Raw genomic sequence first — 57,671 nt, forward strand, 5'->3', positions numbered from 1 at the left:
ACGCCACGAATCGCAGATTTGAAAGTGAACAGGAAAGTCAATGAAATCAACGATCTACCAACACCACCTCCGCGCCAGTGCTAGCTTTTCGTACCGTCACTTATTGCACTGAAAACGAGGAGACCCCCAAAGCGACACCATCACGCCCGCCCACCCTGCCCGGCCTGACGGTTTGTATGGGGTGAGCAAGGCCTTTGGCGAGGATTTGTCGCGCTTCTATTTTGAGCGCTATGGCATCGAAACCGCGTGTCTGCGCATCGGCTCGTCGTTTCCCGAGCCGCGCGACCGACGCATGTTGGCCACCTGGCTCAGCCACGGCGATCTGCATCGGCTGGTCAGTGCCTGTCTGGACACGCCGGTGCTGGGACACTCCATCATTTATGGCGTTTCCGACAACGCTGTGACGTGGTGGGACAACAGCAGCGCCAAACACATTGGCTACCGCCCGCAAGACAGCTCCGACCCATTCCGCGAAGCCGTGTATGCACGCACCACGCCGCCCGATCTGAGCGACCCCGCAGCGGTCTGCCAAGGCGGTGCCTTCGTCACAGCGGGCCCTTTTGAGTCGAAGTGAGCGTCGCACCTTATGCAAGCGGAACTGATTGCTGACACACGTTGCGCCACCGGCGAAAGCCCGGTGTGGGTGGCGAACGAACAGGCCCTGTACTGGACCGACATTCCCGCAGGCCGCCAATGGCGCTGGCAAGCGGCGAATGGCGCCCTGTCCCACCGCGACGCCCCCGAGGCGCTGGCGTGTATGGCGCCCACAGAAGATGGCACCGCCTGGGTGGCAGGCATGGCATCCGGCGTCTTTTTGTTGCAGCCACAGGACGACGGACGCCTGTCGGACAAACGCCTCGCAACGGCGCCACACGCACGGAATGGCATGCGCTTCAACGATGGCCGCTGCGACCGACAAGGCCGTTTCTGGGCGGGCACCATGCTGATGGACATGGCCGCGGCAGCGTCGGTGGGCGTGTTGTACCGCTACACCACGGATGCGGGTTTGCTGGCGCAACTCGACGGATTCATCACCCCCAACGGCCTGGCCTTCAGCCCCGACGGACAGACCATGTACCTGTCGGACTCGCACCCCAGCGTGCAAGCCATCTGGGCCTTCGACTACGACACGGAGACGGGCACTCCACACAACCGGCGCCTGTTTGTTGACATGAAGCCGCTCGCAGGCCGGCCTGACGGCGCCGCTGTGGATGCCGATGGCTGCTACTGGATCTGTGGCAACGACGCCGGTCTGGTGCACCGCTTCACGCCCGAAGGGCGGTTGGATCGCTCGCTTGCCGTGCCCGTGAAAAAGCCTGCCATGTGCGCCTTCGGCGGCACCAACCTGGACACCTTGTTTGTGACATCGATCCGCCCCGATGGGGTCGATCTGTCCGATCAGCCGCTGGCCGGCGGGGTGTTTGCGCTGCGGCCTGGCACACAAGGTTTGCCCGAGCCCACGTTCCGCGTCTGACGACACATCGATCCTTTTTCTCTCACAACCACCACACCAGAGGTAGACAAATGACGTTTCAACACAGCCTTCTCGCCGTTGCTGTCGGCACCCTGTGTATTTCGGCCCAAGCAGTCGAGTTCCGTTCGGCCGATGTGCACAACAGCGATGACTACCCCACGGTGGCAGCCGTCAAATACATGAGCGACGTGTTGTCCAAACAAAGCAACGGCAAGTACAAGATCAAAGTCTTCAACAAAGGTGCATTGGGTTCCGAAAAAGAGACGCTGGACCAGGTGAAGATTGGCGCGCTGGAGCTCAACCGGGTCAACATTGGCACGCTGAACGCCATTTGCCCGAAGACCCTGGTGCCCACCATGCCCTTCCTGTTCGATTCCATCGCTCACATGCGCAAGACCTTGGACGGTGCGATCGGCGAAGAGATCCTCAAAGGCTGCGAAAGCCAGGGCCTGGTGGGCCTGGCTTTCTATGACAGTGGGGCGCGCTCCATCTACGCCAAGAAGGCGGTGCGGACATTGGCCGATGCCAAGGGGCTGAAGATCCGTGTGCAACAAGCCGAACTGCCGGTGGCTCTGGTCGGTGCCATGGGCGCCAACGCCACACCCATGCCCACAGGCGAGGTCTACACCGGTCTCAAAACCGGCGTGATCGACGCGGCAGAGAACAACATCCCCTCCTACGAAGGTTTCAAGCACTACGAGGCGGTGAAGTTTTTCTCCCATACCGAACATTCCATGGCCCCCGAAGTGCTGGTCATGTCCAAGGCCGTTTTCGACAAATTGCCTGCGGCCGACCAGACCCTGGTTCGCGCCGCCGCCAAGGAATCTGTCGGCTTCCAGCGCAAGAAGTGGGACGAACAGGAGGCCAAGGCGTTGGAAATCGTGGTCAAGGGTGGTGCCACCATCGTCAAGGATGTGGACAAGGCCGCCTTCAAGGCCGCCATGGCCCCGGTCTACGCCAAGTTCATCAACACGCCCGACCTGCAACGCCTGGTCAAGGCCGTGCAAGACAACAAGTAAGCACGCCTCCTGGCGTTGGCCTGCCCCGCCCTCCCCGCCCACGCGCGGGGAGGCGCATCGTCTGTACCGGAACCCCTCATGAGCCCACCTCTTCCGTCGGCGGGCGCCGCTGCCACCAGCGCCGCCGTCAGCCCCGTTGCGCCCGCGCTCGACGCCACCCACGCCCGTGCGCCCGCCACCCACGCGTATTCGCGGCTTTGTGGGTGGTTGAGCAAGGCCAGCCTGATGCTCGCTATCGTCGGGCTGATCGGCATCATCGTGGCGGTGCAATACCAGGTGGTCGGCCGCTATGTGTTCAACGACACCCCCACCTGGGCCGAAGCCCTGGCCTTGCAACTGGTGTTGTACGTCACCGCGCTGGGCGTGGCCGTGGGCGTTCGCGATGCGGGCCACATTGGGTTGGAGTCGCTGGTTTCGCTGCTGCCCGAGGGGTTGCGCCTGAAAATCGAGGTCCTGATCCATGCCTTGGTGGCCTTGTTCGGCGCCATCATGGTGCACAGCGGCTGGCTCTGGACCCAACTCAAGTGGGCCGAACTTGACCCCATGCTGGGCATGCCCGTGGGTATCGACTACCTCTCGCTGGTCATCGCCGGCGCCCTCATCGTGTTGTTCTCCATCGAACACATCGTTGCCTTGCTGCGCAACGAAGACGTCGTGCCGTCCTGGTACTGATCGAAAGAAAAACAATGGAACTGACCGTTCTCTCCATCTGCTTCGCGGTGCTGCTCCTGTTGGGTGTGCCCGTGGCCTTTTCCATCGGCCTGGCGTCGGTGGCCACGGTGTTGTACGCCGGCATCCCCATTCCCATCGTTTTTCAGAAGATGGTCGGGGGCATGCAGATTTTTTCGTTCCTGGCGATCCCGTTTTTCGTTTTCGCGGGCGAACTGATGCTCTACGGCGGCATTGCCGACCGCATCGTGCGTTTTGCCAACAGCCTGGTGGGTCATGTGCGTGGTGGCTTGGGCATGAGCAACGTGATTGGATGCACCCTGTTCGGTGGTGTCGCCGGTTCGCCGCTGGCCGATGTGTCGGCCATGGGGTCGGTGATGATCCCGCTCATGAAGAAGGAAGGTTACGACGCCGATTACGCGGTGAACGTGACCACCCACGCGGCCCTGGTCGGCGCGTTGATGCCCACCTCGCACAACCTGATCATCTTCACCCTGGCCACCACCGGCATCGCCTCTGTCAGTGTGTTCAGCTTGATCCTGGCCGGCCTCATTCCGGCGCTGTTGCTGACCATCTGCAACCTGGTTGCCGCCTACTACGTGGCCGTCAAACGCGGCTACCCCACACGCGGCAAGTTCCCCGGGTGGAAAGAAGTCATCCTGTCCTTCCTGGGCGCCATGCCGGGACTCTTGATCGTGGTGATCATTCTGGCCGGCATCCTGTCGGGTATCTTCACCGCCACCGAATCGGCGGCCACAGCGGTGCTGTGGGCCTTGCTGGTCACGGTGCTGGTCTACCGCTCGCTGTCGTGGAAGGACTTTTTGAAAGCCTGCGCCAAAGCCTGCAAAACCACTGGCGTGGTGCTGCTTTTGATCGGCATCAGCTCGGCCTTTGGCTACTTTATGGCGCTGTACGAGGTGCCACAGAAAACCGGCGAGCTCATGCAGTCCGTCACCACCAACCCGTGGCTGATTTTCCTGATGATCAACGTGCTGCTGTTTGTGCTGGGCACCTTCCTGGACATGGCGGCCACCATCCTGATCTGCACGCCCATCTTTTTGCCCATTGCCATGCATTTCGGCATGGACCCGGCGCAGTTCGGCATCGTCATGTTGATCAATTGCGCGCTGGGTTTGAACACGCCTCCGGTGGGTGTCACGCAGTTCGTGGGGTGTGCCATCGGCGGGGTTTCGGTGGGGCAAGTGATGAAGTCCATCCTGCCCTTCTACGGTGCGCTGATCGCCTGTCTGATGCTGGTGACCTATGTCCCGGCGTTTTCGCTCTGGCTGCCCAATCTGCTGAACGCGCCCAAGTGAAGCCCACGACGAGGCCGGTGCGTCGGTTGCCAACTGGCCCCAGGAAAACACCGAGCGGCTGGCACCGCTCTCGCCTCAGCGGCCCCCTAAAATACAAGGCCTGTGCAGATCTCGGCAGTGTGCCGGGTGTCTGCCAACCTTTGTTTAGGGACTTTCATGAAAAAGCTGCTCCTCACGCTGGGCCTGATCGCCACCGCTGCCACCGCATCGGCCCAAGACCTCAAGGTCGCCATCGACCCCACCTACGAACCCTTCACTTTCAAGACCGCCGACGGCAAGCCCACGGGCTTTGACGTCGATATCGCGCAGGCCATCTGCGACCAGCTCAAGCGCAAGTGTGTGTTCGTCGAGCAGGTCTGGGACAGCATGATTCCCGGCCTGCAGGCGCGCAAGTACGACGTCATCATCAGCTCCATGTCCATCACCGACGACCGCAAAAAGGTGGTGGATTTCAGCGACAAGTACTACAAAACACCCAGCGGCATTGTGGTGAAGGAAGGCACGCCGTTCACCGGCGCGGCCTCGCTCAAGGGCAAGAAGATTGGTGTGCTCAAGGGCAGCACACAAGAGAAATTTGCCATGGGCGAACTCAAGCCTGCCGGCGTGACCGTGGTGCCCTACGAAGCACAGGACCAGGTGTACCTGGACATCAAGTCCGGCCGCCTCGACGGCACGGTGGCCGACAAGGTCGAGGTCAACGGTGGCTTTCTGAGCAAGCCCGAAGGCAAGGGTTACGGTTTTGTGGGCGCCGATCTGTACGACGTGAAGTACTTCGGCTACGGCGTGGGCGTGGCTATGCGCAAGGGCCAGGACAAACTCAAGGCCGACGTGAACGCCGCCATCAAGGCCATCCGGGGTGATGCGCGTTACGCCACCATCAGCAAGAAGTACTTCAGTTTCGACCCCTACGGCAACTGATGGCACGCCCTGGCTGATGCCAACCCACCACCGGGGCGCATTCGCGCCCCGTGCTGTTTGATTCCACCGTGACCACCGAACGGACAACCCTTTGAGCGACTACTACCTTTCCATCCTGCAAGGCGCTGCGCTCACGGTGGGCGTGTCTTTGGCGGCCCTGGTGGTGGCCATCGTGCTGGGCCTGCTGGGTGCGGTCGCCAAGCTCTCGGGTCGCCCGCCGCTGGTGGCCCTGGCCACCGTCTACACCACGCTGGTGCGGGGTGTGCCCGAACTGGTGTTGATGCTGTTGGTGTTCTACGGCGGCACCATTGGCCTGAACACCTTGCTGGAGGCCATGGGCAGCAGCGAGTCCATCGACATCAACCCTTTTGTGGCCGGCGTGCTCACCATTGGCTTCATCTACGGCGCTTACATGACCGAAACCTTCCGGGGCGCCATCCTGTCCATCCCCAAGGGGCAGATGGAAGCGGCCTGGGCGTTTGGCATGGGCCCCACACAAACCTTTGTTCGCATCACCCTGCCGCAGATGGTGCGTTACGCCCTGCCCGGCTTCACCAACAACTGGCTGGTGCTGATCAAGGCCACCGCGCTGGTGAGCCTGATCGGGCTGCAGGAGATGACCTATTTGTCCAAACAGGCCAGCGCCGCGACCCGCGAGCCGTTCGCGTTTTTCCTGTTTGCCGCAGCCTTGTTCCTCATTTACACGTCGGCATCCTTGTGGGTGCTCAAGCGCATCAACGCGCGCTACAGCCTGGGCGTCAAGCGGAGCACCACGTCATGAACTGGGCCGTGATTTTTGAGCCGGCCAACCTGGCGCTGTACGGCGAAGGCGTGGTCACCACGCTGTGGCTGTTGGGCTCGTCGCTGGCGGTGGGGGCGGTGCTGGCGCTGGTGTTTGCGCTGGCCCTGACCAATGGTCCGGCTCCCGTGCGCTGGCTGGTGGGGGCCTACACCTACTGCATACGCGGCACGCCGCTGCTGATTCAGGTCTACCTCATCTATTACGGCCTGGCCCAGCTCGAATGGGTGCAGGCGCGCTGGGACGATGTCTGGCCCTGGACCCACTTCAAAGAGCCTTTTTTCTGCGCCCTGCTGGCTTTCAGCCTCAACACCGCCGGCTACACCGCCGAGATGCTCGCCGGCGCCATGCGCGAAACCGCCCACGGTGAAATCGAAGCCGCACAGGCCATGGGCATGGGGCGCTGGCAGGTGTTGCGCCGCGTGGTGCTGCCCAGCGCCATCCGCCGCACCCTGCCGGCCTACAGCAACGAAGTGGTCATGATGCTGCACAGCACCAGCCTGGCCAGCACCGTGCCCGCCATGATGGACGTGACCGCTGCCGCCAGCCGCATCTACTCCGACTTCTACCTGCCTTTCGAGGCTTACCTGTTTGCCGCCGCCATCTACCTGAGCATCACTTTTGTGCTGGTGGGTGGCTTCAAACTGGCCGAAAAGCGCTACCTGGCCCACCTGGCGCCCCGCCAGCACTGACACCATGGACATCCGACACCACCCCCTGCCGGTCGCCAGCCTGGGCAACCAAAAGACCGTCACCAGCCTGCACTTCGGCACGCCAGGCGCGCGGCCCAAGGTCTACCTGCAGGCCAGCCTGCACGCCGAGGAATTGCCCGGCATGCTGGCCGCCCACCACCTGCGTCAGAAGCTGCTGGCGGCCGAAGACGCAGGCCAGATCCGGGGCGAAGTGGTGCTGGTGCCTGTGGCCAACCCTATTGGCTTGGCCCAGCGCCTGGACCACAAACCCATGGGCCGCTTCGAGTTCAGCAGCTCGGAAAACTTCAACCGCCATTACCCCGACCTGGCCCAGGTGGCGTTTGAGCGCACGCGAGGCAAGTTGACGCAGGACGGTGCGCGCAACGTGACCCTGGTGCGCGAGGCAGTTGCCGGCTGGCTGGCCGAACAGCAGCCCCAAACCGAGTTGCAAGGCCTGCGCCACACCCTCACGTCACTGGCCTTTGACGCCGATGTGGTCATCGACCTGCACTGCGATTGCGAAGCCGTGATGCACTTCTACGCCGAGCGCCATTGCTGGCCGGTGTTGGAGCCACTGTCGCGTTACCTGGGGTCACAAGCCGTGCTGCTGGCCGATGCCGCCACCAACGGTGGCCCCTTTGACGAACAACTCTCCGGTCTGTGGTCACAGTTGCCGGTGCTGCTGCGCCAGGCCGGAGTCGATGTGCCCCTGCCCGTGGGCTGCGCCAGCACCACGGTGGAGCTGCGCGGCGAAGCCGACGTGTACCACCCGCTGGCCGACCAGGACAGCGCCGCCCTGTGGGCCTACCTGCAGCACCTGGGCGTGGTGGCCGGCACGGCACCTGCTATGCCGGGGCCGCGATGTGAGCCGACGCCACTGGCGGGTTCGGAAACCCTCAAGGCCCCCTGCCCCGGCGTGCTGGTGTTCGTGGCCGACGTGGGCCAGCACCTGGCCGTGGGCGATGCGGTGGCCGACATCATCGACCCCACCCTGGGCACGGTGCACACCGTGCGCGCGGGCACGGCCGGCGTGTTTTACGCCCGCATCCTCCACCGCTACATTCAGACTGGCCTGGAAATCGGCAAGATCGCCGGCAGCGTCCCTTTCAGAACCGGCAACCTGCTGGGCAACTGAGCCGCCTTCATGAACGACAAGACCCTCAAACTCCAGGTTGATGACATCCACAAAAGCTACGGTGGTCACGAGGTGCTCAAAGGCGTCTCGCTCAAAGCCCACGCGGGCGACGTGATCAGCATCATCGGCAGCTCCGGCTCCGGCAAAAGCACCTTTCTGCGCTGCATCAACCTGCTGGAAAAACCGCAACAGGGCCGCATCGTGGTGGCGGGCGAAGAACTGCAGCTGAAGCCAGTGAAGAATGGTGAATTGCACGCCGCCGACCCGGCCCAATTGCAGCGGCTGCGCACCAAGCTGTCCATGGTGTTTCAGCACTTCAACCTCTGGGCCCACATGACGGTGCTGCAAAACATCATCGAAGTACCGGTGCACGTGCTGGGTGTGCCCCGCGAGCAGGCGGTGGCCACGGCGCGCAGATACCTCGACCTGGTGGGCCTGAAAAACGTGGACGACCGCTACCCCGCCCACATGAGCGGCGGCCAGCAGCAGCGCGTGGCCATTGCGCGCGCCCTGGCGGTGGAGCCGGAGGTGATGTTGTTCGATGAACCCACCAGCGCCCTTGACCCCGAACTGGTGACCGAGGTGCTGCGCGTGATGCAGGTGCTGGCCGAACAAGGCCGCACCATGGTGGTGGTCACCCACGAAATGGGCTTTGCCCGCGAGGTGTCCAACCACCTCATCTTTTTGCACCAGGGCCGCATCGAAGAACAGGGCCACCCGCGCCAGGTGTTGAGTGCGCCAAAAAGCGAGCGCCTGGGGCAGTTTCTGTCGGGCAACCTCAAGTAGTCAGCAACGCGTTACAAAAACCGGTCCAGCAACTTCCGGCTGTGCCGGTCCAGCGCCGACACGTCGCGGATCATGAACTGCACGCCATGGGCGTCGGCGATCAGCATCACGCCGCCGCCCATGCGGCGTATGTCTTCTTCGCCCTTGAGCTGCAGGCTGGCCCGGCCCCGGTCGGTTTCGATGTCCCAGGTGCTGGGCGTGGCAAAGCTGCTCACATCAAACAGGCGCTTGATCTCGGGCATGAACTCGCGGCGGCGCAGTTCTTCTTCGACCAGTTCTCGGGTGGGTGCATCCAGCTGGTCCAGCGCATCGAGCCAGGCCAGCTCGTGGCCATCGGCGCCCACCAGGCTGATCATGCGATCGGGCGCGCTGATGGGGTAGGCGCGCACGGGCACCACGGCCTCATGGGCGGTGCCGTCGGCGGTGGTCAGCACCAGCCGGCCCTGGGTGTTGCGTTGCAGGTTCATGGGGCGCTCCCGCCTTCTTCCAGCGTTTCGGCCTGCCGGGCCTGTGCCTGGTAGAGCCGGTAATAGGCGCCTTCGCGCGCCATCAGTTCGTCGTGGCTGCCCTCTTCCACCTTCTGGCCCCGGTCCATCACCACCAAGCGGTCGGCCTTGCGCAGCGTGGACAGGCGGTGGGCGATGGCGATGGTGGTGCGGCCCTTGACGAGGTTGTCCAGCGCCTTCTGGATTTCCTTCTCCGTCTCGGTGTCCACAGACGACGTGGCTTCGTCCAGGATAAGGATGCGCGGGTTGATCAGCAGCGCTCGCGCGATGCTGATACGTTGGCGTTCGCCGCCCGAGAGGCCTTGGCCACGCTCGCCCACCAGCGAGTCGTAGCCCTGCGGCAGGCGCAGGATGAATTCGTGGGCGTGGGCGGCGCGGGCGGCGGCGATGATCTCCTCGCGCGTGGCGTCGGGTTTGCCGTAGGCGATGTTGTCGGCAATGGTGCCAAAGAACAGGAAGGGTTCCTGCAGCACCAGGCCGATGTGGCTGCGGTACTCGGCCACGGGCAGCGAGCGGATGTCCACACCGTCGATCTTGATGGCGCCTTCGGAGATGTCGTAGAAGCGGCAGATCAGGTTGACCAGGGTGCTTTTGCCCGAGCCGCTGTGGCCCACCAGGCCCACCATTTCACCGGGTGCGATGTGCAGGTCCAGGCCGCGAATCACGGCGCGGTTGCCATAGCGGAAACCTGCGCCTTCGATCTGTATGCGGCCATCGACCTTGTCCAGGTGCACCGGGTTGACGGGCTCGGGCACGCTGGAGACGTGGTCCAGGATGTCGAAAATGCGTTTGGCGCCCGAGGCGGCTTTTTGTGTGACCGACACGATGCGGCTCATGGAATCAAGCCGGCTGTAAAAGCGCCCGATGTAGGCCAGGAAGGCGGTCAACACGCCCACGGTGATGGACTGGTGCGCCACCAGCCAGATGCCAAAACCCCAGACCACCAACAAGCCAATTTCGGTCAGCAGCGAGACGGTGGGCGCAAACAGTGACCACACGCGGTTGAGTTTGTCGTTGACGTCCAGGTTGTGTTTGTTGGCGTCGCGAAAGCGCTGGGCCTCGCGGTTCTCCTGGGCAAAGGCTTTCACCACGCGGATGCCGGGGATGGTGTCGGCCAGCACGCTGGTGACCTCGGACCACACCCGGTCGATCTTCTCGAAGCCGGTGCGCAGCTTGTCGCGCACCACGTGGATCATCCAGGCGATGAAGGGCAGCGGCAGCAAGGTGGCCAGCGCCAACCAGGGGTTGATGGAGAACAGGATGACCGTGGTCATGCCGATCATCAACACGTCGGTGGCGAAATCGAGTAAGTGCAAGGAAAGGAAAACGTTGATGCGGTCGGTTTCCGAGCCGATGCGCGCCATCAGGTCGCCGGTGCGCCGGCCGCCGAAGTATTCGAGTGAGAGCTTGAGCAGGTGTTCGTAGGTGGTGGTGCGAAGGTCGGCGCCGATGCGCTCGGACACCAAAGCGAGAATGTAGGTTTTGGCCCAGCCCAGGCCCCAGGCCAGCAGCGCGGCACCCAGCAGGCCACTCAGATACATCACCACCAAGGCCATCTCCACCGGCTGACCGTTCTGGTACGGGATCAACACCTCGTCGATCAGCGGCATGGTGAGGTAAGGCGGCACCAGCGTGGCGGCGGTGGAGGCCAGCATCAGCAGGAATCCGGCCAGCAACTGCCCCTGGTAGGGCTTGGCGAAGCGCCACAGGCGCAGCAGCATCCAGGTGGAGGGTGGCGTGGTGTTCTCTTGAGCGCAAGAGGGACAGTCGTCCTGATCGGCGTCCAGCGGTGCCTTGCACAGTGGGCAGGTTGCTTGCAGCACCAGTTGCGGCGCGCGGCCTTCTTCCAGCGCCTGTTGCGCCAGCACGAACTGATTGACCAGTCGGGTGGCCGCCATCTGCTGTGCCAGGGTGTAGCGCCACACGGCCAGCCGGCCCTGCGGGTTGAACAATTCGATCTGGCCCACGCCGGCGTGGTCGCTCTGGCGCAGGCTCAGTCCCCGACCCAACGGCCAGTCACTCTCCATCTGAGGCGTGCCGTCGGCGGCGCGCGTCCAGGCATTGAGGCGGGTGGCGTCCACTGTCAGCAGGCCGGGCACAAAACGCAAGTCTTCGCTGAGATCGGTTTCCAGCACGGCCAACGGTGCGCCATCGGGCCCCTCTGACAAGGTGGCTGGCCACAGGCCGGAGCGGGTTTCTGGAGCGGCGCTGGGCGCAGGCAAGGTGCTCATGCGGGAAAATAAATGTTTGTAACGGCTTTGGCCCCACCTCGGAGTGGGTACAAAATCGCATTTCTGATGCACGCCCCACGGCGTTGCCTGATTCACCTGGAAGGCCCTCTCAGGCCAGAAGATTGTAAGGCTGCCCCTCTGACCGCAGAACCGACATCCGCCTTGTTCAGCACGCCCTCGCGGCGCGGCTGCGGACGACCATTCCCATGACTGAAAAAGACATCAAGATCCTGCGTCTGACCTACCTGCGTGGCCCCAACATCTGGACCTACCGCCCTGTGGTGGAAGCCCTGGTGGACATCGGTGCCCTCGAAGACTGCCCCTCCAACACCCTGCCCGGCTTCACCGAGCGCCTGAGCACCTGGTTGCCCGGCCTGGCCGAACACCGCTGCGGCGTCGGCGAACCCGGTGGCTTTCTGCTGCGGCTGCGCGAAGGCACCTGGCCAGCGCACATCATGGAACACGTGGCCATCGAGCTGCAAAACCTGGCCGGCTCGCCGGTGGGTTTTGGCAAGGCGCGCGAAACCGAACAACGTGGTATCTACAAGCTGGCCGTGCGCGCCCGGCAGGAAGACGTGGGCCTGGCGGCCGTGCGCGCCGCCCGCGAGCTGGTGCTGGCCGCCATCGACGACCGACCCTACGACGTCAAGGCCACGGTGAAGGAGCTTACAGCCATGGTGGACCGACTCTGCCTGGGCCCAAGCACGGCCGCCATTGCCGATGCCGCCGCCGAACGTGGCATCCCGTCCATACGCCTCACCGACGGCAATCTGGTGCAGTTGGGCTATGGCTCGCGCCAGCGCCGCATCTGGACGGCCGAGACCGACCGCACCAGCGCCATCGCCGAAAGCGTGTCGCGCGACAAGGACCTGACCAAGTCCCTGCTCAAGGCCTGTGGCGTGCCCATTCCCGAAGGCGAGATCGTGCACAGCCCAGCCGAAGCCTGGAGCGCGGCGCAGGACATCGGCCTGCCGGTGGTGGTCAAGCCCACCGATGGCAACCACGGTCGTGGCGTGTCACTTGACCTCAAGACCCAGGCGGAAGTGGAAGCGGCCTACCCCATCGCCGAAGCCGAAGGATCCGACGTGATGGTGGAGCGCCACATCCACGGCGAAGAACACCGCCTGCTGGTCGTCGGTGGCAAGCTGGTGGCGGCCTCGCGTGGCGAGGTGGCCAGCATCACCGGCGACGGCGTGCACACCGTCGAACAGCTGATCGAACTGCAGATCAACAGCGATCCGCGCCGTGGTGAAGAAGAAGGTTTCCTGCTCGACACCATCCGTCTGAACGAGCACACCACCGCTGTGCTGGAACTGCAGCGCCAGGGTCTGACCGCCACCAGCGTGCCGGAGGCGGGCCGACACGTGCTGGTGATGCGCACCGGCAACATGGGCCACGACGTGACCGACGACGTGCACCCGGACGTGGCGGAAATGGCCGCACTGGCCGCGCGCGTGGTGGGCCTGGACATCGCCGGCATCGACCTGGTGGCGCGCGACATCTCGCAGCCGCTGGAAAGCCAGGGTGGCGCCATCGTTGAAGTCAACGCTGGCCCCAGCCTGCTGATGCACCTCAAACCCGCTGTGGGCAAACCGCGCCCTTGCGGCGAAGCAGTCGTCAACCACCTGTTCAGCGCCAGCGACAGCGGGCGCATTCCCGTGGTGGGCGTGACCGGCGGCCCCGAGCGCGCCGTGGTGGCCCGCCTGCTGGCCCGCGTCATCCAGCTCAGCGGACCGCTCACCGGCCTGGCCTGTTCGGCCGGCATGTACATCGGCACCCAAAAAGTGGTGTCGGGCAAACCCACCGAATGGGAAGCCGGCCAGCGTTGCCTGATCAACCGCAACATCGAAGCGGCGGTGATCGAGAACAGCCCGCGCAGCATCCTGAAGGAAGGCCTGGCCTACGACCGCTGCCAGGTGGGCATTGTCACCGGCGTGCCCACGCCCGAGGGCATGGACGACCCCTACATCCACGACATGGAGCGTATGCGCCTGGTGCTGCGCACCCAGGTGGATGTGGTGCTGAAACAGGGTTGTGCGGTGCTCAACGCGGACGACGCGGTGGCCTGCGGCCTGGCCGAGTTGTGCGATGGTGAAGTCATCCTGTACGGGACTGACATCAACGCCGACGCGCTGCAGCAACATGGCGCCCAGGGCGGGCGCTTCGTCTCGGCGCGCGGTCAGCAGGTGGTGATGTGCCAGCAACAAACCCAGACACCGCTGCTGGACCTGGCCCAGCCCGCCATTGCCCAGCTGCTGGAGCGTGGCGCGCTGAGCTTGCCCGCCCTGTTGGCGGTGGCCGCCGCCGCCTGGGCCCTGAATGTGTCGCCCGGCCTGGTGCGCGCCGCCGTTGAATCGAGCGCCTCCGTCCTCATCGAATCCTGATCACGACATGCAAGTCTCACGCATTCGCGCCCTGCGCGGCCCCAACCTCTGGACCCGCCACACCGCCATCGAGGCCGTGGTTTCCTGCAGCGAGCAGGAGTGCAGCCTCGAACACCTGCCGGGCTTCGAAGAGCAGCTCAGCCGCCTGTTCCCCGCCATGGGCGCCCTGCCCGTGCCACCCGCCGACGGCAAGCTCAGCACCGCCCACGCGCTGGAGCGCGTGACGCTGGCGCTGCAGGCCCAGGCCGGCTGCGCCGTGAGTTTCAGCCGCACCACCCCTGCGCCCGAAGAGGGCGTTTACCAGGTGGTGGTGCAGTACAGCGAAGAGGCCGTGGGCCGGCTGGCGTTCGACCTCGCCTGCAAGCTGTGCCAGGCCGCGCAGGACGGCGGCAGCTTTGACCTCGAAGACGCGCTGCACCAGCTGCGGGAGATCGACGAGGACGTGCGCCTGGGCCCGTCCACCGGCTCCATCGTGGACGCCGCCGTGGCCCGTGGCATTCCTTACCGCCGGCTCACGCAGGGCAGCCTGGTGCAGTTCGGCTGGGGCGCGCAGCAACGCCGCATCCAGGCCGCCGAGGTCGATTCGACCAGCGCCATCGCCGAGTCCATCGCCCAGGACAAGGAGCTGACCAAGAAGCTGCTGCAGTCGGCCGGTGTGCCGGTGCCCATTGGCCGCCCGGTGGAAGACGCGGACGACGCCTGGGCCGCTGCGCAGGAGATTGGCGTGCCTGTGGTGGTCAAGCCGCGCGACGGCAACCAGGGCAAGGGCGTGGCGGTCAACCTGACCACACGCGAGCAGGTGGTGGCCGGCTTCGAGGCCGCGCGGCACTTCCGCGACGACATCATGGTCGAGAAGTACCTGCCAGGCATCGACTACCGCCTGCTGGTGGTGGGCAACAAGCTGGTGGCAGCTGCCCGACGCGACCCGCCGCTGGTGATTGGCGACGGCCAGCACACGGTGGCCGAGCTGGTGGCCCAGGTCAACGCCGATCCACGTCGGGGCGAAGGCCACGCCACCTCGTTGACCAAGATCCGCTTTGACGACATCGCCCGCGCCCGCCTGGCCGAACAAGGCCTGAACGAACACAGCGTGCCCACGCTGGGCCAGCGCGTGGTGTTGCGCAACAACGCCAACCTGTCCACCGGCGGCACCGCCACCGATGTGACCGACGAGGTCCACCCCGAGGTGGCCGCACGCGCCATCGCGGCGGCGCTGATGGTGGGCCTGGACATCTGCGGCGTGGATGTGGTGTGCGAGAACATTGCCCGCCCGCTGGAAGAACAATCGGGTGGTGTGGTCGAGGTGAACGCCGCGCCGGGCCTGCGCATGCACCTGAGCCCCTCGTTCGGCAAAGGCCGCAACGTGGGCGAAGCGGTCATCAACCACATGTTCCCGCACGGCGATGACGGCCGTGTGCCGGTGGTGGCCGTGACGGGCACCAACGGCAAGACCACCACGGTGCGCTTGATTTCGCACCTGTTGCGCGCCAGCGGTCAGCGTGTGGGCATGACCAACACCGACGGCGTGTACGTGAACGGCCGCCAGACCGACAGCGGCGACTGCAGTGGCCCGCGCAGTGCGCGCAACGTGCTGATGCACCCGGACGTGGACGTGGCCGTGTTCGAAACCGCGCGCGGCGGCATGCTGCGCGAAGGCCTGGCTTATGACCGCTGCCAGGTGGCAGTGGTGACCAACCTGGGCGCCGGTGACCATCTGGGACTGAATTACATCACCACGCTGGAAGACCTGAGCGTGCTCAAGAAGGTCATCGTGCTGAACGTGGCCAACAGCGGCATGGCCGTGCTCAACGCGGCCGATCCCGAGGTGGCCGAAATGGCTGCCGATTGCCCGGGCCAGGTCACCTTCTTTGCCCAGGACGAACACCACCCCGTGATGGCCATGCACCGTGTGCAGGGCAAGCGGGTGGTGTTTGTGCAAGACGGCCACGTGGTGGCCGCAGAAGGTGCCCGCGTGGTGCGCATCCCGCTCACGCAAATTCCCGTCACGCGCGACGGCACCATTGGCTTCCAGGTGGACAACGTGTTGTCTTCGGTGGCCGCCGTGTGGGCGCTGGGTGTGTCGTGGGGCAAGATCTGCGAGGGTCTGGCCAGCTTCGAGAGCAACGCGCGCGCCGTGCCGGGCCGCTTCAACCTGTTCGACCACAAGGGCGCCACGGTGATTGCCGACTACGGCCACAACCCCGACGCCATCCAGGCCCTGACCAGTGCCGTGCTCAACATGCCGGCGCGCGAGCGCTCGGTGGTCATCAGCGGCGCCGGCGACCGGCGCGACGAAGACATCCGCCAGCAGACGCGCATCCTGGGCATGGCTTTCGACGAAGTGGTGTTGTACGAAGATGCGTGCCAGCGGGGGCGCGTCGAGGGTGAGGTGGTGGCCTTGCTGCGCGAAGGTTTGCAGGGCGCTACCAAAACGCGCCGGGTGCACGAGGTCAAAGGTGAGTTCAAAGCCATTGACCTGGCGCTGGACAACCTGCAGCCGGGCGACCTGTGCCTGATCCTGATCGATCAGGTGGAAGAGGCGCTGGCGCACATCGCGAAGAAGACCGGGTCCTCCTGAGCGGTTTCCCCTGTTCGCGTCGCCTGACGGGTTGGCAGGGCCAGGCGGCGCGTGCGTGTGGGCTCCGGCCACTCGCGGGCGGCCACCTCGCGATGCCACTGCCTTGGCGTCAACAACCGCGTTTGGCGCTCAGCCTCTGGGGCAACCGCGAATCAGGCCTTCTCCCACACGCACACCCCGCCTGGCCTCAGACGCGTTGCTGGCACGCCCATGGTGACACGCGACTTTGTGTACACAGGCGGCTGGTGGGGTCTGCGGGCAAAGGCCTGATTCGCGGTTGCCCCAGAGGTTGCGCGCCAGCACGGCCTTGACGAAGTGACCCGCGTGTGCCCGGGCAGACGCCCGCGAGTGGCCGGCGCCCGCAGACCACGCCAGCCACCTGGCGCGAGGTCCACGAACGAAAACTCAACCAGCCAACATCAAGGCACCAAAGTCAAAACAGACCGGAACTCTGAAGGCGACATCTTCAAAGCTCGGTACTGCACCGCAGCCCATTCAGGGCTCATGTCGCGGTATCTGTCTGAAAACACGTTGCCGCTCTGCCCCGTCTGGTAGATGAAGCGCGAGTTTTCCAGATCCGACAAGTCGTACAAAGCCCGCAGGCTGGCGGCGTGGCGGTTGGCGTAGGGGGCGTCTTTTTTGTCCAGGTGGTATTGCCCCACGTTCACGGTGAAAGGGTCGCCACCGGTGGGCACACGCACCTCGAACAGCTTGGCCAGCGGCGCCACGTTGCTGAAGGGGCGGTGGATGGAGATGGCCGGGTGGGCATCGCCCCAGCGCCAGGTGGCCACGTCCTTGCCGTGCACGGCCTGCAGGCGGTCGAGCGCACGGGTCAGTGCCTCGCTCAAGGGCTGTGCACAGCCGCCTGGGCCACACCAGGTGGTGTCGTCGCGAGCCAGAATGTCTTCCACCCCGGCACGGAACAGCCGTTTGCCGTACAGCTTTTCAAAACGCGCCTGCCCCACCCGGCCACCGAACACCCCACGCGTGAATTCATCCACCCACGCGCTGTAGATCAAGGGCGCAGCGCTGTCCACCCGCATGTCACCGTCAAAACCCTGCAGTTGGGCCAATGCGCTGGTGGCCAGCGGGTGGTCGGCGCGCACCTTCAGCAGATGGGGCAACAGAAAACGTGTGGCTAGCGACACCTGGTCGCCGTGCAGCGCCTGCATGCTCGCCAGGTCGTGTTTTTCGGTCTGGGCCAGCAGTTCTTCGATGCGCTGCTGACGCCACGGCGGCGCCCAGTCCTGCGTGATGAAGTGCGGGTAGTCGGGCCCGTGGATGCGCTGGTTGGCGGTGGCAATCCAGCCCTTGGCACCGTTGTCCTGCGGCGTGTCTTCGTAGGGCAGCCAGCCGCTCCAGTCGTAGCGCGCGTCCCACCCTGGTGAGGGGGCCACCCCCCGGATGTCGTTGCCGGCCGCACGCACCGGCACCTTGCCGGCGGCCTTGTAGGCAATACGGCCCGACACGTCGGCCATCACCACGTTCTGCATGGGCGAGTGGAAGTGGCGGTAGGCCTCGATCAAATCGCCCACCGATTGCGCCTGGTTGGACAACACCCCAGCCAACACGTTGGTGTTGTCGGCATCCAGCGCGGTCCAGCGCAGCGCGAGCACGTGTTTGGTGGTGTCCAGCACCTCGCTGTGCGACGCTTGCGCGTCGCTGAGCACCGGGCCGTGGCGGGTGCTGCGCACCACGTGCTTCACGTCGGGTTGGCCTTTGACGCGGATGGTCTCCTCGCGGGTGGCGAAGTCGGCCCATGCGGTCTGGCCTTCGGGCGCCGGCACGCGGTACTGCGCCGGATTGGCCGGGTTGATCTGCTCTAGGTACAGGTCTTGCACATCAGGTCCGGTGTTGGTGAACCCCCAGGCCACGGTGGCGGTGCGCCCCAGCACGACCGACGGCAGGCCAGGCAAGGTGGCGCCGATGACGTCGAGGGCGGGCTGCCCATCCGCCGCCGGGGCCTGCAGGCGCGCGAAGTACCAGATGGCGGGTGCACTCAGGCCCAGGTGCGGGTCGTTGGCGAGCCAGGGTTTGCCGGTGGCACTGCGGCTGCCGGCCACCACCCAGTTGTTGCTGCCCTTGCCATCCACGTTGCCCACCTCCTGCGTCCAGGCCACCACCTCTTGTGCCAGTTGGGCGCGCAGGCGCTCGGCAGGGCTGCCGTTGTTGGGCAACAGTGGCGCCGCAGCGGTTTTCTCTGCGGCTTTGTAGACCCCGAGATCGCGGTACAGCTTGGCCAGATCGGCGCTGGCCGCAGGCGGCTCCCCAGGGTATGGCGGCAAGGCCTGCCACAGGGCGGCGGTGTCCAGCACCTGCAGCATGGACAAGCGTGCGAACTCGTTGCCCCAGTTGCCGCCCAGGTCCAGCGCCATCATGACGGACCAGCCCATGCTGTCGAGCACGTCCCAGTACTGGCCAGCCTGGGCGGCCTCGCGTGGATTGACCTGCAGGATCTGGAACTCGGGCGACAAGGCCTGTGTGCCCTCGGCGTAGAAAGCGTTGATGCCCTGCACATAGGCCTCCACCTGTGCCTTGGCGCCAGCAGGTAACCGGTCCCAGTGCGCCTGTGCGGCCTGCCGGATCCCCAGCGTGCGCATGAGTTTGTCGGTTTCCAGCGTGGCCGGGCCCAACAAGGCCGACAATTCCCCGCGCATGATGCGGCGGTTGAAGTCCAGCTGCCAGCCACGTTCCTGCGCGTGCACATAGCCAATGGCGCGCATGGCGTCCAGGGGACTCTGCGCCAGAACGTGGGTCACGTCGGACGGATCGCGCTTGACCTCCACCGTGCCCTTCAGCACGCTCAGACGCAACTGCCCATCGAGCTGGGGCAGGCTGCGCTGCACATACACACCGAGTGCCACGCCCAGCACCACCAACAAGGCCAACATGGCCCACACAACCCGTTTGATCCACCGCACAACCGTCTCCTTCTAGTTGTTTGGAGCCACTCAGCCCCAATAAATCAGCGCGTCGCGCCCTTCTGTCATCAGCCGCACCTTGTGCCCCACGGGCAGCAGCACCTTGGTGGGCAGGTGGCCAAACGGCAGGCCGGTCAACACGGGCAGCTTGAGCTGCGAACGCAGCCAGGCCACCACGGCGGGCATGTCGAAGCCCCGGTCGTAGCCGGGCACCAGCTTGTAGCCGCTGAAGCTGCCCAGCACGATGGCCTTCTGGCGCGCCAGAACGCCGGCGTGCAGCAGTTGGGTCAGCATGCGCTCCACACGATAAGGGTGCTCCGCCACATCCTCCAGGAACAGCACACCGCCTTTGACCTCGGGCAGGTAAGGCGTGCCCACCAGCGAGCACAACACGCTGAGGTTGCCGCCCCACAGGGTGGCGGGCGCGGTTTTCCAGTTGTCCAGCTGCGGATGGGCCTTGAGGTCGGCCGCAGGCAGGCGCCAGCCGGCGCCTTCGCCGTGGCCGTCGATGAGGTCGTCAAAACAGGCTTCCATGATCATGTCGGGCGAACCGTCGGCCTCCACCTGGCCACCAAAGTCCTCGCCCACCGCCGGGCCCGCCCACGTGGTCGCCCCCGTTTTGGCCAGCACCGCCATCTGAAAGGCCGTGAAGTCGCTCAGGCCCACCCATTGCGTGCCTTTTTCAATGCTCTTGGCAACGGCTTTGAAAGGCAGCTCGGGCAGGATGCGGGTGAGGCCGTAACCACCGCGCGAGATCATCACCACGTCGGCGCCACTGGCCGCTGCGCGGCCGATGGCGGCCAGGCGTGTGGCATCGTCGCCGGCAAAACGCTGGTGGTGGCTGCGTGCGTCGGCGTCCAGCTCGACCTGATGGCCCAACGCCTTGAGCCGTGTCAGGCCACGCTGGAACGCGGCCTTGTCGCGCACCGAACTGCTGGGGGAATGGATGTAGATGTGTGCCATGGGCGTCTGGGGACAAAAAATCAAGCAGAAAACTGGGACAGGGCGGCGCGGGCGCACGCCTCGTCGGGCGCGGGTGCTGCGCTTGGGCAGATGGCGGTATTTTCCAATGCGGCCCGCCAGCGCAAAAAGGCGCGTGGCCCGGCGCGGTGGCCCTGGTCGGGGAATGGGGCGTCCGCAGCTTGTCGGGCATCCTGGTCGTTGGCACCTTCGGGAGCTACCGCCCAATGACCCACAAAACGTTGGGGCGCCGCCTGCAGCAGCAGGTCCCCCAGGGCATCGCCCTGAGGCATCACCAGCACCACGCGCTTCAAATCCAGGTGGGTCAACAGCTGCAGCAGCGTCTGAAGGTGCCACTGGAGGCTGTGGACAGCTTCTTTTTTGGGCTTGTCGCTTTTGCCGAAGCCGATCAGATCGGGCGCGACCACTCGGTGTCCGGCGGCCAGAAAGACCGGGATCATCTGGCGGTACATGTGGCTCCAGCCGGGGTGACCGTGTTGGCACCACCACGTCAGGGGTGCGTCTGGTGGGCCTTCGTCCAGATAGTGCAGACGCAGGCCGGCCAAACTGGGCAGATGGCTCACAAACCGCGGCACCCAAGGGTAGCCGGTAAGGGGGGCAAAACGTGCCTCTGGCGTGCGCAGGGCATCCTCCCGCAGCGGGTGGGGGTTGTTGGCACGCTGGGCCAGGCGCCGATGGGCAAAAAAGGCCTGCAGCAACTCGGCGCCCTCTTCCTTGAGCACGCCACCGCACACCTGTGTCTGGTGGTTGAGTCGGGGTTCACCAAACAGATCGACCACCGAACCGGCGGCGCCAGTTTTGGGCTCGCTGGCGCCAAACACCACGCGGGCCACACGTGCGTGCAGCGCGGCCTGCGCGCACATGGCGCAAGGCTCCAGCGTCACGTACAGCTCGCAGCCGTCCAGGCGGTAGTTGCCCAGGCTTTGGGCACCATCGCGCAGCACCAGCATTTCGGCGTGTGCGCTGGGGTCGTGTGAGGTGATGGGCTGGTTGTGCGCGGCGGCCAGCACTTCGATGTGCTCGGCCCGGCGGCGCACCAGCACAGCGCCCACCGGCACCTCACCCGCGTCCGCGGCGTCACGCGCCCGTGCCAGGGCCAGGCGCATGATGTCCTCGTCCGTGGCGTGTGGGGGCAAAAAGTGGTCGGCCTGCATGGGCCGCCAGTGTAGGTCAGGCAGCAGGCAAGGCCTGTCGCGGGGCCATGCCGAGATCGTCCATCCACCGCCCCAGGGCCTGCTCATCAGGGGAACCCGCGCGGTAGGCCGCCCGCATGGCGGCGTGCGATTCTTTGCGGTGCTGGTTGAGCTTGAGCTTGCACTGTCGCGCCCGCACCTTCAACTCAAACGCCACGATGCCACCCAGCATGCGGTGGGCAAAGTCCGGGTCGAGGTCGCGCCACTGCTGCGCGTAGGCGGGTTCGTGGTCCGCAATGAGTTGTTTGAGCAGCGCGTCCTTGGCTTCGTCGCCGTCCAAAATGCGGGCCTCCACCTGGCAATGCACCGCGAGGTAGTTCCAGGTGGGCACGCGGGCCAGGTCGGGGTAGACCTTGGGCGAGAGGTAGGCGTGTGGCCCCAGAAAAGTCACCAGCGCTTGGGGCCGCCTGGCCAGATAGCCCGCGTGGGGGTTGGCGCGGGCGCAGTGGCCCAGCAGGGTCCAGCGCTCCCCCTCTTCCTGCAGGTGCAGGGGCAGGTGCGTGACAAACGGAAAACCGTCGTCGTCGTTGGAAATCAAGCTGGCGAATGGGTGCTCGCGCACCAAGCGGGCGGCGAGCGCCGGGTCATCGGATTTGAAGTGGGGTGGCAGGTACATGGGGGGGCTCCTCAGCACTAACTGTAGCGCCCCACGTTTGTGTCATGTTTGCTGCATTGGCATCACATTGATACGCGTGCACACCCTCGCGATCTGATGACCGCTCGAAGCCATCAGGTGCCAGCCGTCGCCTGACGTTCAATCACTCCCACTCCATCATCAACAAGCCTCCCAAACCCGCATGGTTAAAGGACTTGGCTGTGATCGACATGGGGCCATACCGTCGCTTTTACCGTCAGAAGCGCAGATCTTTTGCTGGCGCGGGAGATGGAGCGATTTGCGGGGAAGCGATTCTGGCGACACCATCATCAATCAGGGTCTAGGATAGCGGAAATCGGCCCTCGTCAAAAGCAAAGCGCAACCATTGATTGCGCAACGAAGCCGCAATAGACGACATCCGCTAGTCGTCGGTTCCTCGCTCCTGATGCCGCCACGCTTCCAGGAACTCAGTGACCTCTGGAGATGTACCTCCAGCGCCGACCTCCTCCACGCGTCGCCGAAACTCCGCTACATCCATCAAGCGGTCTAGGCTCTTCACTTGTGCCCGAGTCGTCCGCTTCGCCACAAGATCACCGAGGCCACCTATTCCAAGACCCTGACTCCAGCCGTACGAAGTGAATGCAACGGCGAACTGATTGACCCCCTCGTCGGTAGTCAACTGCGCGGCAGTCCATTGTTTGACCGCCGCACCGTCGTCGTTGACCAGCTCACGCCAACGATACAGCAGATGAGCCAGATCTTGACTTTTGAGGAGCGAGGCATCTTTCGAAGCATCCGCGATCCGATCCCCAAGAAGTTTCCGCAGCGTCTCTGCATCAGCGGCAGTCGTCAGACACTTGTCTTCGGGCTCCGGCTCCCTCCCCTCGCGAGGGTGGTAGTCTGTCCACGCCGAATCAGCAAAGCTGGCCAACCACCCCAACGAAGCTGTTTGGCATGCGGCGACGTAGATGGCTGACCGCTGCTCCAGCGTAAGACGGTCCCTTGTAAGACTGCGCAACAGCCAATGCAAGCGCATTTCGTTGCTTGCCATGCTGAAGGCCCCGCCACGGTCTGCCTCGACATTGATCTCATCGGCCACCGCGAAGAGTCCTTTCAGTAGCGGTTGGATATGCGCCGTGTCGACCTTCTCGGCATGCAAGTTGAGCTCGTCAAGTATCACGGCCGCCTTCGTTCCACCTGAAGGCCGTAGAACTAGGGCAGCCCTTTGCATTTCGGCAGCGATAAACGCGGAGTCCTGCGCTTTCGCAATCAGTGCATCCAGTTCCGCTGCAGAAAGAACTTCCGCGCCTATGGCGAAGCGAAAGTACGCATCGAAATGAGATGCTGAACAGACACGCCGCTCGACGGCCCATCGGCGTCCGAAATCCCCACCATAGTGCATGTTTCCCCAAACAGCCTCAAGCACCGGAAACATCCTCATCATGGTGTTGCGCAGCCGCTCGCGCTGAGCGCCCACAGACGAACGCAGCAGCAAATCTTCGTATTCCTTTGCTCGCGCCCCTCGGTCATCGCGCTCGCCACCTGCCAGGCGGCACAGACGATCCTTGTTCTGGCGGACTGCGCGGTAAATGTCTGGGTGCAATAGCCTTAGGGCAATGCTGATCAAGGTCCACCGTTGTCGCTTCTCAAACGTTATCCGCAGATGAAGCAGCAGACCCTGGCAATGGCCGCAGATCAAGACAACGGATTCGAGCAGTCGCGCAAGCCCACCCGACGTGAAGAGTTCTTGCGGACCATGGAGACAATAGTGCCTTGGGCCGCCCTGTGCCAGGTGATAGAGCCGCACTACCCCAAGGCCGGCAACGGCCGTCCGCCCATTGGGTTGGAGCGCATGCTGCGCATCCATTTTCTTCAGCACTGGTTCAACCTGGCCGATCTGGCGTGCGAGGAGGCTCTGTATGACAGTGCCAGTCTGCGCCGCTTTGTGGGGATTGACCTGGGCCGCGAACGCGTGCCCGACGCCACCACGCTGCTGAAGTTTCGCAAACTGCTCAATGAGCAAAAACTGGGTGAAGCCCTGTTTGCCAAGGTAGGCCAGCAATTGCAGGAGCGCGGCTTCAAGGTCAACACCGGCACCATCGTGGATGCCACGATCATCGCAGCGCCCAGCTCCACCAAGAACGCCGACAAGGCGCGCGACCCCGATATGCACCAGACACGCAAAGGCCAGCAATGGTATTTCGGCATGAAGCTGCACATTGGCGTGGACAGCCAAAGCGGGCTGGCGCACAGCGCCGTGGTGACGGCGGCCAACGTGCATGACAAACACCCTCTGCCCAATCTGCTGCATGGCAATGAGCGGCGTGTGTACGGCGACTCGGCCTATGCCAGCCAGAAAGCACTGATAGCGAGCAAGGCCCCCAAGGCCAAGGACTTCACCAACCAGCGCACCCGCCGTGCAGGCGAGGTGGACGAAGTTCAGCGGGCCAAGAACCGCAACAAATCGCGGGTGCGTGCCCGGGTCGAGCATGTCTTTGCGGTGGTCAAGCGCCTGTGGGGATTCACCAAGGTGCGCTACCGCGGGCTTCAGAAGAACGCCACGCGGGCGTTCACGGCCTTGGCGCTGGCCAACATCTACCTGGGCCGAGGGCAATTGCTGGGACAGGTGCGCCCGTAGGGGTTTGAAGGGGGCTGAAAGCCTCCAGAGAGCGGGCTCAGCGGGCCGAGATTCGGCAGCGTTTCACGCCATTTGGCATTCAAATGGTTCGTGCCATGGATTGACGCTACTTGATCAGCATTGCCTTAGAACTTCCAAGGCGACAAAGTCTGCTGGATCGACTTCGCCCGCTACCGCGGGCCAAGTTACAGCCAGCGAATTCGTGAAACGTGCTACGTCTCGTGGGGTGCGCATTTCGGGTGCCACCCCTTCGTGAAAGATGTTCATGAACCGGAGCAGTCGCTCCTCCGACAGGTCGCCGCAGATGGCTCCGATCTGTGCAAGAAGATGCCGGTGGACATCGGTGGTCATCGGCTCCGGCAGCTCGAACGCCGCCTGGACGATCTTCTCCAAGTAGTGCGGCCCCTCCGAAGGAAACCGCTCACTGACAATCTTCTCAGCCAGTTGCCGGTCGTACACCAGCAGGTACATGACATTCGGCAAGCGACCGACCGACTTTACCAACCGGAAAATCAGCAGCGCCTCGTCTGGCGAGAGCCGATCAATGTCATCGATAACGACCAGGAACCGCCGAGGCTGCTCCGCCAGCGCTTTCGAGAGGTCTGCATGCAACTTCTCCACGCCCTCCTCTTGCTGGATCAATCCACCGAGCCATTCCATGGCCCCACCAGCCACACCGCCCGCGCCGCCTGCACCCGCAAGATCTGCCGCACTGCCCAAGACCGCCCCGGCCTTCAAGAGTCGGGCGCCGAGCTTCGGGAGAGACTTTTTCAGTTTCTCTCCCAATGTCGGCGACAGGCCTGCATATAGCTCCCGGAAAAAAGCCAGTGCAAGCGCCTCTTCACCCCGGAACCACCAACAGGTGAAATCGATGACCGCAATGTCACCTCCTTTCACGGCACCATCAAGGTGGTGTCGGATGAGGTTCAAGGCGCTGCTCTTGCCGGAACCCCAGGGCCCGTTCAAGGCGATGACGGACCCCGCCGGGGACTTGATCTTGAGAATGCTCTTGGCTAAAGCCGCAGCAAACGGATCGATCCCAAAGCGGTCTTCCGATGGCGTTGATATGGGTTGGTCATTGTGCGAAAGATCATTCACGATTGGCCCCGATCCTTGATGATGGTCTGTATTTGTCATATGGCATTCAGGACGCTTCCGAAATGCGCTGAACGACAAGCGCCAGCAGTTCCTGCGCTTCCTTCGTCCGGATCAGATGCGGAGAATGAGGACGGGCTGTGATGATTTTTCCCAGTTCCATCGGTTCGACAAAGCTATAGCTATTTTTCGGCGCTTTACCAGCGCGTTGAGCGCCCTCCCACTTCAAGCTCATGAGCGTTGATTCGCAATGGTTGCAAATCCGTGTCAGTGGCGCCCAAGCGCCGCGCCCGGTTACGAGCCTCATCGCAAATATAACTTTGCCCTGCTCTCCCACGTACACCAGTTCATGCTTGCTGCGCTGGCAAATAGGGCAGCACCAATCCTCTGGCAAGGCCTCCCATGAGCGACCATGCGACTCTTCGGTGCGCAACATTGCGAGGTAGTTCGCCGGAAGCATCTTTCCTGGTTTCTGCGTGACCTGCCGCCATCGCGACAAGTTCGGAGCCGAGACCTTCGTGTTGGCGCCCAGCGCCCTCAGCAGCGGATCGGCATATGCCCATCGGGCGATCTCCGACTCGACGCCCCGTCGAGCGAAGCCAAAAACGGGAATGGGATCAGTTGCTCGCGCATGAGGTTCATACCAGTGGGCATCGGTCGCCGCGGCCTGAGCTACCGCGCGGATGAGCTTCATGCGCAGTTTGTAGGCAGGTTCTGCTTCTTCCCACACCGCCCCTGCCCGCGCCGGTTCAACCAGATGCGGACGGTGATCGGCGGAACTGATAAAACGTCTGATCTGTCCAATGGAGAATGAAAAGTATGACGGCGATCCGGCCAGTTTCTTTGCTTCGGTGTCGGCGTTATTGCAGTCCTCGCATACCAGGACCTCAGCGTATGCGGCAAAGGCATCGCCCATGCGCTCCACCAGTCGCCATCCATCGATTTGTTCCACGCGGGTGCCAGCAACTTCAAAGGCGCTGTGGAATGCAGCCTTCATGGCTTCGCCCATGTGATCGTGGTGAACCACCAGTTTTGCCAGGATCTGCCCCTTCTTGCCCACCCGGGAGACCTGAAACTTGGATCGGCCGCAACACGGGCAAATCCAGTCCTGCGACGATCCGACCCAGTTGCTGTTCATTTCGAAGTCTGTGACTCCATGTCGAGCGCGAATGCGCTCAGATAGTGGCGACTCCACACCGTCCAGGCTGGTGATATCCCCGGTTTTGACGGACTCGACGAGGGCAGCCATCGCCTCTTTTCGGAGTTCTATTTCTTCGTTGAGTGTGTATGGCCCCGGATGTTCGAGACACCACTTCATGAAGCAGCTTTGCTCGTAGCGTTCTTCACTCATGGTGCACTGCGCCGCTCGTCAAAGAAAGGACGCCGTGCTTCTTCAACAGCCGATCGAAGAATGTCGCTGCTACTTGTTGGGCATTAGACCCGACAGTCCAAGACAGCAGATCGACATCCATGAATTCTTGGCCACCGAAACGGTAGACCTCGTATCCCGCCAACTTCAATCGACGATCTTCCATCGCCATCTCCGCATAACGTTTTGAGTTTGCGATGTACAGGTCGGGGTCCGCTGTATCCTGCACCGCATAGTGATGCCGACCATCTACTTCGAGGACGATGCGGGCGCCCTGGGCAAGAATCAACAGAAAATCCATGCGCTGGCGCGCTAGGACTTGTTCATCCCCCCGCTCTCGCCGCGTATATGGGTCATAGTGCAGATAGACCTGCGGAAGCAGGACGGGCATCTTCGAGCCGAGCAGTGCCCCATAACGCTCGTAGTAGCAATGAAACAGTGCGTATTCCCCCGCCGACTGGGCACTACGCACCGACTGCAGTAGCCGGCGATACAACTGCGCCTTCGCAGCGCTGGCGTCGGACACCCCATGCGCCTGTGCCCACCAGTCCTGTAGATCCTGCCAAAGCAGCAGCCCTGAGCTAGGCAAGGGTCGATCAAAGACCAAGACCTTATCGGCATTTTTCACGATCTCCACGTCATTGTTAACGGCATCGCGGAACACCAACTGCGGCTTCTCGCCGATCGACGCAAAAATGAGATTCTTCATCTCACCTGCCACGCCGAGCTGACTACGGACAACACCATAGATTGCATAGCCGGACTCGGCGCCGATCTGTCTGACCGTGAAGCCGTCGCGTTTCAAGGATTGAGTGATGCGCTCTGCAAGTTCTCCCTGCTCCGCATCACGTCGGGTCATCGGATGGAGCAGCTTTTCCAGCAAGCCGAAGAAGCGGGCCTGGCTGCAAGTCAGAGCACCGCAGCGAGTCAGCAACTCTTCGTGCGACCAGTCATCGTTGCGAATGCAATGCTGAACAATCTGCCGCTCAAGACTGTCGCATCCGAGGATGCCCCCAGGGTCATCCCGGATGATGCTGACGCCAAAAATCTCGCTCAGGCTGTCGAGCAATGGCAGTTCGCCGAACAGCAGCGACAGCGGATTGATCGCCTTCAAGACATCGCGCCGCACCAGTTCGCTGATCCGGTGCTCGGCATGTCGAGTCATCTCGCTCACGGTGTCGCTCAGGTCCTCGGAGGCACACTCAAGGAGGGTCGCCTCAGCGACGTGCAGCAGATCAGCCCGGCTCAGTGACAACAGCCTGCTCTTCACATACATGCGCTTGCTGCCAAAGGCTTCCGTCCCGTCACTCTCCTCTATCGAGCCCTGGATGCCGAGGCGCACACATGCCGCGGGGACGTTATATGCCTTGACGCTGGCCGCAATGGCTTCCGCGATGTGGTCGCGCAGCGTTTCCAGAGGAACGACGATGGCCATGGTCCGCGGAGTCAGTAAACAGCCATCGATCAGTGCTGCCTGCTTTCAGCCAGCAGGGCTTCGAATCTTGGAGACCGAAAAATCTCCTTCGAATCAGGATACGTCTTCAGATATCCGGCATGCTCTTCAGCCGCCCAGGGCACGAACACAATATCCGTCACCCCACTGCTGGCGACGATCTTGTCCATCTTCTTCGGATCGATGAAAGCCGCCAGAACCGGGCCTTCAAGCCTGCGAATCTGGATCTTCTCAGTGATCAACTGGATCACGATACCCCTGAGGTCGAGCTTGTTGTCCCTGTCGAGCACGCGCACAACGTCTTCCCCGAAGACAGTGCGAACGACACCATCGAGATTGTTCTTGGTGTGAACGGCCAAGCCCATGACGGTGCATCCGCGCGCCTTCATCAGGTCGCCGCATTTCATGAAAGCGGCGCGCAGCGCCTCTTCGTCGGGTCCGATGGATGTCGTGTAATACCGATCCAGCATGCGCTTCCTCACATTGCGTCGATGTATTGATGAATCCGGGCCACCAGCGCATCGAAATCCGGCTGGCCTTGGTAGTACAGCGCCTGCGTCTTGCGGTATTCCAGCGCGAAGCGCTCACGTTGTGCAGAGTCGCCCAGGACAAAAGCCGGGTTTCGGGCGATCGCCTGCTCGTCTCCGCTCCGAAAGCGCTGCGCCTTGCGCTCCTGGTAGGCGGGCTCCCGCATGAAGGCCTGCACCTCCTCCAAGCCGAGAAGGCAGTACACGTCGTAGTAGTGCCGCAGGAAGTTGCCGGGAAACGCCTGCGCTTCGCCCAACCGGCGGAACTTGGTGGAGATCGTCTGGAGCTTCTCGACGAAGGTGTGCGTCGGCGCGTAGCAGGGTACGGCTACTGCCCGGTTGTCGAACAGGTCGACGCCTCGGTCTCTGGCCACATCCAGCGCCCATGAGGAGATGGTGACCGGCCGATTGGGCGCCGTGTCATCAAACCCCAGTTCCAGCAAGATGCCGTCCTTGACGCCAGCCAATGCCGATGCACGCGGCGTGTAGATCAGGCGGATGCCGGCGCTACGCATCTTGTCGTCGTCGAACTGTGTGTCGCGCTCCACGCTGTCGATACCTGGGATGCGAATGCGTACCGCCAGTTCGTCGTAGTAAGCGCGGCGCGAAACAACGTGCGCCGGCTTGTCTTGGTTGCGGCCCGTCTTCACATCCATGCCGGCGGGCGGCTCGATGCGTATGTCGATGTCCTCGGAGAAGCGGTGGATGACACCGAAACCTTTGGACAAGGAGGTGCCGCCTTTCAGCTCGAACTGGAAGCCCTGGGCCTGCAAGCCCCACAGGCAATGCATGATCCAATAGTCCTTCTCGACCAGCATGGGATCGAGTCCGCGCTCGTCGGCGACGAGCGCAAGCAACTGGTCGAAGTCCCGCCGTGCGTGCAGGAAGTCAGGCATCCATCCACTCCCGCAGGCGCTTGCGTGTCGCCACGCTGCCAAAGCTGTCGGCTGCGCGTTGCAGGCGGGCCGAGTCGAAAGACGGCAGCTTGCTGCGCGCCTGGCGCAAGACCGCATCGCGGTCCTCAGCCAACTCTTCGAGATTGTTCAGCAGGTCGACATACAGAAACTCGGGTGTCAGCTTCTTCGGAAAGCGCGGCTTCATCCTGAAATCGAACTGCCGGTTGCCGAGCCGAAAGACGCCATGGCGCTTGTGGTTGTAGACCAGCGTGCGGTTGTAGAGCTGGGTGGTGCCCAGGCCCACGGCGTTGTAGGCCGATGGAGAGAACACGAGAAAGTCCTTGTCGCGCAGGAAACCTCCCACCACTTGTTCATCGGCAGGCGGGAGTGGACCGAAACTGGACTGTTTCGGCGCGTGGTACAGCCCCTGGGCGAGCTTCTTCAGCTTCCCGGTAGCCACCAGCTCACGCAGATGCCTATCCACCGCGGTGGACAGGCGTGCAAGATCCTCCCGCCGATAGACGCGGCCGGCTTGCAGTTCGTCCGCAAGGTGCGCAGCGGCGCCGCGGAGGGACTCTGCAGAATTCGCAACAGTGGCAGACATGGCTAGTTTTTCATTGAGATTTCATGCATTTTACCGCTTTCCGCCGGCCACGTCTGCCCCGAAATGCACCTTACGGGGTTTGCCCGCTGGCCGGTCCAAGCCAGTTTCCTTGACCGAACCATCTGTGATCGCCGCGACATCCCGCATCTGGTGACGAGCAGTGCGATAGAATTCCTCGGTGCGTTCGTCGACGCCAGCTGCTCACCATGGCCCACCCGGTTCGCCGGGACGACGTGAAGACCTTCGTCTGAGCTTCCCATGTTTCGCGGAGCGCGGCAGTGAGCACCGGGTACATCCGCGGCAACATACAGGAACGCACCATGGAATTCATCTCCACCACGGCAACCGCCGCCGAAAAACTCAAACGTCTGGCCAAGACGCTTCGCAAAACCACCCGTACATCGCTTGCCGTCGCGCTGGATGCTGTCGCCAAGCAGCACGGCTACGAGCACTGGAAGCATGTGACGGTATGCATCGAGCAGACAGCCAATGTCAGTCTCAGCAAACCGCTTCCCGAGTCGCTAAAAGGGCTTCTGAATCGGGCAGCCACACGCAATCCCGCGTCGAGCGACTCACAGAAGGCCTTCGCTCAAGGATTTGTCTTTGCGATGGACGTCAAGGACGCAGAACAGCTTTCCCTGACATCCGAGTACGCAGAATGCGACGACGGGTGGTACCTCGCGGCCAGAGATCTATGGCGGGGGCTGGTCCACTACCGTGACGACGAGACGGGCACCACGCTTTTCGAGACACAGTCACCCGAAGACTTGGCTAGCACAGCGCTGGACGACCTGCAGAACTACAGACTCTTCCGCTACTTGGGCGCGGCCGCTCCCGCCTCCCTTGAGGAGGTCTACAAGCAGACCAGCGAGCTCTCGTTCTTCCCGCCCACCCACATCTGGCTTGGCGGAAAATTCATCGACATCGGCGAAGTCCCCGAGATCCGGGTAGATGGCCAAGTGGTGTTCTCGACCACACAGGGTTTCGCCGAGCTTCCGTCAGACGACAAGCGCACCCGCTTTGAAAAGTTCGGCCATCTCTTGAATGCAGAGGAGCGAGCGTTGTTCGACAAGATGACGGTGAAGGAGCAGGACTCCCTGCTGTTCCAACTGGAAAAGCAGACGTCGGTCGGTCAGGCGCGATACCAGCCGGTACAAAGTTCAGTGACGTCGAACTGGCGGGACGCCAAGAAAATCTAGCTCTTTGGAGCGTCCTCTGCGGTGTCCTCGCCTGGTCGATCGTCGAACCACCATTTATCGATGGCTTCACGGTCCTCCAGGTGCGACACCCAACGGTTATCGAACTGCACATCGATGCTGAAGATCGGATGAGCGTCGTAGGTAACCTCATGGTCAAAGAAGCGTCCTTGCAGCGCGTCGCAATGAATGCAGCCGTTGGATAGGTAGGGCTGTCCTTCCGTTCGGCTGTATCGCGGCTTGATCGGACCAATGCCGTGGGGCGCCAGGAGCGCGGCCGGCAACGTAGACATCAACAGCGCGCCCCCCCTACCCTCATCATCGAAATCGTAGATCTTGGCCGTGACATCCGCGGCGCCCTGAAGCACCCGGCTGGCGGCGAAACACAGATCGATGACGAGGCCTGTCGTCTTCTTACAGCGCCAGCACTCGGTATACGCCGCGCAGACGTCCAGCGGCAAGGTGCGCTCGACCTGTGGCGCAAAGCGCAGCTTCCCGCCCAATGCCCCCTCGACAAACCGGCCCAGATCGATGTGCTGCCGCCAGTAGTTCGGATCATTGCTGTTCTTGTTGGTCGCGAAAGCTGGATGGTAGTAAGGCCCCGGCAGTGACACAACGCACATGTTGGCGTCGGCATCATGGCCGAGCCTGAATGCCGGAGCTGCCTTTTCGACGGGAATGCTCTGTTGCCGCATCAGCCACAGCGTGCGAATCCCTGCAGCCTGGAACACAGATTGAAAACGGGAAACCTCATCCAGCGGCAAGCGCCCCCATTGAAGCTTGAACGCCACCGGCTTCCCGCCCTCTCGGCTTGCCAGCACATCGACCGTCCACCCGTCTTCTCCACTCGATGTTCCAGCCGCTTCGACCGAAACATTCCAACCCGCCCGTCGCACAGCCTTGGCGATCACCTCCCTTGCCAGTAGGACCTCAGCCGGGTCCGTACCGGCCGGACAACTTCCTTTCTTGGCATGCGCGAAGTACTGTGTACCGAGTTTTGTTTGCCGAAGAGTCACGTCAGCGCCGCAGCACGTCATCTTCAACGCACGATCCTTGCGGTTTCGAGCCCGCAGGTCTTCCCAGCCATCAGCATCGAAATCGATGGAGAGCAGTTCTTGATCGCCTGACTTGCATTTGAACGACATGAGTTTTCGTGCGTTTCCTTGATAACCAGCTACGGAGCCGGCGTAACGGCATCCGCCTCAAACCAGTTCTCAAGCGTTGCCATGGCTCCGGGTGACAGGAGTTGGGTGAAGAGGATGGCGAGCCGCTTCTGGGGCCTGGAGCAGGCGACGTAGAACAGGTTGCGGTTGCGCTCGAATGCTTCTTCCTTCGCGGCGGGAACCGCCTCGACGCCAGCAAGCTCTAGCATTTCACCGAAGTTGTATTGGTTCCAGCCGCGCCCGACCACAACCAGGACGTTCTCGAACTCGGCTCCCTTGACACCGTGCTTCGTCTCGAACGGCGAGTGACCATCGAGGTAGCGGCGAAGCGCCTTGACCTCGGAATAGGCGACGTCTCGCAGCTCCTCCAGTTCTTCCAACACCCGTGGCATTTCGATGCCCGCGGCCTTGTCGAAGTCACGCAGTTCTCGCTCACGCTTCTCGACAGCGTCCGGAAGTCTCGGCTTTCGCTGAGCACGCAGGTGTTCAACAACCTGCCCTACAGTTCCACCTTCGCGAAGAGCCACCAACTGCGTCATGGCATCGTGCCATATCGTCTTGTCCGAATGACTGCGCATCTGTGGCGTGGTGCCGCCTAGCGCTTCGAACATCGCCCCATACCTGCGGGCAATGAAGGCATCGCATGCAGGCTCCAATTGATCTACAAAGAAGGCAATATGGTCATGCTCCTTCTTCGTGAACGCATCGTTGAACCGGAACGTCGCTGCCAGATTTGAATAGCCCTGCTGGCTTGCTAACAGCCGATGAGTCAGCATAAGAATCTTGGTGTGGCTAGGCGAAAAATCCCACCCAGCCTGCTCCAACGTAACCTTGACGCGCTCCAGGGTAGCCTGTGCGTCAGGCGAAGGCAGATCTCCACCCCAATGCGCGCCCTTTTGCCGTTGCCCTTGCCAATGGTTCGTGTGAAAAACGCGAACCTGACCTTTGCGGATCTTCAACAAATTGCTGCAGTTCTGGTCGCATTCGATTGAGAGAGTCGACGACAACCTTGACCGAACGGAAGTTGGCCTCCTTGCCGATCTCCGTCACGCTTGCATGCTCCAGCTTGCCGCACCCACCGCCGTAGATTTTCTGCCAATGATCACCAAAGAAACCAAACAGCGGCGCGCCGGGCCGCCCGAGAAAATGGGCCTTGATCGCCTCGACCCAATCGCTGTCCGTGTCCTGGTACTCATCGACCAGAATGATCGGAAAGCGATCCGCGATCATGCGACGGAACTTCTCGTGCGCCATAAGCGAAATCGTGAGCGGCAGGACATCGTCGTGGTGGATGAAAACGCGATGGTCGCGAATGGAACGGTGCCCAAGGCTGTACTCGATGGCGCGTGTGCCCACACTTCCGCCAACCTCTTCGATCTTCTCCCTCCAGTCAGGCATCGCTTCGATGAGCGCCCTGAGCGGCTTCTGGATGCCGCTGATCAGCGACCAACAGAACGCGTGGTTGGTCTCGCAAAAGACCATGGGGCTACGGTCTGTCCTTGCTGCAATCTCGTCCTTGGCAACGTTGGTGAAGGTGATGCACGCAATCTGCTGACTGCGTTTCGGAAAAATGTCCTTGTTGCGCTCAATCAAGAACCGGAGCGCCTTGATCAGCGAATACGTCTTGCCAGCACCTGCGCCCGCCTCCAAGCGAAAGCTATTTCCCGCGTCAAGGCAGGCATACATGGCTTCGAGCGCGCGCCGGCTGGCGGCTTCTGCCGGTGACTCAACCTCAGGCATGACCGACGCCTCCTTCCACGGGCGGCACAGCTGCTTCAACTGCCAGCGCCAATGCCGGATCGGGAGCGACAACATCGCCGCGAGCCAGCCACCGAACGCCGTCCACGATGTACGCCGGTGCGACCCACTCCGTCTCGGCGATCGCATGCTTCAATGCGAACTCCGACTTCTTCCATTCTTCCGCCTTGCTTCGGGCTTCCAGTTCAAGCCCTTGGGGAGTCTTCTCGGTCAGGCCGAACAGTTTAGGATTTGCGAGGATGAACGCGTCTTCGAACGTTCGCCCGCAGGGATCACCCTCTTTCTCGGCGCGTTGATAGGCGATGCGATTTCGCTTGAGCACTTTGCCGGCGTCTTTCTTGGCGAGCAAACCCGCTAACGTGAAGGGATCGTCCTCGGAAAACCACGCCTTCAAACAGGCGTTGCTGGAATACGTGCCGAGGTGAACCGCACACGCCTTGCCACCGGGTTTCTCGACAGCGTCCAGATCCGTGATGATCAGACTGCGAAGTTCGAGGAACTTCAGCAAATCGAAGAACAGATGCGCGTAGGCACCACCGACCTCCATCACCGTCACGTATTGGCTCGACAGCTTTGGACTCTCGGGGTCAGCCACTTCCAGCTTCGCGATGATGACCGGAAGCAATAGCCGCTCGCTCAGCCCCTCGACAAGAACCGCCTTGTCTGCGAAGAACAAGTCACAGCGCGTCAACGTCATGTACTGGTGAAGAAATTTCTTGTCTTCCGGCTGTATGTCTTTGAGCCCCTTGCGCAAGTCCTTGATCCTAGTCGTCCGAATTCCTTCCTGAGCCCCTGGCGCCGGTGCGCCAAGGAAGTATCGAATGCTTTCGAAGCCGGCCGCATTGGCGATGTGAGATGAATGGGTAGATACGACAAACTGAACGGGCCAAGGCCTCTTGTCCTGCGTGCCGTCAACCAGTTGCTGCGCAATTTTGGCCAGTTGGCGAATGAAGACTTCCTGCATCTGGGGATGCAGATGCGCTTCGGGTTCCTCGATGAAGATCAGGTGCACGCCCGGCTCGGTAGTCTCTGCGCGAAACGCCTTGTAGAAGCCGGCCAGTTGCAGCAGGATGAAGATCAGGTTGCGAGCGCCTAGGCCGTTGTATGACTCGGGCAATGTGATGCCGCCGTAGCCCGCGTAGCGAACCTTGGTGAAATTCGAGAGCAGCTTTCGGACGTCAAGAAGGGTTTCAGTGTGCAGTTCCTGTCCCCCCAGCCCCGGGTAGCCAAAGGTCTGCAGCGCAGGAATCAGGCTTTTGAGTTGACCACCGAAGTTCGCGTCGATCTGGGTCTGGATGTCCTGGACAGCGCCTTTCAGCGCTTCGGCAATTTGCTTGTCCGCAGTATCAGCCGACGCCGAGGAAGCTGTCGCAAAAAGGCCCTCCACGGTCTTGGCCAGCACGTCCGACTCTCGCGACGTTACATCGTCGAGGCCTCGCTGCGCATTGATGAACCCGGTCTTGACTAGGCCTCGCAATGCGCCTGGCAGCAGTTGACGGTGATTGTCCCGATCATTGGGATCTTCAGCCCAGATCTTCACGCTGAATTCGGTGGGTATTCGCTCACGCAGCACACGGAAGAATGCGACTCGCGCTTCGGGAGTTAGCGCCTCTTTGGGCTGACCCTCGAGAAAGCTCGCCAACTGGCCGTCCTTGAGTTCATAGCGAACCACCACCAGTGCGTCGGCGCACGCTGGATCCAGATCGATCACGAAGGGACCCAGAGGACCTAGCTGAGGCTGCGCGGGGTCGTACGTGAACTTCAACCGCAGTTCAATGGTCGGGATAAGCGCGCGGATGGCATCTTCGTCGGCACCCTGGTTCAGCGCTTCCAGAGCTTCGCAGAAGTGGTCGTAGCAGGCACTGGAAAAGTCCTCTAGCTGAAACGCTGCGCTGCCGTCAGCCAGGAGACGCCGCATGACTTCCGAAAGAGAGGTTTTTCCGCTGTTATTTCGGCCAACGATGACGGTCGTTTGATCTTCCAAGACGAGGTCAACGTCTGCCAGAAGGCGGAAGTTCTTGATCGCGACTTGATGAATGAGCATGTGTCCCCATTTTTTTTGGCAGCACTTGGAAACTCAATCGCCGCGCTTTTAATTTACACATTTTCACATATTAAAGGGCTACAGTGATTGAACGGCTGGTCTACTTTCTATGTGCGAGTTTGTTTCTAGTTCGTCGAACTGACAATGTATGTACGGATGCATCAGGTCGGCCAAGTCACTTTGCCCGGCCCAAAGCGTTCGATCTGGGCCGAGCGCTGCCCTTCCTTGAGTCGCGCCGTCAACAGGCCGCGCCATGTGCCTTGCACGCGGGTCTTGAACTTGGCCACCCGCCGATAGTCGGGCGTCGTCAACCATGCGTCGCCGTCGGGTCCGTCAATCTCGATCCGGTAGATGCCTGCAGCCGGCGCTTTGTCGGCGGCACCCAGGGACAAAGCGCGGGCTCCGCTTCCGACGCTCCACTTCTGCTGTACCCCACTCAGCATTTCGTCTCGGAAACACTGCCAAAGCAAGGCCGTCTCGGGTGTCGGAAAACCGCCGGCATTGGTCAGGTCTGCCATTTCCTCGCTGGCCAGCCACTCGCGCATACCAGAGACGGTGACGAAAACGGCGCCTGTAGCGCGGATTGCCGCCATGGCGGCTCGGCGTGACGGCAACCCTGCCCGTATGAGCATGGACATCATGAGTTGAGGCACGTCGGTTTCCACCGATGCGGCGCCGCCTCCGGAAACGATCTCCGACGACCAGCCCAGTGTGACCCTGCGGGTCCTCAGCGCTTCGAGCGCCCAGACCAGGCGGTACGCAAACGCATCTTCAACGATGCGCATGTTCTTGGGGCCGATGACATTCACGCCCGTGCCCGACACCCATTCCTTCAGAAGATCACCCCAGTCTGCCGGAAGCGCGTTCTTTTTGTCGGGCACGAAAGGACGGATAACGAGCAGCCGCGCGGCAAGTTGAACAAGGACGGCGGCAAGCTCCTCCCCGTCGTCGCGCAGTGCTACCTCGTCAGCTTGATCGAGCAACTCACCCAACACGTCAGCCATGCTGTCGATAGCCAGGCCGGCTTCAAGCCCCACCCCCATCGCGTAGTGCCCTTTTCGAACGTTAGGCGTGGTGTGACTCCAGATCACGTTCGCGCGGGCCTCCAGGATCGCCTTGTGCGCCTGTTGCTCGGATTCATCCTCCCTGCCAATCTGGCGAGCCCAAAGCGACCCTTGCAACGCTTCGTCGAGAAGGCGCGGCAAATCTTCGCTATCCGCGTCCAGCGCTTCGACCAAGCCCAACACTGTCGCGTCGAGCTTCTCGATGAGATGCGACATGGGCTCTTCCTCGATCTTCTCCTCTTCCTCTTCGTCGCCATCTCCCGCCGGCTCGAAGATCCCGAGCAGCAGGTTCTCCTCGGCTTGCGACTTCCACGCTTCCCGTGAGCTCGACAGATACTCGATGGCGTCGGCACGTTTCAACACGCCTTCTCGCGCCAGTCGCTCAATGATTTCGGCAATGATCTGATAGAGCCCGCTTTGCAACGTGCGTGCCTTGGCTGATTGAACGAGACTGCGCCATTGCGTCAGGCGCCAAGTCGGCTTGTCCAAGATCACATGAACGACGAGCCCTTCGACATCGACAAAGGCTCTGCCGGCGCGGCCCGCAACATTGGCAAACTCTTCGCCTGAAATAACCTTGCCTGATCGCACCAGGTACGGCACAAGAAGCACAGCAGCGTTCAGGTTCAAACCCTGCGAAAGCGTCGGCGACGCCACGATCACCTTCAGCACACCCTTGGCAAGTAGCGCTTCGAGTTCTCGAAGGAACGGGCTGGGCAGGCGGCCATGGTGAACCGCAACGCCCAATTTAAGGCAAGCAACCGCAGGGTGCTGTTCGCCCAACCACTCTCGTCCAACTTCGAGCGCCCGTTGCACCGACGTTTCGTCGTCGAGCAATGTCGGCAGGTAGCCGCGACGGTGTAGCTCAACAGCCGACTCTCCGTAGCCTTCGACCCAGTTGGCTTGCGTGGAGAAGATCAGTGTCCGCTTGCCTTGCTCAGCAAACCGCCATGCTGCGAACAATGTCAGGTCCTTGGTCTTTCGAGGGTATGGCGTCCGGTCTGGCTTCCGCGGCGGAATCTGTTCAATGAATCGGGCCAGGAACGGGCCCTGCTGCTCAAGGTCATAGTTGAGCTTTGCTGCGTCGCCCTGCCAGACCAACGTACCGAAACGCTGCCGAGTCGGCCGCCAGGATGATCGCACCGGCTCGCCTTCAACGTCACTGCGAATCCAGGCCGTCAGGTCTTCGAGCTGCTGACCATCTGGAAGAATGGCAGACAGGCACACGATTCGCCGTGGACCTGCATCCGCCCGGCGCAGCAGCTTCTGCACCAGAATCTCATAGCGAATCTCTCGCTCGGTTGGACCAATGAGATGGCCCTCATCGAGCACGACCAACCCGATGTCGTCGATCAGCGACGCGTCATTGCGCAATGCGAAGTCGAGTTTTTCCGGGGTGGCGATGATGATATCCATCGACCGCAGGGCATCCTCATCACCCGCTGACAAGCCACTCGCACCGTAAAGCGAGGAGACCGAGAATCCTAGCGGTGAAAAAGTCTGCCGAAAGGTTCGCTCGGTCTGCGCCGAAAGCGCGCGTAGCGGCGTGACGATCAACACGCGCTTACCGCCTGCCAAGCACATCAGGGCGGCGATCTCTGCGATGCGCGTCTTCCCCGCACTGGTTGGCAAGGAGACGACCAGATCGTCGGACACATCAGTGGATCGCTTGGCGGCTTCGCGCTGCGATGGCCACAACTCGAGCTCGGCGCTCTTGCGCGCGTACAACGACGCGATGAAAAGCCGCCGCAACTCGGCGTACCGCTCCTCACCGCCCTCAGGCGGATCGCTTGGAAGAGTCTCGTGCAAGGAGTGCGCCCATAGATCGTCGAGCATGTTCCGGCACAGCCGGACAATCCACCACAGGGATACCGACGCAGCTGCATCTGCAAGGTCGAGGGCTGTGTCCAGCAGTTCCTTCGCGGTGTCCAGCAACGACACCTCGCCGGTTTGAAGGGCAAAGTCGAAAAACGCCAAGGCGCGGCAGACCACGGTGTTGAGGACGATCGAAATCGCCTCGTCGGAATCGATTTCCCCATCCTTCAGCAAGGCGGAGACGCTGGCATCGTCGTTGTCTTCATCCAGCAGTTGGGATTTGACATACGTTCTTAGACGATCAAGGTCGCGCAGGATCAGAAGGATCAACGCGGCTTCAGCCGCGTTGGCATTGAGATCGGAGACTTGCTGTTCGCCGAACAGCGAGTAGGCGATCGCGGAATAGCCCGCGAGATGGTAGGCAGCGCCCGCAATCGTGCGGTAGAAGCCACGCTCCTCAGCCTCTGGGGCGCCATTGCGAACCAACGACTCAAAGGCATTGCCGGCGCGCTCGAACGCACGCTGGCAAAGAGCCGATGTGCCGTCGAGTTCGCGCAGTGACAACGCCGCACGCAAGATCGAAAAGCCGTGTTCTGCAAGGTCGATGTCAATCTGCTCGCCGAGTGGCGGTGCATCCTCCGGCAGCACCCCCGCTTGACGCATGATCGACCATGCCGCGCCGCGGTCCAGCAGCCGCCCCCAAACACCGTCTTGCGTCGCCCTGGCCAGGAAGGCCTGCAGTTCATCACTTGTTTCCAAGATTCATCGCCTCCTCGTAGACTTCGGCAATAAACGCTTGGTGGTCTTCGATGTGAAGGCTGACGACGTGCTGGTTGCGGTCATGGCCGGCCTCCCCCAAATCCTTCTGCAGCTTCGCAGCCGGCGCGTTGCCGGACACGGTGAACAGCATATGGTCGATGCGATTGGCGCGCAGAGCTTTCAGCCCGACCTCGTCGCGGATCGTCCGGCCGAGTTCGACATCATCTTTGTCGGCGCTTTCGAGGAGCCGATTCGCGATGAACAGCAAGGAATCCGGCGTGCAGCGGCCACCGTACCGGTTCAGGGCTCCACGCGCTTCGGCAATCGTCACGTTGCCAAGGTTCGCGCGGCTCTTCGACTCGCCCTTTAGCAGCCAAAGCTTTTCATCGGGGTCGTAGCCCACGCCGATGAAATCGTCGCCGCGCATTGCGACCTCCCGCCCATCTTTGAAGCGCATCCGCCGAACGGGAACACGAAAGCCCATGTCCTCTTCAACCAGTTCAGAGGAGAGGATTTCGCCGAGATCTCCGGAGCGCGCGCGTTTCGACTGAGGCAGCAGTGCCCTCAGAATTTCGGAGGCGCCGTCGTACCCAAGGCGGGCGACATCGTCAGCGATCCGGTCAGCCTGGTCGTAGTGCGTCCTGACGGCTTCGCCCAGTTGCGTAAGAACAGCGGCACGGCCGCCATCTTTCTCCGAGTATGTTCGGAACGTTTTCTTTTTGCTTTTGTCCTCGGTGCCAGCGCACCAAGTCTTGAACAATGCCATGTCTCCTCCTGCTTAAATTTCTGTGAATTTCTGTCGAGGTGGCTGCCAGGGTCAGCGCCTCCACATGCAAGACGATGTGCTAGTCTTTGGTGGCTCGGAATTCCAGCCCGACCTCCTCCATCGTCAAGGTCGCAACCGTGCCACTAATCAGAACGTACTGCTCGACATATGCAGCAAACCGCTCCTGGAAAATGTCCAACCCTCTCACCATGGAAGTTGTCCTTTCAATTCGTCCAGAGCGAGTTGGATTCGGTCGTCGGCGTTCTCATACAGGCTGAGCGTGAGCGAAAAAGTGTCCACCGTGTTGGAGTCCGGCACCAACGCCGGGCTGTAGTTCCAGAGCTGCCATTCTTGAGCGCCCGTTTCGGGCTCAGGCAACTCGCGGACGCCAGCATCCGTCGCAGCCTTCCAGTCGGCAGCGGTCAGCGCATATACCGGCCATTTCGGCTCGCTTAGCATGGAATAGCGCGCGAGCGCGCTCAGGCCCGCGAGGCGCCGGGGCCGATGTGCGGCGGCATCATGGGTTGCCACCCAGACCGAGCGCCTGACCGGCGTTCGCAGCGCAGGTTTCGCAAGCTCCCAGGTCTGCTCCGGTGGGAGTTCCATTCGCAGCCAGCGCGCACGGCCGACCGTGTATGCGGTAGCCAGCCCGGCCGCAGTCAGTTGCTTGACCGCGCATGACAGCGTCATTGGCGTGTAGCCCAAGGCGAGTGCGACCTTGGAAGGCTTCCAATCGGACTGCCACGGCTGGCGCAGCAAGGCGGTAATCAGCATGGCTTGCGCGGATGGGCTCAGCACTTCCGCGGCCGAGGTGCGCTGCCGAAAATACTCGCGCAGGTCCAGGCCTAGGTCTGGCAGATAGAGTTGGTTGCCAGGCACGATGAACGGGACTTTTTGCTCGATCAAGCGTCGCCGGTCATAGGAGGCCAATGCATCGGTGACGTAGATCGCCGGCTGACCGGCCAGGGACTTAACCGTGTCCAGCAAGGTCCGGACTTCGCTGAGGGACTGCTTGGCCTCCGCGGGCCTTATCGCCAGGACAACGGGCTGCCCCACCAGCTCTATCTCGCTGAACTGGAAAGCGTCGCGCAGGAAGTGCGGGAGTTCGTTTGCACGCATCCACGGCTTCACACCTGGGGCGTCAATGCCTAGGACTTCCTGAAGGTGACGCAGCACGGCGGTCGCGAGGGTCGGCAAGACTTATCCTATTTGCATATTTTCGCACGATAACATACAGAATGTTATCGTGCGAAATAGCGTTATATTGACGCTATCGACTGTTCACAGTTTCATGCAGAGCCGTGAGACGAAAGCCCTACATGCCAAAAGCCAGCGAGACGTTCGACAGCTCTATCAAGGATGCGGTGGAACTGCTCGATCACTTCAATTCCATCAACATTCTTCCCCCGCCGCAAAATGCGGAGGTATTGAAACGCGCAGGTCTCATCATGGCTTGCACTGCATGGGAGACCTACGTGGAAGACCGTGTGCAGGAAGCCGTGCAGCAACGGCTGGGCGAAGGCAACGACAGCTTCCAGAATCGATTCCTGCTCCGGCATTTGCAGACGACGCTCAAGCAGTTCAATAACCCCAACTCGGAGAAGACCTGCAAGTTGTTCTCCGATTTCCTCGGTGTCGACGTGGCGGCAGGCTGGCAGTGGAACAACTACGACAGTGCCCGCGCTCGCGTGGAACTCGATGCGCTCATCAAGAAGCGCGGTGAGGCGGTGCATCGCTCGAAGGCCCCCGCCGCTGGAGTCCCGGCAGCACACCTCATTCGGAAGGACGAGCTGGAGAAGGCCATTAGGTTCCTTAAGAGTCTGGTGGAAGCCACGGAGAAGGCTACGAGCGCTTGACCTTGGTAAACGCGCACAACACTGATAATTCAATATGCCAACTTACGCCAACAGCCGCATGCCGCCCCCAAAGTCTTGGGACGAGTTCGAAGCCATCGTGTGCTCCGCCGCCAAGATTCGGTGGAAGAGCCCAGATTTCACTCAGCATGGCAGGCAAGGCCAGCGACAAGACGGTGTCGATGTCTATGGCAAAGATGACAAGGGCCGCCTGGTCGGCTAACAGTGTAAAAACACTTGGTCAGGTGTATCGACAACGACTGTCCAGGACGAAGTAGACAAGGCAGAGTCCTTCAAGCCGTCATTAGTGCATCTATACGTTGTCACGACAGCTGACACTGACAAGAGCCTCCAGGTGTTTGTGCGTGAGCTTTCTGCGGAGCGCATGAAAGAAGGAAAATTCGAGGTCTCGATCCTCTTCTGGAATGATATTTGGCACGACCTCACGCTGGACGAATCCAGGCTGTTCCAACATTACCCGCAGCTCAAGCCGGAAGCGTCAGCTACCAAAACCCCCTCACATGACCAGCGCCTGTACGAAGAGCTGAAGGCGACACTTGGCTTTGAGCCAGCGGTGCGGCTCCTTCGCGATCACGACTTTGGTGGGCCATTTTTGCGCAAGGCCATTCAGCCGCTCTTCGACTTCTACGAAACCTGGGACCAGCCGGAGAAGGAGTTCATCGACAAGGAACTGCAAGCGGGCCTGGTCGCCTTGTACGGAACGGCTCGCGACTTGTCCAATCACGTGGTCGAGAAAACTGTTCCAGTTGGAAACGGCGACTATGCCTCCGTGTTTTCCGACAACCAGCGAGCCGCTGGCCCTCGGCCTGAATGGGTTCTTGAGGAAGCCCGAGTGCTGAATGCGCAGGCCCACCTATTCGTGCCGATCTACGAGAAATTCATGCGTCTGTGCCGCGAGAAGTTGGTTAGCTAATCAGTGGGCGGCATGTACCCGAACGCTTCTTTGCCGCTTCAAGGGGTCTTCGTCAAACGACGTCGCCCGCCAACGCCGGCCCCAGTACACCATCTCGGGTACGAGTGTGTATGACTGCTCCATCACGACGCATCGGCAAGCTGACAGGGAAGACTGTCAGCTGGTACGAAAAGAGTGGAAAGTTATCCAATCGCCACTGCCTGTATTGTGGCATCGCTGTCGGTGGCGAATCCGACACGCCGTCCAATAAGGAGCACTTGATCGGAAGAAATTTTGTTCCTTCCGGATCAATGGGTGGGGACGCCTTTAACTTCCTGTTTCGAGCATGCGTGCAGTGCAACAGTCGCAAGGCAGTTGCTGAGCGGCACATTTCAAGCGTCACACTCATTAACGGCCCGGGGCGACAGCATGACCCGCGGGCAGCCGCAGTTGCCGAGCGTAAGGAGATCAATGATTTCCATCCTGACAAGCCCGGAGTGGCGATGGGGCGGGCGCACGATACCCTCTCCATCAATAGCAATCGACCTGGATTTTCAATGTCGGTCGGCTTCACATCGCCTCCTCGTGCAAACGACGCTGCCGTGGCAGAGATCGCAGTCAGTCACGTTCAAGGCCTCTTCTCCTTACTTACGACCCACAACTTTCAGGAGGCATCTACGTTGTGCTTGCTTCCCGCGCGGCAAGTGAGGTTGATGGGGGCTTATGGGCGGAGCGACTGGGGAAATCCTCATCTGCTCGAAGTGACGCGCAGAACTCAGGCATGGTCATGCCACGCAAACATCATCTCAGCCGACGGATATTTCAAGGCGACGATGCGCCGGCACGAGACACAGGGCTGGTTTTGGGCGCTTGAGTGGAACAAGTTCCTGCGTGTCGCCGGAGGAATCGCTCATGGCGAGATGGAGCTGTTCGAGTCATTGCCTGACGAGAAATGGTTCACCCTCCCGGGAGGTCGTGATCGAGCGCGAGAGGAGCTGCCCCTCGCCGACGAGAACGATGTGTTGTTCACAGGTGCGGTGAAAGATTCGTTCCTCTAATTTGCCGCTGCCGCCGAGCTTTCTGTTAGCGGGACTTCGCCGATCAGAATAGTTCGGCTTCCATGCATCTCCCGGCGATGCCGGGCCGCGCTGTACGTGCTGCGCATCGAGCCACCCATGGCGTCTCGCCCCTTCGGCTCCCATCGCTGATGCCTTCGCGGATTTTCCGCTGCGCGCTGCGCTTGCCAATGCGGGCGTGGTGGGGTGTGGGTTGAGGCTGGCTTGCTGTTCCCTTCATCCTTGCACACCGTTCTCGCGGTCAAGGTCTGCGCGTGCTGCGCACGCTGGCGTCCTCGCGGCCGTCTTCGAACCTGTGACAGCTGCGCTGCGGCGTGCCGGTTCCGGTCTCGGGCAATCCCGCCCGATCACTGGAGTTCGCTATGTCGCACGATCTGTTCTCTTCCCTCGATTCCTTCGTTGCCGCCTCCTCTGCGGCTTCCTCCCTGCTCGTTCGCGATGTCGCGGGCGAGTACCGTCCGGCCGAGGCCGACGAGGTGCTGCAGGCCGCGCAGCGGGTGCTGGCGGGTTCGGTGCGTGGGACCGACGTGCTGACGTCGCCGGCGGTGGTCAAGGACTTCCTGCGGGTACGTCTGGGAAACCTGCCGCATGAGATCTTCGCGGTGGTCCATCTGGATGCGCAGCACCGTGTGCTCGACTATGTGGAGATGTTCCGGGGCACCGTGAGCCAGACGTTGGTGTATCCGCGGGAGGTGGTCAAGGATGCGCTGAGCCGGAATTCAAGCGCTCTCCTACTCGTGCACAACCATCCCAGCGGATCGCCGGAGCCTTCACGGGCGGATGAGCATCTCACGCAGACGTTGAAATCGGCGGTGGCACTGGTCGACGTGCGCGTGCTGGATCACCTGATCGTGGCGGGCGATTCGGTCCTGTCGATGGCCGAGAGGGGGCTGATGTAGGCTTCGAGGGCTTCGGCCCTCTTTGTTTTCTTTTCATCGTGCGCGCCATGCGCGTATGCCGAGCTCCGGGGATGAGCTTATAAGCTCATCCCTGCAGCACCTTGCTTTTCCCTCTTGTCATGAGGCTGTAGAGCCGTTGTCTGAACAGCCATTCAGCAAGGTGTGCCGAGGTAAGCAGGTTCGAGATGCCCAGCCGACCTCGCAGTGACGGCGGCGTCCGATCATTTCATCGTCCTCCAGTTCGTGTATGCGCGTGGCAGGCGTCATGTGCCGGGCCGCATTTGACCGGTCACACGTCACTGGAGCTGCAGGCTACGGCCGTAGCCCTTGGCCAGGCGCGGCGCCATCTCGGGAAAAAGGACACCGAGCACGGCGTCATAGCGCGCAGGCCGCAGGTGCGTCTCGTCGCCGGCATCCACCTTGTCGATGATGCCTTGCCGCCAGGCGGCGTAGCGCTCGGCTTGCTTTGGAGTGAACTGGGTCTCCAATCCATAGGCCTTGACGGCCATGGGGTACAGCGTGTGCCATTGCTGGTAGCCGGGGCCGCTTTGCGTGATGGCGTTGAGCACCTGGTACCCCGTATCGAATGCATAGCCGACGCCCCGGTCGTGCTGGATCGAGAGCAGCCGTGAAACGATGCCGGCGACACCCACCATCTCCGGGTCGGCGGCGCCCGGATAACCATGCGCGGCAAGGGCTTCTGCGGCCTCCATGAGCCGCAGCCAAGGCTCGCTGTCCTTTCCCAGCAGTACAGGCGCTGGGCCCTCCCCTCTGTGTGCCCGCCGGGCTTTGTCGATGCGGGTATTGGTGTCGTGGAACTCCGTGGCGGCGGCCAGATAGATCGAGCCCCATTCCGATGCTGGCGTCGCGAGCAGCCGGGGACGCCGCAGTTCGGCCAGACGCTCTTGAAAGCGGACAGTGACCGGATGCTGGTCCAGTTCCGCTTCGAGAATCTGGCGACGGAGCCGCCAGGTCGGGTGGTGAATCCAGCGCTTGCCGATGGTTTCGTTCACCACCAGATGGCGCAGGCCTTCCCGGGTCACCCGGCCGCCGAGCGACCCTATGTCGATTTCCAACGTCGGCAGGTTAAGTTCCCGGATGCGACGCAGCTTTTCCTGATCTATGCCGTGGGTCACGGTGACCTCGATCAGCACGGTTCGAGGCCACTGTTGGCTGCTGTGGGTGTCTTCTACCAATTCCTCGAAGGCATCATCGAGCCGGGTGTCGGTGGCACCGAAAATGAAAGGGCGGGGTTCGCGCAACGTGCAGATGACGTCGGGGACGATGCTGCCCTGGCGTTGCTCCAACCGGGTGTTTTCCAGTGGCAGCGTCTCGGATGATGTTCCCCACTGAGCACGAAGCGTGTTGCCCTCCCATTCGCCGCCGAATTCGTCGGGTGCATAGCGGGTCACTTCGACATCGAGGCCGGGCGTCGTGATCTGCGACGCCTGTTCCAGGATCGCTTTGACTTCACTGTGCAAAAGGGTCTCGCGGCGCCATTGCTGAGCGACGGATGGATCCAGGTTCAGGGGCAGACCCCGATGAAACAGTGCTTCGTCCGCTTCCCCCCAGGCATCCATGGCGTCGTGCGCGGTCTGGCGGGCCTGCGCGCTCGCGGCCGCGTGCAATGCCTGGTCGTTCCAATGCGCGCACCAGCGGATGTCCGGAAGCAGGCGCAACCGCGCACGAATCTCCTCCGGCGACATCATCGCAATAGCGGGGTCGGAAAGGGACAGCGTGACGATAGCCCGCCCATGGCCATCGCTGCCTGCATCGCGTTGCCCGGTGAGATCGACAATGAGTTCCCGGCCATCTGGCAGCGTCAACAGCGCCGTGGCGTGATCATGGAGTACGGCGCTGACAATGGAAATACGCTCCTCGCCTGTCTCCGCCCAGCCCTCATAGCCCTGGCCGCTGAAGCCAGTGGCGGAGGCCGACATTCTGCGTCTGGGTAGATCGATGAAGCCCTGCTCCTTCAAGTGTCGAATCGCGGCCAGCCGCGCGGCAACGAGGGTGCAGTCATCTTTCTGGGCGCCTTTGGGGTGGCGGAAATGCGCCGTCGGATTGCGGCGCAGAGGTTGCCCCGCCAACACCGGCGTCAGCGAAAGGTTGCAGGCCGGGCATTGGCATTCGGCCCCTCCTTCGATGATCTCGGAGTCGTGGATGTAGCGTGGCTCGCCGGTGCGCGAGTCGTGCCCCCATTTCAGCGGCACGGTGGCGGCATTGGGCACGGGACGCGTCGGTGCGGTAGGGGTGTCGACCTGCCAGATGCTCGAACCTTGCGCCATTGCCACCTCTGTGCTGCGGGAAATTCATCCGTGCCTCAGTTGTGGGAGCTGGCCGTATTGTTTGCGGCTGGCGTACGGAGTGAGGTGTCGAATGCTGTGCTGACCAAGGATGCTACAGGTCCTGGCAGTGCTGCACTCCATCCTGGGCGTCTCCGGCCAAGGAGCTATGGCCGGCCGCGCTGTCGTGCTGCGCATCGAGCCACCCTGCCCTGCGGTCCTGGTGTCTCGCCCCCTTCGGGCTTCCATCGTTCCCTCGCTCCGCTCGGCTGACGCCTACGGCCCGGCTTCCAGCTTCGGGCCTGCGCGCTTGCGCTTGCCGTGCGGTCGGCGTGTTGGAAGGCCGTTGCCTGTCCAGCCATCTTTCCTGAACTCATCACCTTGCTCGCGACTGTAGCCCGCGGCCGTGTGCCGTCAAGGCGCGCCAGGCCGTGTCCTCGCTGCGCTGCGGGCCGCACCAACCCCGCGCTTGTCTCCTTGACGGCCCCCGTCCACGGGCTCCCTTTCGTCGCGGGCGATGAACTCAGGAAAGACGGTGGCAACGAGGCCAACCGGGTTCTTCGTGCCGACCGCACCAAACAGCCACAAGGCTGGGCTTCGAATCTAGGAATCCGGTGTGCGGTTTCTTCAACGGCCTTTTTGTTCAGGAGAAAGACATGCTTGCATCCCGATTCGCCAACCATTCCCCCGCATTGCGTTCCGATTCCCCCTTGTCGGATGACCAGATCCGGCGGGTGGCCCCGTCCATCTTTGCGGATGCCCCGCATGAGAGCCGTTCCGAGCGGTACGCCTATATCCCCACGGCCACGGTGTTGATCGAGCTTCGCAAGGAAGGGTTTCAGCCTTTCATGGTGTGCCAGACCCGTGTTCGCAACGAGGGGCGGCGTGAGCACACGAAACACCTGCTGCGCCTGCGCCATGCCAGCCAGATCAACGGAGCGGAAGCCAATGAAATCGTGCTGCTGAACTCGCACGATGGCACGAGCAGCTATCAGATGCTGGCCGGGCAATTCAGATTCGTCTGCGCCAATGGGCTGGTGTGCGGTGACACCGTGGCCGATGTACGCATCCCCCACAAAGGCAACGTGGCCGGGCACGTCATCGAGGGGGCCTATCAGGTATTGAGCGGCTTCGAGCGCGTGAAGGAATCCCGCGACCTGATGCGCGGCATCACCTTGGACGATGGCGAATCGGAAGTGTTTGCACGCGCTGCGCTGGCCCTCAAGTACGACGACCCGGACAAGCCCGCGCCTGTCACGGAGTCGCAAATCCTGATGCCGCGCCGATTTGAAGATCGCCGCCCTGACCTGTGGAGCGTATTCAACCGCACGCAGGAGAACCTGACCAAAGGCGGATTGCATGGCCGCGCCGCCAATGGCCGCAGGCAGCAAACCCGCCCCGTGCAGGGCATTGATTCGGACATTCGCCTGAACCGCGCTCTGTGGCTGCTGGCCGATGGCATGCGCCAGCTCAAAGCCTGAACCCCTCTGACGTTTTCCCCGCCGGAGGGGCGGTTCCCCTCCATTCCCTTGTGTCACTTGATTGGAGATTCACCATGAACGCCGTTACCACTAGCGAAGCCCGCGCCGTCAACACCACCGCCAGCAGCGCCTCCAATGCACTGCAAGCCGCCGACGCGAGCAAACACATGATTCTGGTGCCGCTGTCGCGGCTGGTGCTGCGCCCTACGGGCCGCAACGTGCGCAAGACCGTGCCGCGTATGTCAGTACCTCAGTTGGCCGCATCCATCCAGCGCGTGGGCCTGCTGCAAAACCTGATCGTCATTCTTGCCGCCGATGGGGAACATTACGAGGTGGTCGCGGGTGGCCGTCGCCTGGCCGCCCTCAAGCTGCTGGCGAAGAAACACCGCATCGCCAAGGATTGGGACGTGCCTTGTCTGCGCGTGGCCGATGGCACCGCACGCACCGCCAGTCTTACTGAGAACGTTCAGCGCGAGACCATGCACCCGGCAGACCAGTTTGAAGCGTTCGCCGCGTTGGTGGCAGAAGGTCGGCCCATCGAGGACATTGCAGCGGATTTCAGTGTTACGCCGCTGGTGGTGCAGCGCCGTTTGAAGCTGGCGAATGTTTCGCCGCGCTTGATGGCCGACTACCGCGCCGATGCGGTCACGCTCGATCAGTTGATGGCGCTGGCCGTCACGGACGATCACGCATTGCAAGACGCCGCGTTCTACGATGCGCCGCAGTGGCAGCGCAGCCCGTCCGCGCTGCGCGAACGCCTGACAGAGCGTGAAATCGACGCCTACCGGCATCCGCTGGTGCGATTCGTCGGGCTTGATGCCTACGAGCAGGCGGGCGGCGGGATTCGGCGCGATCTGTTCGCGGAGGATGATGCGGGCGTGTACCTCAACGATGCGGCCTTGCTGGAGCGGCTGGCGCAAGACAAGCTGGCGGGCATCGCCGCCGAGGTGGGCCGCGAAGGATGGGCATGGGTGGATGCCACGCCGGACATGACCCATGCCGACCTGCACGCCTTCCAGCGTGCGCCGAGGGAACGGCGCGAACCGAACAAGCGTGAAGCACAGCGCATCGAGAAGCTGCACGCCAAGATGCAGGGAGTAGCCGAAGCGGTGGATGCCGCCATGAACGCCGAGGACGAGGACAAGGCCGACGCGCTGCAAGAGGAAGGCGAAGCGCTGGGTGAACAGTTGCAGGTGTTGGAAGACGGCTTGCAAGGTTACAGCGACACCGCGCGTGCCGCCGCCGGGGCCATCGTCACCATCGACCGCAACGGCGAGGCCGTGATTCATCGCGGGCTGCTGCGCGAAGCCGAAGCCAAGGCGCTGCGCACGCTGGAGAAGCTGCGCCAAGGTTTCAGCGGCGAGGGAGCCGGGAACGACGACGAAGGCGACACGGCAGACGAAGCGCAAGCCCCTGCCATGTCCGATCGATTGGCGCAGCGCCTCAGCGCCCATCGCACCGCCGCGCTGCAAATCGAAGTCGCCCGGCATCCGCAGGTGGCACTGGCCGCGCTGGTGCATGGCATGGTGCAAACCGTCCTGCAGGAACGCCACTACGGGCAAGACCTGCCGCTGGGCGTGCGCCTCACGATGCAAGACCGGTTGGAGGGCATGGCCCCGGACTGGCCGGAATCACCCGCCGCCGTCGCGCTGCGCGAACTGCAACAGGTGGCGGGCAAAGCCCTGCCTGAGGACAACGCAGAACTGTTCACCGCGCTGCTGGCGATGGAGCAAGGTGAACTGGTCAAGCTGCTGGCCGTGTGCATGGCCTCGACGGTGGACGTGGTGACGCCGCGTGCCACAACCCACCAGCCGGGCGCGGAACTGGCACAGGCCGTGGGATTGGACATGGCCGCATGGTGGAAGCCGACCGCAGAAGGCTACTTCAAGCATGTTTCCAAGGCCGCGATTCTGCAAACCGTGGGCGAGTTCGCGCCGGATTCCGTCAACCGGCTGGCGAAGCTCAAGAAGGCCGATATTGCCAGCGAAGCGGAACGGCTGGCCAGTGGCACGGGCTGGATGCCTGCCATCTTCAAGGCCGCAGGCCCGGAAGCCGCGCCGGAGAAGACGCAGGCGCAGGACGCTCCGCAGGATGCCGAGGCAATGGCGGATGAACCCGCAGAGACATTGGCCGCTTGACCCTCACCGCAGCACAGCGCCCGGAGCCATCCGGGCGCTGGCATGCAAGGAGCCAGACCATGCCCACCGACAACTCCACCCAAAGCCGCCCGCGTATGGCGGCGATCTACATGCCCGGCACGGTACGCGGCTACCGTCCGTCCTCGGGCTGGACGGCCCGCGCCGACCTCACCGACATTCATCCCATCACGGGCCGCGCGTTGGTGCGCGCCGTGTGGTGGATCATCGAGACGAAGGAATAACCGCGATCAGCACCGCGCCCAGGCCGTTCCGCCCTGGACGCGGTGAACTTCAAAATCCGGGCGCGGCGGTGGCCGCGCCCGGTGTCGAAGGCATTGCTGTATTGCGCAACGCCTTCGGGCAATGGCCCGTCCAGGGCCAGCACCAGGAGGTGGCCGGGCGGCACGCCCGGTAGTTGCAGCGAAGTCGAGCTTTGCCGCCAGGGAATGGAATATGACCCGTGCATGCACAGGTCCCAGCCTGCACGACTACTGAGGTTGAGTAATCAACACCGCTTCGCGTTCGGGAAGACGCTGGAGCGGCAAGAGATCCATAACATCGCAAAACAGAGCGCGGTTCTGCCAGTCGCTGCGGTCGCCGATCACATAGAAGCGCCGCTTCGCCCGCGTTGCCGCCACGTTCAGCAGGTTGGGCTCCGAGACCGCCCAGTCGCGTGCGCCGGGACCTTCGGTATTTCCGCCCAACACCATGATGACAACCGGCGCCTCCTTGCCCTGCATGGTGTGGATGGTTCCGGAAACCATCGTGTCGCCAAGTAGGCGTTTGAGGTTTTCCTGGACGGCCTTGAAGGGCGTGATGACCGAGATGTCGGCGGCATTCACGCCGTCCTCGCACATCAATGCGAGCAGTGCCCGCAGGGCATTTCCTTCGGCTGGCACCCAGTTCCCGTCGGATGTTCCGCTGGCGTGGATCCATCCCGTCGGCAGTCGGGCGCGGGTTTCCTTGTCGGCTCGCGGTGCGATGGTGCCGTACACCATGGCGCCGTCGTAGGCGATGCGGTTGGCAAGCCCGTGCATCGGCTTGTCGCAGCGCCGGTGCACGACCAGTGGCAACCCCACCCATGTCTTGCTGTCGGCCGGTCCCGCCATGCGGCCCCACGTCGTAGCCTGGTCCGCCAAGGTCTGCGCAGACTGTCTGTTGGGGAGCCAATGTGCATCGACGCGGTAGCGCGTGCGCATGTGTTCCAGCACTGCGTCGGACACGGTAACGATGGGCTTGAGCTGCAGGGGGTCGCCCACCAGCAGCGCGCGCTGGGAGCGCCACAGTGCGCCCACCGCCGCTTGCGGGGCCGCCTGTCCGGCCTCATCCACCAGCAGCCAGCCGATTTCCCCGGGGCCCAACGAGCAGAACGAGCGTGCGAACGAGGCGAAGGTGCTGCTGAGTACCGGCACGACCATGAACAGCGAAGCCCAGGCCGAGCGGATCGCATCACGCGAGAGCCCCTGCAGGCGCGGGCCGGTCAGCAGCGCGTTGATCAGGAACAGGTTGGAGCGAATCCGCGCGGCCTCGAGTTCAAAGAACGTTCGATGCAGCTTCAGTGCCTGGATGAAGACGCGCGCACGGGCTTGTCGCCAGCCCTCGATGTTCCAGGGCTCGGCCAGTTCAGTGGCGTCGCCGCGACCGATGACGCCACTGCGTAGCCATGCCAGCAGATGGTCGGCTCGACAGGCGGCGGCCAAATCACTGGCTTGTTTCGTCAGGGATTGATCTTCCGCTTGCCATTGCCGCAACGCCTGCCGTGCAGCAGTGATCTGCCGTTCCAGTTGTTGACTGGAGACCTCGAACTGCTTGGCGAGCCGTGCGACCCGATCAGACTCGACCTTGGCGTAGTCACGTTGGTCTTGTAGCAGCTTCAGCGCAGCGTTCCAGGTGCGTGACGCCCCCCACAGGCTGCGTAGGTTTGCCCAGAACCCAGGCTTGCTAGCCTGGTGCTGTGCAAGCTCTTCCAGCGCATGTTTGAGCGCCGCGTTGGCGGGGCGGCCTTCCTCGGCATCCAAGGACGCTAGCTGTTCTGCCGTGCGCGCCAGGTGTTGTTCGAGCGCCTGCACAGTGGCGGTTGCCTCGGCAATCTTCCTCCTGGTCGATTGCAGGGCCTGGATGAGTGCGCGGATGCGGCAAGCATCGGCGCTTGCGGCGCGCACCTGCGCTTTAGCCGCCTCGTACTCCGCAACTGCTTGCTGCCACAGTGCCTGGCGTTGTTCCGGCCCACGCTCCTTGTTGCGCTGGCTGTACGTGCCAAGCCATGCCATGAGGCCTTGCGGGATTTTCTTTTGCTGCGAAGGCGCTTGCTCGCCATCGGTCTCGGCTGCAGTGGCTGGGTCAGCAAAAAGGGCCTTGGCGACATTCTCATCATCCGTCTCGTCGCTGGCTTCCTTGTTGTTGTCCACCCTGTCCTGGCCGGTCGACGGACCTTGACCGTAGAAGTAGCGGTCCACGAACGTTTTACGCCGCGCCTTGCTGCCCAGTGCGCCAGAGATCAATCCCCAGGCCGGTTTGCCGGTAATCAGTTCGCCCAGGTCAGCGAAGTGCTCGGCCTCGGGCAGCCAGCTCTCGTCGATCTTGTCGCGCTGAGGTAGTTCGAGGGTGACGTTCTCCACGGCGCCGTTGTTGGACGAAGCGACCACGATCTCGAAACCGTACAGCGAGGGATTGAGCTTGTAGGCTACCTGCTCCTTGCCACCGGCGTTGCTGGCTTCGCGTGCGTTGCTGGCGAAGCCATCGGACGCACGGCGCAGCGTGGCAAGCACGTCGGCTCGGCTGGTGATGATGGCGGCGATCAAGTCGCGCAGCAGGGTTGTCTTGCCCGTGCCCGGTGGGCCATTGATCCCCAGCAGCCCTTGTCCGCCAGCAAGCGTGGACAGAACGGTGTTCACAGCCAGTTGTTGGGAATGCACAAGCCCCAGGTGCCGCTCGGAAGGCCAGCAACTGTCGGCATAGGCCTGTGGCATCAGCCGCTCGATCAGCGACTGGGAGGCAACGTCGGCGTCGATGTGCAGGCGTGGCTGCGGATCATGGCGGCGCAGATATTGGTTTAGGGCAATGCTGATCAAGTAGCGTCAACTCCATTGCACAGCCATTTGAATGCCAAATGGCCCGCAAAGATGCCGGACTTTGCCCCACAGGGCCTGTTTCGGGAGCCTTTGAGCCCCCTTCAGACCCTTACGGGCGCACCTGTCCCTGCAGGCGCCCTCGGGCAAGGTAGATGTTGGCCAGCGCCAAGGCCGTGAACGCGCGCGTGGCGTTCTTTTGCAGCCCGCGATAGCGCACCTTGCCAAAGCCCCACAGCCGCTTGACCACCCCGAATAGATGCTCTACGCGAGCGCGGATGCGGGACTTGTTGCGGTTCTTGGACCGCTGCGTCTGGTCGACCACCCCGCACCTGCGTGTGCGCTGGTTGGTGAAGTCTTTGGCTTGGGGCGCCTTGCCCCGGATCAGAGCCTTCTGGCTGGCGTAGGCCGAGTCGCCGTACACGCGCTGCTCGTTGCCATGCAGCAGATCGGGCAGCGGGTGTTTGTCATGCACGTTGGCCGCCGTCACCACGGCGCTGTGCGCCAGCCCGCTTTGGCTGTCCACGCCAATGTGCAGCTTCATGCCGAAATACCATTGCTGGCCTTTGCGGGTCTGGTGCATGTCGGGGTCGCGCGCCTTGTCGGCGTTCTTGGTAGAACTGGGCGCGGCGATGATGGTGGCATCCACGATGGTGCCGGTGTTGACCTTGAAGCCGCGCTCTTGCAGTTGCTGGCCTACCTGGGCAAACAGGGCTTCACCCAGTTTGTGCTCATTGAGCAGCTTGCGAAACTTCAGCAGCGTGGTGGCATCGGGCACGCGCTCGCGGCCCAGGTCAATGCCCACAAAGCGGCGCAGGCTGGCACTGTCGTACAGGGCCTCTTCGCACGCCAGATCGGCCAGGTTGAACCAGTGCTGCAGGAAGTGGATGCGCAGCATGCGCTCAAGGCCAATGGGCGGGCGGCCGTTGCCTGCTTTGGGGTAGTGCGGCTCTATCACCTGGCACAGAGCGGCCCATGGCACTATTGTCTCCATGGTCCGCAAGAACTCTTCGCGTCGGGTGGGTTTGCGCGAATGCTCGAATCCGTTGTCTTGATCTGCGGCCATTGCCAAGGTCTGCTGCTTCATCTGCGGATAACGTTTGACCCCTCTCAATGGTGGACCTTAATCAGCGTTGCCTTAGCGCTTCGCTCGAGACGCCTTGGCGGACGCTGTCGGCGACAACTGCCAAGTCTTCGAGCAGGAAGCTGTTGAGCGGATCGTCCTCCGAAGCGGGCTTGTCGGGTTTGACCGGCTGGGAGCGGAATCGCAGTGACGGATGCCCTTCAGCTGGAAAGAAGTCCGCCAAGCCGAGGAACTGCAACATCCACAGGGTGAAGTCTCGCAGGGCATCGCCGGAAACCCGCCCCTGGAGTTGCGTTTGTGCCTGCTCGGCGGCGGCCCGTTGATCGTCCTCGAATCCGTGCGTCCAGTCCCGTCCCGCCAGCGCTCGCCCGAGGAACCAGACTTCGCTGGAGAGCACGAAACTGTTTTCCACCAGTTGCCCGACCATGGTGAACTTCGCGGCAAACAGCGCCGACTCTCGGTGTTGCGGCTCGCGGTAGCCCTGGTCGGCTCCGCATAGTTCCTTGAGCGCCGCGGCGACAAGCCGGCTGTCGTACAGGTGGGCATAGAGCGTGTGGCTCCATTCGCGCTTGTCGGGAAGCGCTTGCTTGCTGACGATACTCCCGGGCGCCCAGGGAGGGATGGGGCGCGTGCTGGGCGTGTCATGAAGGAACGCCCCATAGGGGCTGCCGCGCTTTTTTATCTTGGGGGCCGATTGCGGCTGCAGCATTTCGACTGCATGCCAGTAGCGGACGATGTTCTCCTGCTCCATCAAGATTTCTTCCCTTTCATTTTTTGTTTTCTCTGCGCTCCGTGCAGCGGGCATTTCGCCCCATCTGCTGGAACTGCCATGGACGCTGCACTTGTGCGGCTTACCTTAGGTATGCGCTGATTTTCCATAATGTCATGCCACGGCTTCCCCACGGACGCTGTACCTCGCCATCGTGGGGGCTGACGATGCGGGATGTGTGCAGCGTGTCGGCGCAACGCGCCGCCGGGCTCTCGGGCTGCGCCCCGTGCCGACTTCGCCGTCACGGCCATTCGGCTTCGGTCCCTCACGCCTTCGCGCCTGCGGCGCTGCGCGCTGCGCTTGCCTCCAGGGGATCGGCGCAAGGCCCATCCCCGCCGCGCGAGCTTGGCGCCCCTCAAATACCGCCGAACCGGCTGAGCCGGATCGGACAGGCCAGCGCCCCGCCGCAATGGGCCGGGCTGGGGCGGGTACGCCGGTGCTTGCTGCGGCAGGTTGTGTGAATGCTTGCCGTCCTCGACGCTGGCGGGTCTCGCCCATCACGTCACGAAGGATGGTTCACGGACACGGTACCCGGCCTCGCCATGGCGCTTCCATTCCACATTTCAAGCACAGCGCCACAAGATGCGGCGAGGCGTTCTCGCCCTGGTCGGTTGGGGGTGGCCCTTGCCCGTATCAGGGGCGTGCCAGTGAAGCCTTCATGCAGGGATTCCGAGTCGGCCCTGTCTCCTTTCGGAGTGGTTCGGCCCAAGGCGTCCTTGTGTTGTTGTGAATCCTGGCGGTGGCGCGGCTGCGCCTCGGGC

General features: G+C 62.5%; 44 protein-coding genes and 1 pseudogene. 21 read left to right on the forward strand and 24 right to left on the reverse strand.

Annotated elements, in window-relative coordinates; all coding sequences use genetic code 11:
• Positions 1–151: 151 nt before the first annotated feature.
• From ACFQPB_RS13675 to ACFQPB_RS13720, 10 genes and pseudogenes are all read left to right on the forward strand, one after another.
• Positions 152–574 (forward strand): annotated as a pseudogene (locus tag ACFQPB_RS13675) (NAD-dependent epimerase/dehydratase family protein); the annotation flags it as partial.
• Between the two features lie 12 nt (positions 575–586).
• Entirely contained in the window at positions 587–1,474 is an 888-nt protein-coding gene (locus ACFQPB_RS13680) for an SMP-30/gluconolactonase/LRE family protein (protein WP_382224214.1), read from the forward strand.
• A gap of 50 nt (positions 1,475–1,524) precedes the next feature.
• On the forward strand, positions 1,525–2,493 hold the full coding sequence (locus ACFQPB_RS13685; protein ID WP_382224216.1) for a TRAP transporter substrate-binding protein: 969 nt from the start codon (positions 1,525–1,527) through the stop codon (positions 2,491–2,493).
• Positions 2,494–2,718: 225 nt separating this feature from the next.
• Positions 2,719–3,165, forward strand: a complete 447-nt coding sequence (locus ACFQPB_RS13690) for a TRAP transporter small permease (protein WP_382224474.1) — start codon at positions 2,719–2,721, stop codon at positions 3,163–3,165.
• Positions 3,166–3,179: 14 nt separating this feature from the next.
• Complete coding sequence (locus tag ACFQPB_RS13695) at positions 3,180–4,478, forward strand: TRAP transporter large permease (protein ID WP_382224219.1); 1,299 nt, start codon at positions 3,180–3,182, stop codon at positions 4,476–4,478.
• A gap of 156 nt (positions 4,479–4,634) precedes the next feature.
• Positions 4,635–5,396, forward strand: coding sequence for a lysine/arginine/ornithine ABC transporter substrate-binding protein (locus ACFQPB_RS13700; protein WP_382224222.1), 762 nt, complete (start codon positions 4,635–4,637; stop codon positions 5,394–5,396).
• A 91-nt stretch (positions 5,397–5,487) separates the two neighbouring features.
• Positions 5,488–6,177: an ABC transporter permease gene (locus tag ACFQPB_RS13705; RefSeq protein ID WP_382198559.1), complete on the forward strand. Its 690-nt coding sequence runs from the start codon at positions 5,488–5,490 to the stop codon at positions 6,175–6,177.
• Positions 6,174–6,887: an ABC transporter permease gene (locus ACFQPB_RS13710; protein ID WP_382198560.1), complete on the forward strand. Its 714-nt coding sequence runs from the start codon at positions 6,174–6,176 to the stop codon at positions 6,885–6,887. The genes ACFQPB_RS13705 and ACFQPB_RS13710 overlap by 4 nt, the downstream gene beginning before the upstream one ends.
• Positions 6,888–6,891: 4 nt before the next feature.
• Positions 6,892–8,022, forward strand: coding sequence for a succinylglutamate desuccinylase/aspartoacylase family protein (locus ACFQPB_RS13715; RefSeq protein ID WP_382224226.1), 1,131 nt, complete (start codon positions 6,892–6,894; stop codon positions 8,020–8,022).
• Between the two features lie 9 nt (positions 8,023–8,031).
• Positions 8,032–8,808 (forward strand): ABC transporter ATP-binding protein, encoded by a 777-nt coding sequence (locus tag ACFQPB_RS13720; RefSeq protein ID WP_382224229.1) that lies wholly within the window; start codon positions 8,032–8,034, stop codon positions 8,806–8,808.
• Between the two features lie 11 nt (positions 8,809–8,819).
• Here ACFQPB_RS13720 and ACFQPB_RS13725 read toward each other — a convergent pair whose 3' ends face one another.
• Entirely contained in the window at positions 8,820–9,275 is a 456-nt protein-coding gene (locus ACFQPB_RS13725; RefSeq protein ID WP_382224232.1) for a cyanophycin metabolism-associated DUF1854 family protein, read from the reverse strand.
• On the reverse strand, positions 9,272–11,545 hold the full coding sequence (locus ACFQPB_RS13730) for a cyanophycin metabolism-associated ABC transporter (RefSeq protein WP_382224235.1): 2,274 nt from the start codon (positions 11,543–11,545) through the stop codon (positions 9,272–9,274). Before ACFQPB_RS13730 ends, ACFQPB_RS13725 begins: the two co-directional genes overlap by 4 nt.
• Before the next feature lie 206 nt (positions 11,546–11,751).
• Between ACFQPB_RS13730 and ACFQPB_RS13735 the strand changes: the two genes are divergently transcribed.
• Both ACFQPB_RS13735 and cphA read left to right on the forward strand, forming a co-directional pair.
• Positions 11,752–13,929: a cyanophycin synthetase gene (locus ACFQPB_RS13735; RefSeq protein ID WP_382224238.1), complete on the forward strand. Its 2,178-nt coding sequence runs from the start codon at positions 11,752–11,754 to the stop codon at positions 13,927–13,929.
• 7 nt (positions 13,930–13,936) lie between these two features.
• Entirely contained in the window at positions 13,937–16,507 is a 2,571-nt protein-coding gene (gene cphA / locus ACFQPB_RS13740) for a cyanophycin synthetase (protein ID WP_382224241.1), read from the forward strand.
• A 419-nt stretch (positions 16,508–16,926) separates the two neighbouring features.
• On the opposite strand, the gene ACFQPB_RS13745 is transcribed toward cphA, so the two are convergent.
• The 5 genes from ACFQPB_RS13745 to ACFQPB_RS13765 form a co-directional block, all read right to left on the reverse strand.
• Positions 16,927–19,428, reverse strand: a complete 2,502-nt coding sequence (locus ACFQPB_RS13745) for a penicillin acylase family protein (protein WP_382224244.1) — start codon at positions 19,426–19,428, stop codon at positions 16,927–16,929.
• Between the two features lie 30 nt (positions 19,429–19,458).
• Entirely contained in the window at positions 19,459–20,391 is a 933-nt protein-coding gene (locus ACFQPB_RS13750; protein ID WP_382224247.1) for an LD-carboxypeptidase, read from the reverse strand.
• 20 nt (positions 20,392–20,411) lie between these two features.
• A complete protein-coding gene (tadA, locus tag ACFQPB_RS13755) occupies positions 20,412–21,563 on the reverse strand; it encodes a tRNA adenosine(34) deaminase TadA (protein WP_382224250.1) in 1,152 nt (383 codons plus the stop codon).
• A gap of 16 nt (positions 21,564–21,579) precedes the next feature.
• Positions 21,580–22,218: an FMN-binding negative transcriptional regulator gene (locus ACFQPB_RS13760; RefSeq protein WP_382224252.1), complete on the reverse strand. Its 639-nt coding sequence runs from the start codon at positions 22,216–22,218 to the stop codon at positions 21,580–21,582.
• Between the two features lie 400 nt (positions 22,219–22,618).
• On the reverse strand, positions 22,619–23,824 hold the full coding sequence (locus ACFQPB_RS13765; RefSeq protein WP_382224255.1) for a hypothetical protein: 1,206 nt from the start codon (positions 23,822–23,824) through the stop codon (positions 22,619–22,621).
• Positions 23,825–23,860: 36 nt separating this feature from the next.
• Here ACFQPB_RS13765 and ACFQPB_RS13770 point away from each other — a divergent pair, with 36 nt between their 5' ends.
• Positions 23,861–24,835, forward strand: a complete 975-nt coding sequence (locus tag ACFQPB_RS13770) for an IS5 family transposase (RefSeq protein ID WP_382224477.1) — start codon at positions 23,861–23,863, stop codon at positions 24,833–24,835.
• Positions 24,836–24,949: 114 nt separating this feature from the next.
• Here ACFQPB_RS13770 and ACFQPB_RS13775 read toward each other — a convergent pair whose 3' ends face one another.
• Genes ACFQPB_RS13775 through ACFQPB_RS13800 form a run of 6 tightly spaced genes read right to left on the reverse strand, consistent with a single transcriptional unit; the run spans position 24,950 to position 30,779 of the window.
• Positions 24,950–25,933, reverse strand: coding sequence for a KAP family P-loop NTPase fold protein (locus tag ACFQPB_RS13775; RefSeq protein WP_382224258.1), 984 nt, complete (start codon positions 25,931–25,933; stop codon positions 24,950–24,952).
• A 46-nt stretch (positions 25,934–25,979) separates the two neighbouring features.
• The gene (locus ACFQPB_RS13780) at positions 25,980–27,281 is read right to left on the reverse strand and encodes a rubredoxin (protein ID WP_382224261.1); all 1,302 of its coding nucleotides are present in this window, start codon (positions 27,279–27,281) and stop codon (positions 25,980–25,982) included.
• Positions 27,274–28,734, reverse strand: coding sequence for an AbiJ-related protein (locus tag ACFQPB_RS13785; protein ID WP_382224264.1), 1,461 nt, complete (start codon positions 28,732–28,734; stop codon positions 27,274–27,276). Before ACFQPB_RS13785 ends, ACFQPB_RS13780 begins: the two co-directional genes overlap by 8 nt.
• Before the next feature lie 29 nt (positions 28,735–28,763).
• On the reverse strand, positions 28,764–29,222 hold the full coding sequence (locus tag ACFQPB_RS13790) for a hypothetical protein (protein ID WP_382224266.1): 459 nt from the start codon (positions 29,220–29,222) through the stop codon (positions 28,764–28,766).
• Positions 29,223–29,230: 8 nt separating this feature from the next.
• Positions 29,231–30,175 (reverse strand): nucleotidyl transferase AbiEii/AbiGii toxin family protein, encoded by a 945-nt coding sequence (locus ACFQPB_RS13795; RefSeq protein WP_382224268.1) that lies wholly within the window; start codon positions 30,173–30,175, stop codon positions 29,231–29,233.
• Positions 30,168–30,779, reverse strand: a complete 612-nt coding sequence (locus ACFQPB_RS13800) for a hypothetical protein (protein ID WP_382224271.1) — start codon at positions 30,777–30,779, stop codon at positions 30,168–30,170. The genes ACFQPB_RS13795 and ACFQPB_RS13800 overlap by 8 nt, the downstream gene beginning before the upstream one ends.
• A 320-nt stretch (positions 30,780–31,099) precedes the next feature.
• On the opposite strand from ACFQPB_RS13800, the gene ACFQPB_RS13805 reads away from it, so the two are divergent.
• Complete coding sequence (locus ACFQPB_RS13805; RefSeq protein WP_382224273.1) at positions 31,100–31,978, forward strand: hypothetical protein; 879 nt, start codon at positions 31,100–31,102, stop codon at positions 31,976–31,978.
• Here ACFQPB_RS13805 and ACFQPB_RS13810 read toward each other — a convergent pair.
• From ACFQPB_RS13810 to ACFQPB_RS13840, 7 genes are all read right to left on the reverse strand, one after another.
• Positions 31,975–33,120 (reverse strand): competence protein CoiA family protein, encoded by a 1,146-nt coding sequence (locus ACFQPB_RS13810; protein WP_382224276.1) that lies wholly within the window; start codon positions 33,118–33,120, stop codon positions 31,975–31,977. The two genes, ACFQPB_RS13805 and ACFQPB_RS13810, sit on opposite strands and share 4 nt — an antisense overlap.
• Positions 33,121–33,149: 29 nt before the next feature.
• Positions 33,150–34,097, reverse strand: coding sequence for a 3'-5' exonuclease (locus tag ACFQPB_RS13815; protein ID WP_382224279.1), 948 nt, complete (start codon positions 34,095–34,097; stop codon positions 33,150–33,152).
• A complete protein-coding gene (locus ACFQPB_RS13820; protein ID WP_382224282.1) occupies positions 33,997–34,878 on the reverse strand; it encodes a UvrD-helicase domain-containing protein in 882 nt (293 codons plus the stop codon). Before ACFQPB_RS13820 ends, ACFQPB_RS13815 begins: the two co-directional genes overlap by 101 nt.
• Positions 34,871–36,940, reverse strand: a complete 2,070-nt coding sequence (locus tag ACFQPB_RS13825) for an ATP-dependent nuclease (RefSeq protein WP_382224285.1) — start codon at positions 36,938–36,940, stop codon at positions 34,871–34,873. Before ACFQPB_RS13825 ends, ACFQPB_RS13820 begins: the two co-directional genes overlap by 8 nt.
• A 161-nt stretch (positions 36,941–37,101) precedes the next feature.
• Positions 37,102–40,578 (reverse strand): DEAD/DEAH box helicase, encoded by a 3,477-nt coding sequence (locus tag ACFQPB_RS13830; RefSeq protein ID WP_382224287.1) that lies wholly within the window; start codon positions 40,576–40,578, stop codon positions 37,102–37,104.
• Positions 40,565–41,344, reverse strand: a complete 780-nt coding sequence (locus ACFQPB_RS13835; RefSeq protein WP_382224290.1) for a Hachiman antiphage defense system protein HamA — start codon at positions 41,342–41,344, stop codon at positions 40,565–40,567. Before ACFQPB_RS13835 ends, ACFQPB_RS13830 begins: the two co-directional genes overlap by 14 nt.
• A 204-nt stretch (positions 41,345–41,548) precedes the next feature.
• Positions 41,549–42,541: a hypothetical protein gene (locus tag ACFQPB_RS13840; RefSeq protein ID WP_382224292.1), complete on the reverse strand. Its 993-nt coding sequence runs from the start codon at positions 42,539–42,541 to the stop codon at positions 41,549–41,551.
• Between the two features lie 122 nt (positions 42,542–42,663).
• On the opposite strand from ACFQPB_RS13840, the gene ACFQPB_RS13845 reads away from it, so the two are divergent.
• The 4 genes from ACFQPB_RS13845 (at position 42,664) to radC (ending at position 46,085) form a co-directional block, all read left to right on the forward strand.
• A complete protein-coding gene (locus tag ACFQPB_RS13845) occupies positions 42,664–43,200 on the forward strand; it encodes a HEPN domain-containing protein (RefSeq protein ID WP_382224299.1) in 537 nt (178 codons plus the stop codon).
• A gap of 382 nt (positions 43,201–43,582) precedes the next feature.
• Positions 43,583–44,131, forward strand: a complete 549-nt coding sequence (locus ACFQPB_RS13850) for a hypothetical protein (protein ID WP_382224302.1) — start codon at positions 43,583–43,585, stop codon at positions 44,129–44,131.
• A gap of 110 nt (positions 44,132–44,241) precedes the next feature.
• Entirely contained in the window at positions 44,242–45,168 is a 927-nt protein-coding gene (locus ACFQPB_RS13855; protein WP_382224305.1) for a hypothetical protein, read from the forward strand.
• Between the two features lie 380 nt (positions 45,169–45,548).
• Positions 45,549–46,085: a RadC family protein gene (gene radC, locus ACFQPB_RS13860; protein WP_382224307.1), complete on the forward strand. Its 537-nt coding sequence runs from the start codon at positions 45,549–45,551 to the stop codon at positions 46,083–46,085.
• A 296-nt stretch (positions 46,086–46,381) separates the two neighbouring features.
• Here radC and ACFQPB_RS13865 read toward each other — a convergent pair whose 3' ends face one another.
• Positions 46,382–48,373: a hypothetical protein gene (locus ACFQPB_RS13865; protein ID WP_382224310.1), complete on the reverse strand. Its 1,992-nt coding sequence runs from the start codon at positions 48,371–48,373 to the stop codon at positions 46,382–46,384.
• A gap of 653 nt (positions 48,374–49,026) precedes the next feature.
• Between ACFQPB_RS13865 and ACFQPB_RS13870 the strand changes: the two genes are divergently transcribed.
• From ACFQPB_RS13870 to ACFQPB_RS13880, 3 genes are all read left to right on the forward strand, one after another.
• A complete protein-coding gene (locus ACFQPB_RS13870; RefSeq protein WP_382224480.1) occupies positions 49,027–49,851 on the forward strand; it encodes a DUF932 domain-containing protein in 825 nt (274 codons plus the stop codon).
• 74 nt (positions 49,852–49,925) lie between these two features.
• Positions 49,926–51,989, forward strand: coding sequence for a ParB/RepB/Spo0J family partition protein (locus ACFQPB_RS13875; RefSeq protein ID WP_382224313.1), 2,064 nt, complete (start codon positions 49,926–49,928; stop codon positions 51,987–51,989).
• Between the two features lie 59 nt (positions 51,990–52,048).
• The gene (locus tag ACFQPB_RS13880; RefSeq protein ID WP_382224315.1) at positions 52,049–52,231 is read left to right on the forward strand and encodes a hypothetical protein; all 183 of its coding nucleotides are present in this window, start codon (positions 52,049–52,051) and stop codon (positions 52,229–52,231) included.
• Between the two features lie 246 nt (positions 52,232–52,477).
• On the opposite strand, the gene ACFQPB_RS13885 is transcribed toward ACFQPB_RS13880, so the two are convergent.
• The 3 genes from ACFQPB_RS13885 to ACFQPB_RS13895 all read right to left on the reverse strand — a co-directional run bounded on the left by ACFQPB_RS13885 (position 52,478) and on the right by ACFQPB_RS13895 (position 56,946).
• Positions 52,478–55,060 (reverse strand): DEAD/DEAH box helicase, encoded by a 2,583-nt coding sequence (locus tag ACFQPB_RS13885; RefSeq protein WP_382224317.1) that lies wholly within the window; start codon positions 55,058–55,060, stop codon positions 52,478–52,480.
• A 109-nt stretch (positions 55,061–55,169) separates the two neighbouring features.
• Positions 55,170–56,144, reverse strand: coding sequence for an IS5 family transposase (locus ACFQPB_RS13890; protein WP_024815594.1), 975 nt, complete (start codon positions 56,142–56,144; stop codon positions 55,170–55,172).
• 40 nt (positions 56,145–56,184) lie between these two features.
• Positions 56,185–56,946 carry a hypothetical protein gene (locus tag ACFQPB_RS13895; RefSeq protein ID WP_382224320.1) on the reverse strand — a complete coding sequence of 254 codons (762 nt, stop codon included), beginning with the start codon at positions 56,944–56,946 and terminating at the stop codon, positions 56,185–56,187.
• Between the last annotated feature and the right edge of the window lie 725 nt (positions 56,947–57,671).

The sequence above is a fragment of the Hydrogenophaga atypica genome, assembly GCF_042665215.1.
Taxonomy (GTDB): domain Bacteria; phylum Pseudomonadota; class Gammaproteobacteria; order Burkholderiales; family Burkholderiaceae_C; genus Hydrogenophaga; species Hydrogenophaga defluvii_A.

Excerpts from the sequence above, each read along its gene's own strand:
- ACFQPB_RS13680 (WP_382224214.1), top strand. The coding sequence starts at position 587 with ATGCAAGCGGAACTGATTGCTGACACACGTTGCGCCACCGGCGAAAGC.
- ACFQPB_RS13685 (WP_382224216.1), top strand. The coding sequence starts at position 1,525 with ATGACGTTTCAACACAGCCTTCTCGCCGTTGCTGTCGGCACCCTGTGT.
- ACFQPB_RS13690 (WP_382224474.1), top strand. The coding sequence starts at position 2,719 with ATGCTCGCTATCGTCGGGCTGATCGGCATCATCGTGGCGGTGCAATAC.
- ACFQPB_RS13695 (WP_382224219.1), top strand. The coding sequence starts at position 3,180 with ATGGAACTGACCGTTCTCTCCATCTGCTTCGCGGTGCTGCTCCTGTTG.
- ACFQPB_RS13700 (WP_382224222.1), top strand. The coding sequence starts at position 4,635 with ATGAAAAAGCTGCTCCTCACGCTGGGCCTGATCGCCACCGCTGCCACC.
- ACFQPB_RS13710 (WP_382198560.1), top strand. The coding sequence starts at position 6,174 with ATGAACTGGGCCGTGATTTTTGAGCCGGCCAACCTGGCGCTGTACGGC.
- ACFQPB_RS13715 (WP_382224226.1), top strand. The coding sequence starts at position 6,892 with ATGGACATCCGACACCACCCCCTGCCGGTCGCCAGCCTGGGCAACCAA.
- ACFQPB_RS13720 (WP_382224229.1), top strand. The coding sequence starts at position 8,032 with ATGAACGACAAGACCCTCAAACTCCAGGTTGATGACATCCACAAAAGC.
- ACFQPB_RS13725 (WP_382224232.1), bottom strand. The coding sequence starts at position 9,275 with ATGAACCTGCAACGCAACACCCAGGGCCGGCTGGTGCTGACCACCGCC.
- ACFQPB_RS13730 (WP_382224235.1), bottom strand. The coding sequence starts at position 11,545 with ATGAGCACCTTGCCTGCGCCCAGCGCCGCTCCAGAAACCCGCTCCGGC.
- ACFQPB_RS13735 (WP_382224238.1), top strand. The coding sequence starts at position 11,752 with ATGACTGAAAAAGACATCAAGATCCTGCGTCTGACCTACCTGCGTGGC.
- cphA (WP_382224241.1), top strand. The coding sequence starts at position 13,937 with ATGCAAGTCTCACGCATTCGCGCCCTGCGCGGCCCCAACCTCTGGACC.
- ACFQPB_RS13750 (WP_382224247.1), bottom strand. The coding sequence starts at position 20,391 with ATGGCACACATCTACATCCATTCCCCCAGCAGTTCGGTGCGCGACAAG.
- tadA (WP_382224250.1), bottom strand. The coding sequence starts at position 21,563 with ATGCAGGCCGACCACTTTTTGCCCCCACACGCCACGGACGAGGACATC.
- ACFQPB_RS13760 (WP_382224252.1), bottom strand. The coding sequence starts at position 22,218 with ATGTACCTGCCACCCCACTTCAAATCCGATGACCCGGCGCTCGCCGCC.
- ACFQPB_RS13770 (WP_382224477.1), top strand. The coding sequence starts at position 23,861 with ATGAAGCAGCAGACCCTGGCAATGGCCGCAGATCAAGACAACGGATTC.
- ACFQPB_RS13780 (WP_382224261.1), bottom strand. The coding sequence starts at position 27,281 with ATGAGTGAAGAACGCTACGAGCAAAGCTGCTTCATGAAGTGGTGTCTC.
- ACFQPB_RS13785 (WP_382224264.1), bottom strand. The coding sequence starts at position 28,734 with ATGGCCATCGTCGTTCCTCTGGAAACGCTGCGCGACCACATCGCGGAA.
- ACFQPB_RS13790 (WP_382224266.1), bottom strand. The coding sequence starts at position 29,222 with ATGCTGGATCGGTATTACACGACATCCATCGGACCCGACGAAGAGGCG.
- ACFQPB_RS13795 (WP_382224268.1), bottom strand. The coding sequence starts at position 30,175 with ATGCCTGACTTCCTGCACGCACGGCGGGACTTCGACCAGTTGCTTGCG.
- ACFQPB_RS13800 (WP_382224271.1), bottom strand. The coding sequence starts at position 30,779 with ATGTCTGCCACTGTTGCGAATTCTGCAGAGTCCCTCCGCGGCGCCGCT.
- ACFQPB_RS13805 (WP_382224273.1), top strand. The coding sequence starts at position 31,100 with ATGGAATTCATCTCCACCACGGCAACCGCCGCCGAAAAACTCAAACGT.
- ACFQPB_RS13810 (WP_382224276.1), bottom strand. The coding sequence starts at position 33,120 with ATGTCGTTCAAATGCAAGTCAGGCGATCAAGAACTGCTCTCCATCGAT.
- ACFQPB_RS13820 (WP_382224282.1), bottom strand. The coding sequence starts at position 34,878 with ATGCCTGAGGTTGAGTCACCGGCAGAAGCCGCCAGCCGGCGCGCGCTC.
- ACFQPB_RS13825 (WP_382224285.1), bottom strand. The coding sequence starts at position 36,940 with ATGCTCATTCATCAAGTCGCGATCAAGAACTTCCGCCTTCTGGCAGAC.
- ACFQPB_RS13835 (WP_382224290.1), bottom strand. The coding sequence starts at position 41,344 with ATGGCATTGTTCAAGACTTGGTGCGCTGGCACCGAGGACAAAAGCAAA.
- ACFQPB_RS13845 (WP_382224299.1), top strand. The coding sequence starts at position 42,664 with ATGCCAAAAGCCAGCGAGACGTTCGACAGCTCTATCAAGGATGCGGTG.
- ACFQPB_RS13850 (WP_382224302.1), top strand. The coding sequence starts at position 43,583 with ATGAAAGAAGGAAAATTCGAGGTCTCGATCCTCTTCTGGAATGATATT.
- ACFQPB_RS13855 (WP_382224305.1), top strand. The coding sequence starts at position 44,242 with ATGACTGCTCCATCACGACGCATCGGCAAGCTGACAGGGAAGACTGTC.
- radC (WP_382224307.1), top strand. The coding sequence starts at position 45,549 with ATGTCGCACGATCTGTTCTCTTCCCTCGATTCCTTCGTTGCCGCCTCC.
- ACFQPB_RS13865 (WP_382224310.1), bottom strand. The coding sequence starts at position 48,373 with ATGGCGCAAGGTTCGAGCATCTGGCAGGTCGACACCCCTACCGCACCG.
- ACFQPB_RS13870 (WP_382224480.1), top strand. The coding sequence starts at position 49,027 with ATGCTTGCATCCCGATTCGCCAACCATTCCCCCGCATTGCGTTCCGAT.
- ACFQPB_RS13875 (WP_382224313.1), top strand. The coding sequence starts at position 49,926 with ATGAACGCCGTTACCACTAGCGAAGCCCGCGCCGTCAACACCACCGCC.
- ACFQPB_RS13880 (WP_382224315.1), top strand. The coding sequence starts at position 52,049 with ATGCCCACCGACAACTCCACCCAAAGCCGCCCGCGTATGGCGGCGATC.
- ACFQPB_RS13890 (WP_024815594.1), bottom strand. The coding sequence starts at position 56,144 with ATGAAGCAGCAGACCTTGGCAATGGCCGCAGATCAAGACAACGGATTC.
- ACFQPB_RS13895 (WP_382224320.1), bottom strand. The coding sequence starts at position 56,946 with ATGCCCGCTGCACGGAGCGCAGAGAAAACAAAAAATGAAAGGGAAGAA.